Raw genomic sequence first — 56444 nt, forward strand, 5'->3', positions numbered from 1 at the left:
GCGTCTGGTGCGTGCGATCGCAAGGCGCCGGAAGGTCCTCGTAGCGGAGCTACTAGGGCGTTTCGGCAACGCCGCGAGCGTGCGTGCCAGACGCCACGGGCCCGGGCGGGGTTTAGACACAGGCTCTAAACCCCGGAGCCCCCATGCAGCGCGACAAGCAGCCCCCGTACCAGCCGGTCGTCTTCCGTGACAAAGCCGCCGGATTCGCCTTCCTTACCCGGTCGACCGCGACGAGCGGGGAGACGATCGACTGGGACGACGGGAACACCTACCCGGTCATCGACGTGGAGATCTCCGCGGAGAGCCACCCCTTCTACACCGGCAAGGCCAGGACGGTGGACGCGGAGGGGCGGATCGCCCGCTTCGAGCGCCGATACGAGGGCAAGGAATGAGCCTGCCCACCTTGTGGATCAGGGCTTCCTGCCGCGCGGGACGGCCACGTCGGTGAGGATCGCGGCGCCCGGCTCCAGGTCCCGCCAGGTGTGGCCGTGCCAGGCGAGCACCGCGACGGCCGACGTGGGGAACTTCGCTCCGAGCCGGTCGAGGGCGTCGCCCCGCCCCTCCCCCGCCAGGGTCAGCACCAGATCCTCAAGGCCGGGGTTGTGCCCGATCACGAGCAACTCGCCCACGCCGTCGGGGACTTGGCGCACGACGCCGAGCAGCCCGAGTGCATCGGCCGCGTACAGCCGCGGTTCGTACCGTACGGGTGGCGGGCTGCCCCACTCCGCGACGGCCAGCTCGCAGGTCCGGCGGGCACGGACGGCGGTCGAGCACAGGACGAGTTCGGGCAGGCAGTCCATGTCGGACAGCAGCCGCCCGGCGGCCGGGGCGTCCCTGCGGCCGCGGGGCGAGAGCGGCCGCTCGTGGTCGGGTACGCCCTCGGGCCACGCCGACTTGGCGTGCCGCAGCACGATCAGGCGGCGCAGCTGGGCGAATTCGGGGCGGGTGGTCATCGGGTGCCTCCGTCGCGGTCGTCGTGCGGGTCCGGATCTCTGTTCACCACCGTGCACCTGTCGGCCCCGCTCCCGTAGCGGCGCCGCAAAAACCGGGAAAACCGGGAAAAGGGGAGGCGCGTGCCTCGCCGGGGCTGTTAGCTTCACGGCATGAAGAAGCGTGCGGCTGTGCAGTGGACGACGACGCCGGAGAGTGTCCCGGCGCGCTGACAGCTGTGTTACGTCAAGAGCCCCGGGGCGAGTGCCCCGGGGTTTTTCCGTGCGGTCACTCGTCCCACCAAGACCGCGAGGAGACCCCCGTGCACGACCACCGCCGACTCGGCCGCGAACTCGACCTGTTCGACACCGACCCGTTGATGGGCGCCGGACTGCCGTACTGGCTGCCGGACGGCGCCGCCGTGCGGCACGCCCTGGAGGAGTACATCCGCGAGACCGAGCGCCGGGCCGGATACCGGCACGTGTACTCGCCGGTGCTCGGCAAGCGGGAGCTGTACGAGATGTCCGGGCACTGGTCCCACTACAGCGAGGACATGTTCCCGCCGATGGACCTGGGCGCGGAACAGGTCGTCCTGCGCCCGAGCCTCTGTCCCCACCACGCCCTGATCTATCGTTCGCGGGCCCACAGCTATCGCGAACTCCCGTTGCGCATGGCCGAGTTGGGCGGCATGTACCGCTCGGAGCTCTCCGGGGTGCTCGGCGGTCTGACCCGGGTGCGGGCGATCCAGCTCAACGACGCGCACATCTTCTGCACCTTGGAGCAGGTCGCCGAAGAGGCGCGGGCCGCGCTCGACCTGATCGGCCGCGCGTACGCGTCCCTCGGCATCCGCCCGGCCCGCTACCGCCTCTCGCTGCCGGGCGCGGGCGGCAAGTACGTGGCCGACGCCGGCATGTGGGAGCGGGCCGCCGCCCTGTTGACCGAGGTGCTCGACGCCAGTGGTGTGCCGTACGAGTCCGCGGAGGGCGAGGCCGCGTTCTACGGTCCGAAGATCGATGTGCAGATCGCCGACGCGGCGGGCCGCGAGGCCACCCTGTCCACCGTGCAGGTCGACTTCCATCAGCCCGAGCGGTTCGATCTGCACTACATCGGGCCCGACGGCGCCAAGCACCGGCCGGTGATGGTCCACCGCAGCATCATCGGCAGCATGGAACGCGCCGTCGCTCATCTCATCGAGCTCCACGGCGGCGCCTTCCCGGCCTGGCTGGCGCCCGTTCAGCTGGTGGTCGTGCCGGTCTCCGAAGCGGAGGCGGGGCGGGCGGCCGAGCTCGTGGAGCGGGCCGTCGCCGAGGGCCTGCGGGCCGAGCTCGCCGGACCGGAACAGGGCTCCCTGGGCGCCCGGATCCGGGCCGCCCGGCTCGTCCCGTACCAGGCGGTGATCGGCAGCCGGGAGGCCGCGGCCGGCGAGGTCGCCCTGCGGCTGCGCGACGGGCGCCGCCCGGACGCCCTTCCGGCCCCGGAACTCCTGCGGCGCATCGGGGCCCTGGTGGCGGCGCGGAGCCTCGAACTCTGGGAAGGGGAAGGCGAGTTGGGCATCAGCTGAGGGCGTCGGTCCGCAGCTGTATCTCCTTGGCGTACGGGGACGTCTCGTCCGGGGCGTACGCGGCGAGGTGCGCCTGCCAGTCGGCGAGCGCACCCTCGGTGTCGTGCAGGGCGAGGCGGCTGAGCCCGCGCCGGTAGAGGACGTCGGGGTCCTGTCCGGCGAGGGCCGCCGCCGCGATGTCGAGGTCCGCCAGGGCGCGCCCGTGCTCGCCGAGGTCCTGGAGGGCGATGGCGCGGTTGGCCCGCAGTTCGGCCTCGTCCCTGAGCCGGATCGCCTCGTCCAGGTCCGCTACGGCCTGGGCGGGGCGGCCCGCCGTGTGGGCGAGGACTGCGCGGTTGGCCCACGCCGCGACGAAGCCGGGCTCGGCGCGCAGAGCCGCGGAGTAGCTGGCGTACGCGGCGGCCGTGTCACCGGAATCGGCGAGCAACGCGCCCTGGGCGGCGAGGAGTTGGGCGTTGCGGGGGTCGACCGCGAGGCCCTGCTCGATGTCGGCGGCGGCCCGCTCGTTCTCGCCGCGCGCGAGGAGCAGGTCGGCGCGGTGGACGAGCGATTCGAGGTGGCCCGGCTCCACTTCGAGCGCGTAGTCCAGATCCCGCAGCGCCTCCTCGTCCCGGCCGAGTTCGCACAGCAGGTCGGCGCGGTTGAAGTGGGCCTCGTAGAACGGCGGGGTCAGCCGGATCGCGGCGGCGTAGTCCGCGAGCGCCTCGTGGTACAGGCCGACGGCACGGCGCTGTGCGGCCCGCTCGAAGTAGTAGTCGCCGTAGTCCGGGTCGCGGCGGATCACCTCGTCGTAGTCGGCGATCGAGGCGGCGTGGTCGCCGCGCGCGCCCCGCACCTGGGCGCGGTTGTACAACAGCACGGAACGGTGCAGGAGTTGTTCGTCGGGCCCGAAGTCGGCGTCGGTGATGGCGATCGCCTCCTCGACGAGGGCCAGCGAACCGTCGACGTTGCCCCGGTGCAGCTCGACCAGGGCGCGGGCGTTGCGCATGAACGCCCTTACCAGGACCCGCCGTTCGGGGTCGGGATGGACGTCGGCGATCCCGATCGCGGTATTGACCCAGGCGAGCGCCAGATCCTCGTCGTGGGCGCCCTTGGGCAGGAAACGGGTGTAGAGCATCGCCATGAGGTAGCTGGTGCCCATGTGCGCGTCGGCGTCGGTGGTCATCCGCCGTATCTCGTCGAAGTAGCCGATGGCCTCGCCGCCGCGCCCCAGATAGGAGAGACAGGCTCCGGTCTTGTGGGTGAGGGTGCGGTACGCCGTCGAGTCCTGGCCGGCGGGAATGAGCCGGCGCCCGCGCAGGGCGAGCTCGATCACGGCCTCGTAGAAGCCCAGCGCGAAACAGGAGTTGACGGCTTCGGTCAGGGCCGCGAGACCGGCGCCCGCCGGGTCGGTGCCGTGTTCCAGGTGGTAGGGGATGGCGCCGTGCCGCAGGGTCGGCTCGCCGAGGGCGGCCAGTGTCTCGGCGCGGGCCGTGTGCCGTCGGGCCCGCTCCTCGGGGGCGAGTTCCGCGTACGCGGCCAGGAGCGCGGGGTCGCGGCTGGTGCCGTCGGAGTCGATGAACCGCTGCGCGGGGTCGGCCCTCTCGATCGGAAGTTCCGGGCCCTCCGGTCGCTTCGGCACCCTGGTCGCATGGTTCTTCAGGGCCTGGCCGAGCGCGTCGTCGGCCGGGCCCGGGTGCTCGACGACCACGGTCAGCTCGGCGGGGTCGCAGCGGCGCAGGAGGATGGCGACGAAGTCGCGGTCGGTGGGGTCGGCCTCGTCCAGGTCGCGGAAGGCGACGACGACCCCGCCGGGGTGCCTGACGCGGGCCCAGTCCATGAGCAGTTCGGCGGCGCCGTGGGCGAGCCGGAGCGCCCGGCTCGCCGGATAGAACCGGGTGCGCTCCTTGACGCCCGCGAGGTTGGTGAGGGTCTGCGGCGCCTGGGGGACGACCGGGGTGACCTCCGGGGCGAGCGCGATGACCTCGGTCGCCCGCCGGGCCACCAACTCCCGGTGCTCCGGAATGAGTTCGGGCACGATGCGGCGCAGCAGGGTGCCGCCCGCGGTGTACGGTCCGCGCAGTCGGCGGTGGCAGGGGATGTCGAGGTGGGCCGCGGGCGGCCCGTCGGACGCGGCGGCTTCGGCGTCGGCGTCGGCCCAGTAATGGCGGGGCGAGGTCATGTCGGTACTCCTTGGCGTGGGTTCTTCCGGGTCCGGGCACGCCGGTCCCGCAGCGTGACGAAGATCAGCAGGCCGATCTCGAACGAGGTGATGGCGACGAATCCCGCGGCGTCGACGACGTCGGATGCGGGAGTCAGCGGGTCGGTGAACCGGTCGACGGCCGTCGACCAGAAGTGCCAGGCGGTCGGGATCGCGGCCCAGGCGAGGCTGCCGAGCGAGAAGCCGTAGCCGGACACGAGGACGGGCGCGTACCAGCGGGCCATCGCACGGTCGCGGTCCGACCATCGCGTGTCCGGCGGCGGTGGTTCGCGGCGCAGCAGCCGCCGGAATCCGCTCCGCAGGCGGAAGCGGGCGGCGCCCTGCACATCCGTACAGCGCAACGCGTTGTTCAGGACGTAATAGAGGTCGGTCTCCAGATAGAACATGAACTGCCAGATGAGCCGCACCACACAGGTGAAGGCGAGCGCGAGGCAGAACTTGTGGATCCAGGCGGGCATTCCATGGCCGTTCAGCTCCGCCGAAAGCAGGGTGAGCACCGAAAAGAGGACGGCGTCGGCCAGCATTCCCGCGAGGAACGGCAGATAGCGCCGCCGCCTTTCGACGCTGAGCAGGGAGTCGAGACGGGTCTCGGCGACCAGATAGTAGAGCCGTCGTCCGATCCCCAGTGTGGAGGGAAGCCCGAGCCGCCGCCCCGCGAGGGTATGAAATCCCTCGTGGACCAGAATGCACGGAATCACCGTCACGAACAGGACGATGGGGATCAGCGAAATGTGGCCGGTGAAGAACAGATTGCGGTACGAGGGCCGCAGTTCCGGCGCCCCGGCCATCGCGGCGACGGCGGCCGTGATCAGCGTGGCGTAGAGGAGCCACGCGGGCCGGGAGAACGCCGCGGCGCCCAGGCGCTGCCACCTGATCGGCCCCTGTGCCGGCGGTGGTTCCGTCTCGCCGCGCAGAAACCGGAGGTCTTCGAGGGCGCCGAGGAAGTCATCCATGTCGAGGCGCTCCCCACAGGTCCGCTCGTACCAGGCGGCCGCGTCGGAGACCGCGGCCCCCGCGCCGAGCAGCCGCAGGACCTGCGCACCTTCCTCGGGGAAGACCGCGTACGAGCCGATGTCGGGCCGCCCGACCATGACGCCGTCGTCCTCGGCCACCATCGTGAGTGTGTGGAGGCGGACCGTGGGGCCGCCGCCCGGAACCAGCGCGCTCATGCGGTGCGCACCCTTCTGCTCTGCTCGGTGAACGTGGGGCGGAGCCGGAGCCGGGCCCGGTTTGGGGGCCCGGCTCCGGCCTGAGGTCACTGCTGGGCGCAGTGGTAGTAGCAGGCGGTCGTCAGGCGGATCGGACCGGCCTTGCGGATCGACATCTTCTTCATGGATTCCCCTCCTCTCCTAGGTCGTGGAGCGTGGAATCGCGCGAGGTGCCCGCAGTGGGGAGCAGGCGTGGCGCGATCGGGATTTCCTTGTGGGCACGGGTGAATTGCCATGAATGCGCGAAGGGCGGATCGGGGCGATCCCGCAAAGTCGCCGACGATTTCCGGAGACCCGATTCCCCCCGTTTCACCGGCCCAATCCACAGGATCCGGTGGGCACTTGAGGCTGTCAACCAGGGAACGGATGCATCCGCATATCCGCCCGGCCGGGCCATTTGGACGGCGCGCGACGTCGCTGAACACCGGCTGCCGAAATGCCAAGGCACGAAACGTTTTCGGGCAGCGTGGACACGGGCGCCACTTCCGAAATCGCCGGGCCGTTCGATCCGGGTCCGGCGCATGCCCCCGATATCCAGGTCCGGCCCGTGCCCCCGTCATCGGGTCCTGCCGCGGTCGCGGCCGAAGCGGTCTGGCGGGGCGCGCCCTCCCCGTTCACTACGGACCGGCGGGCCGGTCCGTTCAACGAGATGTCCGCTCAGATGCTCGCACTTGGGCCTCCTGGCCGAACGGAAGCCACCCGCACCGGGGAACGCGTCTCCGTTCTTGGTCGCCTCCTGATGGCAACGGCGGTGCGGAGGGTGGCGGGCTGGCACGCTCGCGGAGATCGATCCGAGCCGTCGTGAGGAATGCGCATGCAGCACCGCACCGCTGTGTCCACCGTCGTCAGCGCGCTCTGCGGGGTCCTCACCCTCGCCCTGCCCGCCCAGGCGGCGGCCGGCCAGGCAGGGCACATCGTCGTCTTCGGGCACCGGGGAGCTTCGGCCTACGCCCCGGAGAACACCCTCAGCTCCGTACAGCGAGCCGCCGACCTCGGCGTCCACTGGGTGGAGAACGACGTCCAGCGCACCCGCGACGGCGCGCTCGTCGTCATCCACGACACGACGCTGGCCCGCACCACGGACGTCGAGAAGCGCTTCCCCAACCGGGCGCCCTGGTCCGTGAGTTCGTTCACGCTCGCCGAGATCAAGACGCTCGACGCGGGCAGCTGGTTCGCGCCGCGCTTCCGGGGCGAACGCATCCCCACGCTGCAGGAGTACCTGGACCTGCTCGACGACACCGGCCAGAGCCTCCTGCTCGAACTGAAGCAGCCCGAGCTGTACCCGGGCATCGAGCGCCAGACGCTGGACGCCCTGGACCAGGCCGACTGGCTCGACCGGTCACACCTAGCCCGGCGCCTGGTCGTCCAGAGCTTCAGCGCCCCCGCGCTGCGCACCACGCACCGGCTCCGCCCGGACGTCCGCACCGGCTTCCTCGGCAATCCGCCGGTCTCGGAGCTCAAGCAGTACGCCGCCTTCACCGACGAGATCAACGCCGAGCAGCACACGGTGACTTCGGCGTACGTCGGGGCGGTGCACAGCCTGAAGGGGGCTCACCGCAAAGCGATGCGCATCAACACCTGGACCGTCGACAACGCCCCCGCCGCCACCAGGGTGGTGAGGATGGGGGTCGACGGCATCATCACCGACCGCCCGGACCTCATCGAGCACACGGCACGGCAACTGCGCAGCTCGCAGGAGTTCTGATGGCACGTCCATTGCCGTGATCGATCGGCGTCGCGTGATACTGGGGCCGTCACACTCCGCACGCCTCGCCCTGGAGGTCATGGTGAACATGCTCATCAACGTGCCCGAGACCGTCGTAGCGGATGCGCTGCGCGGGATCGCCGCCGCGCATCCCGCGCTCGCGGTCGACGTGGAGAACCGGGTGGTCCTGCGGCGTGACGCACCCGTGGCCGGGCAGGTGGGCCTCGTCTCGGGCGGCGGGTCCGGGCACGAGCCGTTGCACGCGGGCTTCGTGGGGCCGGGCATGCTGTCCGCCGCGTGCCCGGGTGAGGTGTTCACGTCGCCGGTGCCGGATCAGATGGTGCGGGCCGCGGCGGCCGTGGACGGCGGCGCCGGGGTGCTGTTCGTCGTCAAGAACTACACCGGCGACGTGCTCAACTTCGACATGGCGGCCGAGCTGGCCGAGGACGAGGGCGTGACGATCGCCAAGGTCCTCGTCGACGACGACGTGGCGGTGACGGACAGCCTGTACACGGCGGGGCGGCGCGGTACCGGCGCGACGCTGTTCGTCGAGAAGATCGCAGGGGCGGCCGCGGCGGAGGGCCGGCCTCTGGAGCGGGTCGAGGCGATCGCCCGGCAGGTGAACGGCAGCTCGCGCAGTTTCGGGGTGGCGCTGACCGCCTGCTCCACCCCTGCCAAGGGGAGTCCGACCTTCGAACTCCCGCCGGGCGAGCTAGAGTTGGGCGTCGGCATCCACGGCGAGCCGGGGCGCGAGCGCCGGGCGATGATGACGTCGCGGGAGATCGCGGACTACGCCGTGGACGTCGTCCTGGAGGATCTGCGGCCGACGAGCCCCGTCCTGCTCCTCGTCAACGGAATGGGCGCCACACCCCTGCTCGAACTGTACGGATTCAACGCCGAGGTGCACCGGGTGCTCGCCGAGCGGGGCGTGCCGGTGGCTCGTACGCTCGTGGGGAACTATGTGACCTCGCTCGACATGGCGGGCTGCTCGGTGACGCTGTGTCAGGTCGATGAGGAGTTGCTGCGGTTGTGGGACGCCCCGGTCGACACGGCCGCGCTGCGGTGGGGTTGCTGAACCGATGCCCGAAGGAGAGCTTGTGCTGGACGCCGCGTTCATGTGCCGCTGGATGACCGCCACCGCCGCCGCGGTGGACCGGGAGGAGGCCCGCCTGACCGATCTCGACTCGGCGATCGGCGACGCCGATCACGGGGCGAATCTGCAGCGCGGCTTCAGCGCCGTGACGGCGGTGCTCGACAGGGAGGCACCCGACACCCCGGGAGCCGTACTCACCCTCGCCGGGCGGCAGTTGATCTCCACGGTCGGGGGCGCTTCGGGGCCGCTGTACGGGACCCTGCTTCGGCGTACGGGCAAGACGCTCGGGGATGCGGGCGAGGTCACCAGGGAGCAGCTGGCCGAGGCGCTCGGCGCCGGGGTCGCGGCGGTCTCGCAGCTGGGCGGGGCGGCGGCCGGGGACAAGACGATGCTGGACGCGCTGCTGCCCGCGGTCGAGGCGCTCGGCGAGTCCTTCGGGGCGGCGGCCGAGGCGGCCGATGCCGGGGCGCTCGCGACCGTGCCGCTGCGGGCGCGCAAGGGTCGGGCCAGCTATCTCGGGGAACGGTCGGTGGGCCATCAGGATCCGGGGGCGGCGTCGTCGGCGCTGCTGATCGGCGCGCTGGCGGAGGCCGCCGCGTGAGCGGGCCCGGCCCGCTGGTCGGGGTGGTGCTCGTCTCGCACAGCGCGGCGGTCGCGGCGTCCGTCGCCGAACTGGCCCAGGGCCTCGCGGGCGGCGGCCCCACCGCACCCGTCGCGCCCGCGGGCGGCCTGCCCGACGGGGGCCTCGGCACCAGCGAGGAACTCATCGTGCGGGCGGCCGAGTCCGTGGACCGCGGCGCGGGCGTGGCGGTCCTGGTGGACCTGGGCAGCGCGGTCCTCACCGTCAAGGCCCTGCTGGCCGAAGGCGATGAACTCCCGCCCGGGACAAGGCTGTTGGACGCCCCGTTCGTGGAGGGGGCGGTGGCCGCGGTGGTCAGCGCGTCGGCGGGCGCGGACCTGGCTGCGGTGGAGGCGGCGGCTGCGGAGGCGTACGGGTACCGGAAGGTGTGAGGGGCGGCGCGCGGCGGGGGCGACCTGGGTAGCCCGGCCGGTGGGAGTGGGCCGGGCAGTCACCTCCTCGCCCCCGGCGGGGCAGTCCGGCATCCTCATATGGGACGGCCACCCCGCCGGTCCGCACCAGGCCTGTCATCCGGCTGTCGTACGCCCCCGCCCGGAGCCATCATGAGGGCATGAGTGCCTTCAACGACTTGAGCGGCACCGGCGGGCCGCTGCTCGCCCCGCTGCCGGAGGACTGGACCCGCGCGCTGGCCGTCGCCGCGCACCCGGACGACATCGAGTACGGCACCGCGTCGGCGGTCGCCCGCTGGACCGCGCAGGGCAAACAGGTCGGCTACGTCCTGGCGACGCGCGGGGAGGCGGGGATCGACGGGATGCATCCGGACCGGGCCGCGCCGCTGCGCGAGGCCGAGGAGCGGGCCGGGGCGCGCGAGGTCGGGGTCGGCGATGTGACGTTCCTCGGGCATCGGGACGGGGTGGTGGAGTACGGGCTCGATCTGCGGCGCGACATCACGCGGGTCATCCGCCGGTTCCGGCCGGAGGTGATCGTGTCGGGGGCGTACACGATCAGGATGATCGGCGGCCTCGTCAACCAGGCCGACCACCGGGCGGTCGGGCTCGCGGCGCTGGATGCGGCGCGGGACGCCGGTAACCGGTGGATCTTCCCCGAGCTGGCCGATGAGGGGCTCGAACCGTGGTCCGGGGTGCGTTTCGTCGCGTTCGCGGGGTCGGACCGGCCCACGCACGGGGTGGAGGTGACCGGCGACCCGCTGGAGCGGGGCATCGCCTCCCTCGCGGCGCACGCCGAGTACACCAAGGGGCTCGGCGCGGAGGCCGACGCCTTCGCCCCGCGTCCCTTCCTGACCTGGATCGCCCGCGCGGCGGGCCCGGCCATGGGGGTCGAGGCCGCCGTGCTCTTCGACGTGCACCAGCTGGCCCCCGAGGGGCCGCCGCCCTGGGTGTGAGCGCCACCTCAGTGTTATGCAACTTGTTGCATAACCCGGGTCCGCTGGTCTACAACTGGAGGCGACGACACCCCACCCGGAGGCGCCCCCATGACCGCGTACCCCCATCTGCTGAGCCCCCTCGACCTCGGGTTCACCACCCTGCCCAACCGGGTGCTGATGGGCTCGATGCACATCGGGCTCGAAGAGGCCGAGAACGGCTTCGAGCGGATGGCCGCGTTCTACGCCGAGCGGGCCCGCGGCGGGGTCGGCCTCATGGTCACCGGCGGCATCGCGCCCAACGACGCGGGCCGCCCCTATCCGGGCGGCGCCAAGCTGACCTGCGAGGCGGAGGCCGCCCAGCACCGGACCGTCACCGACGCGGTGCACCGCGAGGGCGGCCGGATCGCGATGCAGATCCTGCACTTCGGGCGTTACGCCTACCACCAGGACCTGGTCGCGCCGAGCCCGCTCCAGGCGCCGATCAGCCCGTTCGTACCGAATGAGCTGAGCGACGAGCAGGTCGAGCAGACCGTCGAGGACTTCGTGCGGGCGGCCGAGCTCGCGAAGTCCGCCGGGTACGACGGCGTCGAGATCATGGGCTCCGAGGGCTACCTCATCAACGAGTTCGTCGCGGGCGCCACCAACCACCGCACCGACCGCTGGGGCGGCTCGTACGAGAACCGGATGCGCTTCCCGGTCGAGATCGTGCGCCGTACGCGCGAGCGCCTGGGCGCCGACTTCATCCTCATCTACCGCCTTTCCATGCTGGACCTGGTCCCCGGCGGCTCCACGCTGGAGGAGGTCATCACCCTCGCGCGCGCCATCGAGGCGGCCGGGGCGACGATCATCAACACCGGCATCGGCTGGCACGAGGCGCGCATCCCGACGATCGCGACCTCGGTGCCCCGGGGCGCGTACACCTGGGTGACGAAGAAGCTCATGGGGTCGGTGTCGATCCCGCTGATCACCAGCAACCGCATCAACACCCCTGAAGTCGCCGAGCAGTTGCTCGCCGAGGGGCGGGCGGACATGGTGTCGATGGCGCGGCCCTTCCTCGCCGACCCGGAGTTCGTCGCCAAGGCGAGCGCGGGCCGCGCCGAGACCATCAACACCTGCATCGGCTGCAACCAGGCCTGCCTCGACCACACCTTCAGCGGGAAGATCACCTCCTGCCTGGTCAACCCGCGCGCCTGCCACGAGACCGAGCTGGTCCTCTCCCCCACCAAGCTCCGCAAGCGCCTCGCGGTGGTCGGCGCGGGCCCGGCCGGGCTCGCGTTCGCCGTCTCGGCGGCCGGGCGCGGGCACGCCGTCACCCTGTTCGACGCCGCCGACCGGATCGGCGGCCAGCTGAACATCGCCAAGCGGGTGCCCGGCAAGGAGGAGTTCGACGAGACGCTGCGCTACTTCCGTACGCAGCTCGAACTGCACGGCGTGGACGTCAAGTTGAACGCCGAGGTGGCCGCGGCCGACCTGAACGACGGCTCGTACGACGAGATCGTGATCGCGACCGGCGTCACCCCGCGCACTCCCGAGATCCCGGGGGTGGACCACCCGAGCGTCGTCACCTACCTCGACGTGCTGCGCGACGGGGCGCCGGTCGGCGAGCGGGTCGCGGTGGTCGGCGCGGGCGGCATCGGCTTCGACGTCGCCGAGTACCTCACCGACGGCGGCGACGCCGCCAGCCTGGACGCCGAGACGTACTTCCGGCAGTGGGGCGTCGACACCACGTACGGCGAGCGCGGCGGACTGCGCAAGGCCGAGCGGCCCAAGCCGCCGCGCCAGGTGCACCTGCTCCAGCGCAAGACGACGAAGGTCGGCGCCGGGCTCGGCAAGACGACGGGCTGGATCCACCGCACCGAGCTCAAGCACCGCGGCGTGACCATGGTCCCGGGCGTGCGCTACGACCGGATCGACGACGCGGGCCTGCACATCACCGTGGACGGCGAGTCCTCGGTACTGCCCGTCGACACGATCGTCCTGTGCGCGGGCCAGGAGTCGCGGCGCGGCCTGTACGAGGAGCTCAGCGCGGCCGGGGCGACGGTGCACCTCATCGGCGGCGCCGACGTGGCCGCCGAGCTGGACGCCAAGCGCGCCATCGACCAGGGCACCCGACTGGCCGCGACACTCTGAGGATCGCGGCCGAACCTAGGATGCGGTCATGTCCCTCCCGCACGCGATCCTGACCGCACTGCTCGAAAAGCCCTCCTCGGGGCTCGAACTGACGCGCCGCTTCGACAAATCGATCGGCTACTTCTGGTCGGCCACGCATCAGCAGATCTACCGCGAGCTGGGAAAGCTGGAGCAGTCCGGGTTCATCCGCGCGCTGGCGCCGGCCGCCCCGGCCCGCGGGCAGAAGAAGGAGTACGAGGTGCTGCCCGCGGGCCGGGCCGAGCTCGCCCAGTGGGCGGCGGGCGGCCAGGACCCGAAGCCGATGCGGGACCCGCTACTGCTGCGGATGCGGGCGGCGGCGGTGATCGGCACGGGCGGCCTGCGAGCCGAGCTGGAGCGTCATCTCGCCCTGCACCGCGCCCAGTTGGCGACGTACCACGGCATCGAGACGAAGGACTTCCCGCCGGAACGGGACAGCGAGCAGGACCGGCTGCGGCACCTGGTGCTGCGCGGCGGCATCGAGCTGGAGACGTTCTGGATCAGCTGGCTGACCGAGGCGCTCGACACCCTGGGCGAGGAGCCGACCGAGCCTCTGGGCGAGCAGCCGCCGGAGTCCCTGGGCGGGGAGCCGGCCGAGAGGTGAGGCGGCCCGCCCGGCGTGGCGTTCCCCGTCTCCACAAAGGCGTTGTATTGTACAACTCCTCCGTGGAGATGAAAGAGACGAAAGGGGATCAGTCGTGCTCAGCCGAGACCAGTCGGTCATCACCATCCAGCGTGAGCTGACCGCGTTCGCCCGGCGCGCCCGGGCCGCCGCCGCCCGGATGCACCCGGAACTCTCGCTCGTCTCGTTCACCCTGCTCTCCCACCTGGAGGACCACCAGGGCTGCCGGGCGACCGATCTGGCCGCCTACTACATGCTCGACAAGTCGACGATCAGCCGCCAGATCGCGGGCCTGGAGAAGCTCGGCTACGTCGAGCGCGTCAGCGACCCCGACGACCACCGCATCCAGGTGCTCCGACTGACCCCGGCGGGCACCGCCAAGCTCGCCGAGGCGGCCGAGCTGCGCCGCCAGGCCTTCCACGACCGGCTCGCCGACTGGACACCGGAGGACCTGGACCGCTTCGCCGAGTACCTGCTGCGCTACAACAGCCTGGCCGAAAGCGGCAGTTGAGACCTGCCCAGACCCCGGTCAGGTCATCGACCCGACCAGCCGCCCGTCGACGCGGCGCCACCTGATGGGGCAAGGTCTGGGGTGTGCCTTCACTTCCTCAGCAGCCGCTCCCGCCCCAGCAGTGGGCGGGGCCGCCCGTCGGACACATGGTCGTCAGCGGGGACGACGCGCTCGCCCACCGGCTCGCCGGTGAACTGCGCGAGGTGTACGGGGAGCGCGTGGTCCTCGTCGTACCGCCGGAGAACGGGAGCCGCTCGGCCCGGCTCCCGGCGGGGGGCCGGGCCAGGGCCTCGGCCCTGTTCGGCCGCATGTCGTCCGCGATGCTCCGCACCCCCGTGCCCGGCTCCGAGCGGGCGGGCGACTCCCGGCTCGTCGAGGCGGTCGAGCCGAACGACGGGGCGCTCGTCGAGGCCGGCATCGCGCAGGCTGCCGCGCTCGCCCTTGTGCACGGCGACGACGAGACGAACATCCGGGCCGCGTTGATCGCCCGGCGCCTGAACCCCCGCGTCCGGCTCGTCATCCGCCTGTACAACCGCAAACTCGGGCAGTATCTCCAGGAGTTGCTCGACCAGGCCGCGGCCCTCGCGGCGCCGGATCCCGGCGCGTCCGCGTCGGAGACCTCCACCACCGTCCTGTCCGACGCCGACACCGCGGCGCCCGCGCTCGCCGCGACCGCGCTCGCGGGCACCAGCAAGGTCGTGCACGCCGACGGGGTGCTGCTGCGGGCCGGGCAGCGCCCGCCGCCGCGCCGGGGCGAGGTCACCGATCCGGGCCTGTGCACGCTGGCCCTGCTCTCGTCGACCACCAACGACCCTGCGGGCGCGGAGGGTTCGGACCGCAGCGGCTCGGAAGGACCGCGTCTGCTGCCCGACGAGCGGTCGATGGACGAGGCCGACCGGCGCGGCCGGGTCGTCCTGGAGACCGTCACCTACACCGGCCCCGCCCAGCCCCCGGGCCGCCTCACCGATCTCGGCGCGCCACTGGGCCGGCTGTTCTCGCGAAGGCTGCGCTGGTCACTCGCCGGGATCGTCGCCTCCGTGTTCGCGCTCGCCATCGCGACCTGGCTCACCACCGGCGACGATCCGCTGCACGCCGCCTATCTGACCCTGCTCGACATCTTCGCCATCGACGACCCGGCCATCGACCAGCCCGTGGGCCGCCAGATCCTCCAACTCCTGTCCGGGCTCACGGGGTTGCTGCTCCTTCCGGTCCTGATCGCCGCCGTCCTGGAAGGGCTCGGCACCTTCCGCAACGCCTCCGCGCTGCCCCGACCGTCGCGCGGACTCTCCGGGCATGTGGTGCTGCTCGGCATGGGCAAGATCGGCGCCCGGGTCCTGGCGCGCCTGCGCGAGCTCGACATCCCCGTCGTGTGCGTGGAGGCCGATCCGGAGGCCCGCGGCATCGCCCTTGCCCGGCGGCTGAGGGTGCCCACCGTCATCGGCGACGTCACCCAGGAGGGCATCCTGGAAACGGCCCGCATCCACCGGGCGCACGCCCTGCTCGCGCTGACCAGCTCGGACACCACCAACCTCGAAGCTGCCCTGTACGCCCGCTCGGTCAAGCCCGACCTGCGGGTCGTGATGCGGCTGTACGACGACGACTTCGCGACCGCCGTCTACCGCACGCTGCGCGCCGCCCACCCGGGGGCCCTCACCCGCAGCCGCAGCGTTTCGCACCTGGCCGCGCCCGCCTTCGCCGGAGCGATGATGGGCCGTCAGATCCTGGGCGCCATACCGGTGGAGCGCAAGGTCCTGCTGTTCGCGGCCCTCGATGTGGCGGGCCATCCGCAGCTGGAGGGCCGTACCGTCGAGGAGGCGTTCCGCGAGGGCGCCTGGCGGGTGCTCGCGCTCGACACGTCCTCGCCCGCCGACCGGGTCCCCGACCTGGGCGCCGCCCGCCGCCGGGGCGGGGGCGCCCCGGGCGACCTGGTGTGGCAGCTGCCTCCGGGGTACGTCCTGCGGCCCGAGGACCGCATCGTGCTCGCCGCGACCCGGCGGGGCCTCGCCGAACTCCTCGGCCGCCGGCCTTCCTCGCGGGTGGGTCAGTGAGAGCCCAGCCTCCGAGTGCGTCTCACAGCCCGACGTCGCGGCTGCGGAAGTCCTCCAGGGACTCGCGGCGCACAAGGAGCCGCGCGTGCCCGTCGGCGACCGCGACCACCGGCGGGCGGCCCACCATGTTGTAGCCGGACGCCATGGACAGCTGATAGGCGCCCGCCACCGGAACGGCGAGCAGATCGCCCGGGTGGATGTCGCCGGGCAGGTCCACCGCGGAGGCGAGCACGTCGCCCGCCTCGCAGTGCCGCCCTACGACGGTCGCCTTGCAGGACTGGGCGGTTGAGGCTCGTCCGATCAGCCTGGGCGCGTAGCGCACTCCGTACAGGGCGGGCCGCGGGTTGTCGCTCATCCCGCCGTCGACGGCGACGAAGAGGTTCTCGCCGGTGCGTTTGACGGCGAGAACGCGGTAGAGGGCGACGCCCGCGGGGCCGACGACCGCGCGCCCCGGCTCGACGAGCAGCCGGGGCACGGCGAGGGAGGCCGCCGCGCAGCTCTCGGCGAGTTCGGCGCGCATCCGGCGGGCCAGCGCCGTGATGTCGAGCCCGTCCTCGCCGGGCCGGTAGGCGACCCCGTGCCCACCGCCCATGTCGAGCTCGGGCAGCACGATCTTGTGGGTGTCGCGGACGCGGGCCATCAGGCCGACCATGCGGCGCACCGCCGACAGATACGGCTTGACGGTGGTGATCTGCGAGCCCAAGTGGCAGTGCAGGCCGGTCAGTTCGAGCTGGCGCTGGCCGAGGATGCGGGCGATGGCGTGCTGGGCGTGGCCGTCGGTGAGGGACAGGCCGAACTTCTGGTCGTCCGTACCGGTACGGATCTTGTCGTGGCCGCCCGCGCTGACCCCGGGCACCACGCGGACCATCACCTTCTGGTGGCCGTGCGGGCCGACGGCGGCGGCGAGCCGGGCGATCTCGGACGGGCTGTCGATGACGATGCGGCCGACGCCGAGGCGCAGCGCGGCCTCGATGTCGTGCGGGGACTTGGCGTTGCCGTGCAGCACGATCCGTTCGGCCGGGAAGCCCGCGGTGACGGCGAGTTCGAGCTCGCCCGCCGAGCACACGTCGAGGCCGAGCCCTTCCTCGTCGACCCAGTGGGCCATGGCCCGGCACAGGAACGCCTTGGCCGCGTAGAGGACTTCGGCCTCGTTGAAGGCGCTGCGATAGGTGCGGCAGCGCTCACGCACCTCGCCCTCGTCGAGGACGTAGGCGGGGGTGCCGAAGCGTTGGGCGATCTCGGTGAGCGGGACGGCGCCCACCGCGAGGCCGCCGTGGCCGAGCCGGGCGGTCGAGGCGGGCCACACGGACAGGTCGTCGGCGGGTGTCAGGCCGGCCGGCAGGTTCAGGATGGTCATGGCTGCGTACTCCTGTCGTCGCCGTCGCCGCAGACGGGCTGTGCCGTGGGATTTCTCGTGGAGGAACCTCACGGATGGTGGGGCGGCCCCGGCACGGGGAGGCGGGCCGGGGCACGTCGGCGACGCTACGCCCGCGGGTCCCGGCCGACCGGCGCCATGACGCGATGCTGACGGGCAGGGGACTCGTGCTGACGGAACGCTGACGCGGCACCGGGCCCGGCGTTATGCGGAACCCCGTGCGGGCACTCGTCCCGCATGAGCGTTTCCAAGACCAGCGTCCTCGTCCTGGACTGTGCCGAGCCCGTCGAACTCGCCGAGTTCTACGCCAAGTTGCTCGGCGCCGAGATCCGGACCGCCTGCGACCCGGACTTCGTCGAAGTCGTCGGCGGTGACGGCGTCCATCTCGCGATCCGCCGCGACCACGGGTACGCGCCGCCGAGCTGGCCGCGCCCCGACGACTCCCAGCAGGCGCACCTGAGGATCGTCGTGGCGCACGGCGACATGGACGCCGCCGAGCGCGAGGCCATCACCCTCGGCGCGATGCCCGTCGACACCAAGGACAACAACGGGCCACGCGACGAACGCGTCTACGCCGACCCGGCCGGCCACTCCTTCACGCTCGCCGTCCGGGCCAAGCGGTCCGAGCAGGAGGATGCCTAGGACGGGTTGTGGTGGCGCCGGCGGGCGAGGCCCGGCAGCACGAACCAGCAGCAGACGTACCAGCAGACGACGCCCCCGACCAGCCAGGGCGCCAGAGCGCTGTGCAGCGCGACGCGCAGGATGAGGAGCAGGGAACTCGCCACCGTGCAGAGCAGCAGCACGAGCCCCGTGACGGTGAGCCGGGAGGCCCAGGTGACCGTCTGCGGCTTCAGTCGCCGTCCGGCCAGCATCCGGTGGAAGGAGACGGGCCCGATCAGCGCCCCGGTCGTCGTCGCACCCAGGACCACCGTCACCACATAGATGGCCCGGTCGGTGGCGCCGAGTGTGGTGAACCGGGGCTGGAACACGACCGCGAGCAGGAATCCGAACAGGATCTGCACGCCGGTCTGGGCGACGCGCAGCTCCTGGAGCAGATCGCCCCACCTGCGGTCGGCGCGTTCCTCGGGCGTCTCGTGACGACCGTAGTCCGTCATGTGCACCACCTCCTCGACGTCCGGATACCCATACATATCAACCAGAAGCTCACCAGCACCGCCGCCCCGTGGCGCCGCGCGCGGCGGACCCGCAGACTTGCCGCATGGCCGGAAAACGCAGCGCCGGGCTTATGCTTTACCGCAGGGCGGGGGGCGGCATCGAGGTGCTCGTGGGGCACATGGGCGGACCGTTCTTCGCCGGGCGGGACGCGGGCGCCTGGTCGGTCCCCAAGGGCGAGTACGACCCCGGGGAGGAGCCGGAGGCCGCGGCCCGGCGCGAGTTCCAGGAGGAGCTGGGGGTGGCGCCGCCCGAGGGCACGCTCGTACCGCTGGGCGAGATCGTCCAGCGCGGCGGCAAGACCGTGACGGTGTGGGCGGTCGAGGCTGACCTGGATCCCGCCGACGCGGTGCCGGGCACGTTCACCATGGAGTGGCCGCGGGGGTCGGGCACGGTGCGCGAGTTCCCCGAGATGGACCGCTTCGCCTGGCTCTCCCCGCAAGCCGCGGCGGCCCTGCTCGTCCAGGGCCAGCAGGCCTTCCTCGAACGTCTCGTCGCGTATGTGGATGGCTGAAAAGAGGGGCCGGCTCACATCGGTGGAGGAGCGCTCCTTCCGCTGATCCTTTCTCCGGTGAATTCGCGCCGCGAGCCCCGGAATTCGACCGGAATCAGCATTCCCATAAGCAGGGCTTTCAGGATCTAATAGCGGGTACGACCAGTTTAAATTGAGTCTCTTATGCGGTGAGCCAGATACGCCCTGACCTGCACCGGGGCAGTTCTTAGCGGTCCCGGCACCGCCATTTCCGGACTGCCACCGGCACATGCCCCTTGTGGTGCCGGTATTCCAGGAACACGATCGGTCCTCGTCCAGCCCCGTCGAGGAGGTACCGGTGAACGTTCCTGTGAATAACCAGCGGATGAGTCTCAGCCCGGACGCGGCGCGCCAACTCGCCACCGCCACCAAGACCGTTCCGCAAATGCGCGGGATCACCCCGCGCTATCTGCTGCGCGCCCTGCCCTGGGTGGATGTCGAATCCGGCGTCTACCGGGTCAACCGCCGCCGCTCGTTCGTCCTGGGCGACGACCGGATCAGCACGTACGACGAGGACGGCACGCCGCGCGTCATGCCCGGCGACCTGCGCGAGCTGCCGTACTTACGCGACTGCGAGGACGCGCTGCTCGGCGAACTCGCGGGCACCTTCACGCCGGTGACGTTCGACGCGGGCCAGGTCCTCATGCAGGAGGGCGACCCCGCCGACCGGCTGTGGATCCTGGTGCAGGGCCGCGCGGAGAAGCGCGTCACCGGGCGGTACGGCGAGGACGCGCTGCTCGAAGTCGTGGGCGACGGCCAGTTCTTCGACCTCGACGCGTGGACCCGCGGCGAGCCGATGCCGTACCGCGTCAAGGCGCTCACCCCCGGCACCGCGCTGTGCGCCGACCGCGCCGCGCTCACCCAACTCGCCGACCGCAGCGAGCAGTTGCGCGGCGCGATGGACGCGTTCGCCTCGGGTGAAGGAGCCAAGCCGGGCTCGGAGGCGCCGATCGACCTCAGCTCCGGGCACGTCGGCGAGGTCGATCTGCCCGGCACGTACGTCGACTACGAGGACGCGCCGCGCGAGTACCACATGACGCTGGCTCAAACAGTGTTGCGCGTCCACACCCGGGTCGCGGACCTGTACAACGGCCCGATCGACCAGACCCGCGCCCAGTCCAACCTGACGGTGCAGGCGCTGCGCGAGCGGCAGGAGGCGGCCCTGCTCAACCACCCCGAGTTCGGCCTCCTCAACAACGTATCCGCAGGTCAGCGGGTGCAGTCCCGTACCGGCTCGCCCACCCCCGACGACCTCGACGAGCTGCTCGCCAAGGTGTGGAAGCAGCCGGGCTTCTTCGTCGCGCACCCGAAGGCGATAGCCGCGTTCGGCCGCGAGTGCACCCGGCGGGGCGTGCCGCCGGTGACCGACACCCGGTTCGGCAGCCCGCTGATCACCTGGCGCGGGGTGCCGCTGCTGCCCTCCGACAAGGTCAGGTTCTCGGGCGGCGGCAGCGTCGGCACCACGGAGATCCTGCTCATGCGCACGGGCGAGGCCGAGCAGGGCGTGGTCGGGCTGCGCCCGGCCGCGGTGCCCGACGAGATCGAGCCCGGCCTGTCCATGCGGAACATGGGGGTCGACCAGAAGGGCATCACCTCGTACCTGATGACCGCGTACTTCAACACGGCCGTCCTGGTGGAGGACGCGATCGCGGTGCTGCAGAACGTCGAGGTGTCCAACTACCATGACTATTCCTGACGTTACTGAGCGGCTCGCCCTTCCTGGCCGCCAACCGGGCGCGTTCACACCTGAGTCGGCGCGCAAGGACTTCCCGATCCTGCACCGCACGGTCAACGGGCATCCGCTGGTCTGGCTCGACAACGCGGCCACCACCCAGAAACCCCGCCAGGTCATCGAGGCGCTGGCCGGCTACTACAGCGCGTCGAACTCCAACATCCACCGGGGCGCGCACACCATGGCCCGCGAGGCCACCGAGATGTACGAGGCGGGCCGCGCGGCCGTCGCGGACTTCCTGGGGGCGCCGTCCCCCGATTCCATCGTGTTCGTGCGGGGCACGACGGAGGCGATCAACCTGGTCGCGCAGAGCTGGGGGCGGGCGAACCTCGGCCCCGGCGACGACATCCTGGTTCCGGTCCTGGAGCACCATTCCGACATCGTCCCCTGGCAGTTGATCGCCAAGGAGACCCGGGCACGCGTCGTCCCCGTCCCGCTCCTTCCGGACGGCCAGATCGACCAGGACGCGTACGCCGACCTGCTCTCCTCGCGCACCCAGCTCGTCGCGATCAGCCAGGCCTCCAACGTGCTCGGCACGGTTCCGCCGGTGCGCGAGATGACCGCGCTCGCGCACCGTTACGGGGCGAAGGTGCTGGTCGACGGCGCGCAGGCGGTCGCGCACATGCCCGTCGACGTGACGGACCTGGACGCCGACTTCTACGCCTTCTCCGGGCACAAGCTGTACGGCCCGACGGGGATCGGCGCTCTCTACGTCAAGCCGGAGGTCCTCGCGGGCCTCCAGCCCTGGCAGGGCGGCGGCAACATGATCGACTCGGTGTCCTTCGAGCGCACCACCTTCGCCCCGGTCCCGCACCTCATGGAGGCCGGCACCGGCAACATCGCGGGAGTCGTCGGGCTGCTCGCCGCGCTGAACTGGTTCACCTCCTTCGACCGGACCGCGGTCGCGGCGTACGAGGACGGGCTCACGGCGTACGCCCAGCAGGCCATGGGGATGGTGCCGGGCCTGGAGATCCTGGGGTCGGCGCCCGGCCGGATCGCGGTGCTCACGTTCACCATGGCGGGCCAGGACCCGGCGGCGATCGCCTCCTGGCTGGACCGCGACGGCATCGCGATCCGGGCCGGCCACCACTGCGCGCAGCCGGCACTCGCCCACTACGGCCTGGAGTCGGCGGCCCGCGCCTCCTTCGCGCTGTACAACACCCCGGAGGAGGTGGACGAGCTCGTGACGTCGCTGCTGAGCCTCCAGGAGTCGACGTGACGTCGTAACGGCGCGCGCCCCTCGACCCCGTACCGCACACCCGTGACGACCGGGCGGTACGGGGCCGAGGACTTTAAGAGCCTGTGTCTGAACCCCGCCCGGATCAGGCCGGGGCGTCTGGTGCGTGCGATCGCAAGGCGCCGGAGCGTCCTCGATGGGGGTCCCCCCTGGTCTTCAAGACCTTGGGGGAGGAGCTACTAGGGCGTTTCGGCAACGCCGCATGGGGGTCCCCCCTGGCCCTTAAGGCCTTGGGGGAGTGCGTGCCAGACGCCCCGGGCCCGGGCGGGGTTCAGACACAGGCTCTAAGGGGTGGCCGCTCGGGTCGCATCCCGCGTGGACCGGGTGTGTGATGGAAGGGATGCGTCGATCCCGGGGGCAGAAGTGACGAAGGGAGTCGCTCATGCACATCGGCCTGCTGAGCGGATCACCCAGCGGGATCAGCCGACTCTGGCGGGGTGCTCAGCAGGCATCCCCAGCCCGTCATGGAGGTCCCCCTGACCCTTGAGGCACGAACGGGGTCCGGGGCGGAGCCCCAGGAGTCCACCCTCAGCCGAACCACACCCCCGGCGGGTCTGGGGAAGGGGCGGGGTGGGGGAACAAGCCACCCGCCGGTCGCGACGGAGCCCCACCGCCCACACGCGGCGGTGGGGCTGCCGCGACCTGACACCCCGTCACTCCCGCAGCCCCCAAGAACCGCGAGGCCCCCGGCGTTCAGGGGCTGAAGGAGTCCGGGTCGCTGGTCTTCCAGGACCTGGCCCACTCCTCGGGCAGCCAGGCCGGCGAGACGCCGGGCAGCACCCCGCCCCTGCCGGGTTTCGCCCCCTGGGACAGTTTGAGCGAGACACAGCGGACGCTCTCCCCGGCGGCCTTCCGTGCGAACTCCTCGGCGTCGAAGCCGCCTTCGCGGGTGCGGCATCCGAAGTAGCCGGTGCCGACCTCCCAGATCAGGTCGCCGCCGTGGCGCAGATGGTATTCGGAGATGCCGCCCTCCCCCGTGTCGTGGGCGAATCCACCCGCCTTCGCTCCCCGGTTGAGCGCGAGGATCGCCTGCGCGGACAACGAGCCGAAACTCATCGCCGACACGTTCAGGAGAGCCATGTCGTACGGCGCGGTGCAGCCGGGGCCGCCGACGCGGACGGTGAACGGCTCGTCCGGGACCGGCTGCGGCGCGACCGAGTGGGCGAAAAACTCGTACCCCGGCTCGTACACGTCGCGCTCGGTGCCGAACGGGTCCTGGTCGGCGGTGCCCTTGGCCCGCTCGTACACCGCGGAGCGGGTCTCGCGGTCGTAGGGGCGACCGTCGTAGTCGCGCTCGATGAAGTACTGCTGCACCTCCGGCCGGATCGCCTCCATCAGGAACCTCAGGTGCCCGATGACCGGATACAGGCGCAGCACGGAGTGGCGGCGCTGGATCAGGTCGTACGTTCCGGTCGCGGCCACCGCCAGCAGTGGGCCGGCGGCGAGCCACCACCACGCGCCGACGGCGAGTGCGAGGGCGACGGTGGCCGCCGCGAGGACCACCAGGGCGGCCACCAGACCTGTGCGCTTCACGCTCTCTCCTCACCCGCGGCCCGGCTCCGCTGCCGCTTGCGACGTCTTCGCCCCGTGTTCCTACCAGCCCCCGGCGCGCCCGCGCGGGACCCGCCGGGCACGGGGGCACTTTCGCGACTCCCTGTCCCCTTCTCTTGACATGCACTTGCCCGACCGCTGAGATGTGGTTGTTTTCGTTCGACACCGTTCGTTTGTGCGCCAATTACCCTCGCTGGAGCCGCACTTGACTACCGAACAGCACAACTTCAGACAGCGTCTGACCGCCACCTTGGGCACCCTCGCTCTCGTCGCGGGCGGTGTGACGGTCGCCGTCGAGGTCGCGGCCGCGCCACCGGCCGCGGCGGTGGACAACGGTCTGGCGCGTACCCCGCAGATGGGGTTCAACAACTGGAACTCCACGCACTGCCGTGCCGAGTTCAACGAGTCGATGGTCAAGGGCATCGCGGACGCCTTCGTCGCGCAGGGCCTCAAGGACGTCGGCTACACCTATGTCAACATCGACGACTGCTGGGCGCTGCCCAACCGGGACGCCTCCGGCAACCTCGTCCCCGACCCGGTGCGCTTCCCGCACGGCATCAAGGCGGTCGCGGACTATGTGCACGCCAAGGGCCTCAAGTTCGGGCTCTACTCCAGTGCGGGCACCAAGACGTGCGACACCCAGGGCTTCCCCGGGGGCCTGGGCCACGAGCGGCAGGATGCCAACCTGTGGGCGTCGTGGGGCGTCGACTACCTCAAGTACGACAACTGCAACAACAGCGGCGTCGACGCCAAGCAGCGCTACAAGGCCATGGGCGACGCGCTGAAGGCCACCGGCCGGCCCATCGTCTACAGCATCTGCGAGTGGGGCTCCAACCAGCCCTGGAACTGGGCAGCCGGCATCGGCAACTCGTGGCGCACCACGGGCGACATCAGCGACTCCTGGTCGAGCATGATCGGCATCGCGCACCAGAACCAGTCGCTCGCCCCTTACGCCGGCCCCGGCGGCTGGAACGACCCGGACATGCTGGAAGTCGGCAACGGCGGCATGACGGACACCGAGTACCGCACCCACTTCAGCCTGTGGTCGCAGATGGCCGCCCCGCTGCTCATCGGCAGCGATCTGCGCAACCCGAGCGCGGCCACCCTCGCCATCCTCAAGAACACCGACGTCATCGCCGTCGACCAGGACGCGCTCGGCAAGCAGGGCACGGTGGTGTCGAGCTCCGGCGGCCTTGTCGTGATGTCCAAACCCCTTGCGGACGGCGGCCGTTCGGTCACCCTGACCAACGAGAACACGTCGGCCAGGACCGTCTCGACGACGGTCGACGCGATCGGTATCGGCGGCGCGTCCTCGTACGCGCTGAAGGACCTGTGGTCCAAGCAGACGAGCAGCACCACGGGCGCGATCAGCGCGTCGGTGCCCGCGCACGGCACGGTCATGTACCGGGTGACGCCGGGCACGCCGGTGCCGCCGCCGACCGGGCTCAACCAGCTCGGTGACCTGCCGTGGACGTCGGCCGTCAACGGCTGGGGCCCGGTCGAGCGCGACCACAGCAACGGCGAACAGGCCGCGGGCGACGGCAAGACCCTCACCATCAACGGCACCACCTACACCAAGGGCCTCGGCACGCACGCCGCGTCGGACATCACGTACTACCTGGGTGGCGGCTGCCGCTCGCTGGGTGTCGACGTGGGCGTGGACGACGAGTCCACGGCGGGAGGTTCGGTCGTCTTCCGGATCTACCGCGACAACACGCTCGTCGCCGACAGCGGCCTTCGCACGGCGAGCGATCCGCCCAAGCATCTGACGGCCGATCTCGGCGGCGGCACCAAGCTGCGGCTCGTGGTCACCGACGGCGGCGACGGCACCACCTATGACCACGCCGACTGGGCGAGCCCCCAACTTGCCTGCGGCCAGGGCCCGTCGGCGGGCACTCACGCGCTCAGCGACCTGACCTGGACTGCGGCCGCCAACGGCTGGGGTCCCGTCGAGCGCGACCACAGCAACGGCGAACAGGCCGCGGGCGACGGAAAGACCCTCACCATCAACGGCACCACCTACACCAAGGGCCTCGGCACGCACGCCGCGTCCACGGTGACGTACTACCTCGGCGGCGCCTGCACCGCCTTCAAGGCGAGCGTCGGCGTGGACGACGAGGTGGGCGCGAAGGGCTCGGCCGACTTCCAGGTGTACCGGGACGGGGTGCTCGCCGCCGACAGCGGCAAGGTCACCGGCGCGGACGCGGCGAAGGCGATCAGCGCGGACGTGACCGGAGGATACGAGCTGAAGCTGGTCGTGACGGACTCGGGCGACGGGGTCGATTATGACCACGCGGACTGGGCTGCACCTCAACTCACCTGTTCTTGAGAGCAGTTGAGCCTTCAGAGGAAGCCCGGCGGAAGGTCAGGGGAAGCTCAGTGCGGGGCCTCGTCCGTTCGGGCGGGGCCCCTTCCGCTGGGCTTGGTCGCGACCACGAGCCGAGCTCGCGGGCTGCCGTCCCGGCGGCGGCCGAGCTCTTCCAGGGCGTACAGCCCGACGCCGAAGCCCGCGGCCGCCAGTTCCTGTCGTACGTCCGAGAGGCGGAACCCGCGGTAGTACATGACGAACGGGGGACGCCACAGCGCGTTGCGCACCCGCATCGCCGTGTCGAAGCCGAGCAGGGCGAGATGGCCGGGGCTGCCGGGCCTGAACGGGGCCACCACCGGGAACGCGAACCGGCCGCCCGGCCGCAGCGCCGCGTAGGTCTGGGCGAACAGGTTCGGCCGCTCCTTCGGCAGGAAGTGCCCGAACGCCCCGAAGCTGACGGCCAGGTCGAACCCGGTACGCAGCGGCAGTACCCGCGCATCGGCCCGCACCAAAGTGGCCTCCGGGTGCGCGCGGGCGGCGACCGCCAGCATCCCGGCGCTGATGTCGACCCCGGTGACCCCCTCCCGGCACACCTTGCCGAGGACGTCCAGGCCGGCGCCGGTGCCGCAGCACAGGTCGAGCCCCCGCCCGAAGGGGCCGAGCCCGTCGAGTACGCCGGCCACGGAGGCGAGGATCACCTCGGGCGTGCGGAACGGGGTGTGGTCGAACTTCGGGGCCAGCAGGTCGTAGCCGTGCTCGACGGACGACAGCGCCTGGACGGCGAGCTCACGGAGGGTGGGGCCCTGGGGTGCGAACATGGCTGCCCAGCTTAGAGGTCCGCTTGGTCTCTCAGGCGGGTACGTACGGTTCGGCGTGGGCGGGTGGACGGGTGCCGCAGACCGCCGCGCGGGCCTCGGCGGCGAGCGTTCGGCGGTCGGTGCCGCGCAGCTCCGGGTGCGCGGTGACCCGCACGCTCAGGCCGCGGGCGGCGGCCACCCGACGCAGGGAGGTCGTGAAGTCGTCGCCGCCGAGGAAGGCCGCGACGGTGCTGGGCAGGCCGTGCTGGAGGTAGTCGACGGTCATCGGCCGCACCGGGGCGCCCGCGTCGACGGCTGCCTGGAACGCGGCTCGCCGGAACCGGCCGCCCGACACCGTGCACCAGGTCGTCGCCTGCGGGAAGACCAGTACGGACCGGCCCGAGCGCAGGTCGGTCGCCAACTCCCCGACCGTGTGCGGGAGTTGACGTACGGCGCCCCGGTCGATGAAGCGGGTGCCGATCCGGCGGGCCAGCGTGCCCACCACCGGCCACTGGCCCACTTCCCGTTTGGCGAGGACGGTGACCGGCTCGACGGCGAGGAGCGCCACGACATCCAGCCAGGAGATGTGATTGGCGACGAGCAGCGCACCCCGGGTGTCCTGGTGCGGGGCCGGCCCGGATTCGAGTCGTACGCCCAGGGAACCCAGGACGGCGCGTGCCTGGGTGCGCAGGGTGTGGGGGTCGGCGAGCCGCTCCCCCATCGCCACGGTGCGGATCAGGGTGTGGGTGAGCGCCGCGTACCGGCGTGCGGTCTCGGCCAGCGGCACCCTCGGCGCCGTCTCGCGCACACAGTCCGGGGTGCAGGGTGCCTCCACCGACCAGGGGTTCATCGGCTGTCCCCCAGGAAGTAGCGGCGGTGGCGGTCGCCGAGCCGGTCCATGTCGAGCAGCACGAAGAAGTCGGCCACATTGAACTCGGGGTCATATGTAGGCGCCCCACACATCCAGGCGCCGAGCCGGAAGTAGCCCCTCAGGAGTGGTGGCAGGTCGGCGTAGCCGCGCCCACCTTCGACCGGCTCTGCGGGCAGCCAGGGGGTGCGGGGGTGCACCCGCAGCTCGGGCGGGGACGAGTGCTTGGCGTTGCCGAGCAGCCAGGCGCTGGAGGCGGCCGCGCCGCCGTCGGCGAGCGGGACGGACGCGCAGCCCGCCAGATAGCGGTGCCCCGACAACAGCACATAGCGGGCGAGCGCGGACCACATCAGGTTGATGACGGCGCCGGAACGGTGGTCCGGGTGCACACAGGAACGCCCCGCCTCGATCATCGAGGGACGCAATGCGTCGAGCGCTCCGAGGTCGAACTCGCCCTCGCTGTACGAGCGTTGGGTCCGGCCGGGCGGCAGTAGCCGGTACGTGCCGACCACTTCGCCGGTCGAGGTGTCGGTGACGATCAGATGGTCGGCGTACGCGTCGAAGGTGTCGATGTCGTGGCCGGGCAGCGGGGTGGTGAGGGTGGCGCCCATCTCCTCGCCGAAGACGCGGTACCGCAGCCGCTGGGCGGCCCGGACCTGTTCCTCGGAGTCCGCGATGGAGGTGACGTAGGAGCTGGTGGCCGTGGGTGCGGTGGATATCGAGAGCATGGGTGTGGAGTTCTCCGCGACGTGGTGCACAGTCGAATCCCTCATGTGGTTTCCGCATGGGCTTCCGCGCAGTGAGTATGGGATCGCCATATGTGCTCCGGGTGAATTGCACACGACGCGGCGTCGGGCATTGCCCGGCCCGAAGGCGCCCGGAGGCCGTCCGGCCCCGGTGGGCGCGATGACCGCTTTATGACCCTTCCGTAACAGCCGCACGGCCGAGAATTCCCCGCAGCACGCTTGTGACCTGCACTGATAGGCGGATCACTATGGCGTCGACACGCTGAACGCTCTTGGACATCGGGGTGCCGCACCTGTTCTGCTGATCACTACATGTCCGGTTCAACCCCATTCGGTACGTCTCTGGGAGCGTGATGAACAAGCCGCTGCGGCACATAGCCGTCTTCTGCGGGGTGATGGTGCTCGCCCTGCTGGTCCGGGCGACGTGGGTCCAGTTCGTGAAGAGCGACACCCTGGCCAATGACTCGCACAACCGGCGGGTGCAGATCGACGCGTTCTCGCAGCCGCGTGGCGACATCGTCGTCGGCGGGCAGCCGATCACGGGGTCAGTGGAAACCCCGGGGTCCGACTTCAAGTACAAGCGGACCTACAAGGACGGCCCGATGTACGCGCCGGTCACCGGCTATCTCTCCCAGGCGCAGGGCGCGACCTTCCTGGAGGGCGTGCACGCCAAGGTCATGAACGGCAAGGACGACCGGCTGTTCTTCGACCGGGCCAAATCCATGTTCACCGGGGAGGCCCCGCGCGGCGGCGACGTGATCACCACCATCGACCCGGCCGCGCAGAAGGCCGCGTACAAGGGGCTGACGGATCTCAAGGCGAAGGGCGCCGTCGTCGCCCTGGACCCGCGCTCCGGCAAGATCCTCGCGATGGTGAGCACGCCGTCGTACGACCCGTCGGTCTTCACCGGGATCTCGAAGAAGGAGGGCGAGGAGTTCCTCAAGCTCGATGCCGACAAGAACAAGCCGCTGAACAACCGGGCGATCCGCGAGGTGTATCCGCCGGGGTCCACCTTCAAGATCCTCACCGCGGCGGCCGCCCTCGACCACGGCGTCGTGAGCGACATCAACGCCCCCATGCCGGACGCGCCGGCGCCGTACACCCTGCCGCTCAGTACCACCCAGGTCGGCAACGACGTGGACAACTCGCTGTGCGACAAGGTCTCCCTGAAGACCGGCATGCAGTGGTCCTGCAACAACGTGTTCCTCCAGACCGCGCTGAAGACCGGCAAGGACAAGATGCGCGAGACGGCGGAGAAGTTCGGCTTCAACCAGGAGCAGTTCACGCCGGTCCGTACGGCGAAGAGCGGCTACCCCGACAAGCTGGACAAGCCGCAGACGGCGCTGACCGGCATGGGCCAGGGCAGCCTGACCAGCACCCCGCTCCAGATGGCCATGGTCACCGCGGGCATCGCCAACGACGGCAAGGTCATGAAGCCGTACATGGTCGACGAACTGCGCGGCCCCGACCTCACCACCCTGGAGAAGGCCAAGCCCGAGGTGCTCAACCAGGCCGTCTCCGAGAACACCGCGAAGAAGGTGCAGGAGATGATGGAGTTCACCGCGAGCGACGGCACCGCGAACAAGGTGAAGATGGAGGGCGTCGTCGTCGGCGGCAAGACCGGCACCGCCCAGCACGGCGCGGATGTCCGCGAGCAGCGCCCGTACGCCTGGTTCGTGTCGTACGCCAAGCAGAGCGACGGCACCTCACCGGTGGCGGTGGCGGTCTTCGTCGACCCGTCGGACATGGACATCCAGCGCTCCGAGATCGCGGGTGGCAAACTGGGCGCGCCGATCGCGAAGTCGGTGATGGAGGCGGTCCTGAAGAAGTGACCGCCGGGCTTCCGCCAGTGTGGTGCGGAACCACACCCTGAACGCGGGGCTGTGTGACCCTGTGACTCCGCCGGGACGGGGCCCCCTGTTCGAGCGAAGCCGAGAACTTGGGGCAGGACCGGTCGGCGACGGCCCGCGGCCGATCCACCCGCACCCCAGGCGGAGCTATGTGGCACTGCGTTCGCTCTCCACCCTCAACTCCCTTTCCACCACAGCCTCGTACGCGGGGTCGGGCTCTGCCACAGCCGTGCCGAACCGGCCCGCGCGCAGCAAGGCGTACCAGCGCTCCGCGCTCCAGTCGGCCGGCGGCGTGGTTTCGATGAAGTCCTCGACGAGGGCGAGGAAGCGGGCCGGGTTCGTGTGGAAGGGGAAGTGCCCGGCACCTTCGAAGATTTCGAGCCGACTGCCCGGCATGGCCGCGTGCGCGCGGTGGGCGTGTGCTTCCGGTACGACGCCGTCGCGGGAGCCCCAGATCAGCATCGTGGGCATGCCCTCGGTCAGATAGCAGCGGTCGAGCATGGTGACGACCTGGCCGCGCCAGTCGACGACCGCGCGCAGGGTGCGGACGAAGACGCTGCGGGACCGGGCGTCGGGCAGCGCGTCCACGAGGCCGAGGAGGTCCGGGGCGTCCTGGCCGAGGTCGCTGTCGAGCAGCCGCATCAGCTCGAAGAAGAGCCGGGCCGGCCGGCGCATCGCGGGCCGGGAGAGCAGCGCGAGCATCAGCTCCGCGCCGGGCAGCGCCGTGGCGCGAAGGAACGGGCTGACCTCGCGGCCCACTCCCCCGGTGCCGACCAGGACGAGGCGTTCGGTCAACTCCGGGTACTGGTAGGCGAATTGCAGAGCCACGCCGCCGCCGAGCGAGTGCCCGACCAGGGTGGCCCGTTCCATCCCGAGGACGCCGAGCAGATCGCGGACGCCGTTGGCGTAGGCGGCCACCGAGTAGTCGGCGCGCGGCTTGTCGGAGGCGCCGTGGCCGAGCAGGTCGGGCGCGAGGACGGTGTAGCGGCGGGCGAGGCCGGGGATCAACTCGGCCCAGGTGGCCGAGGAGTCGCCGATGCCGTGGATCAGCACCACGGGCGGCCCTTCGCCCGCGGTGCGGTACGCGCGGCGGTACCCGTGCACCACGCGGTGGCGCAGTCGCACGTCCTGGTCGCCCACCGGGCGCAGCCTTGTACCAGTAGCCATCGACAACCTCCCCGATCACGCCCGCACCACGTCCCCGTGCGCGCTCCCCGTCAGCGTTCCCGGTAACGAGCGTAGAACCTGGGGCGCATGCTCGATTACCAGCAGATTTCGCCACGGACAAGCCCTGCCCTGGCGCATTTCTGCCATATACGGTTCAGCAACGCCCCGCACGCGCGCCCGTACAACGACGTTCTGCGCGCGCCGACTTGGTGTCCCCCACCGCCTTGCCCCCACCCCTGCCCCTGACAGGCGCCTCGAAGCGATGGCTCGGCTCGCCGGTCAGTCGATGCCTTCGATGATGCGGAAGTCGCGCTCGAAGCCGTCGGGGAGGGCCACCAGCGCCTTCTGGTACGCCTCGCTCTCGTATGCCGCGACGGCCTGTTCAAAGCTGTCGAACTCGATCAAAACGACGCGTTGCGTGATTCCGGCCTCGTGGGCGACGACTCGACCGCCACGGGACAGGGTCCGCCCGCCCGCGGCCCGGACAGCCAACCCCGCCAGCTCGTTGTAGGCAGTCAGTCTCTCAGGGTCGGAAATGGCGGGGTAGACACTGGCCCAGTAGCCCTTGGCCACGGAAACCTCCTGTGTTCGGCCGGACACGTCCGACTTCGAATGGACACTCAGATCGATCGATCCCGGCGACGGGTACTGCGGTCAGTTGAATCGCCATATGCGCAGGCTAGGGCTTGATCTGCGGCCGAGGGAAAGACCGGTGCGGGATAGGCTCAGAACGGATCGTTATCAATCGGCGGGGAGGGCGCGTGGCGCCGGATACGGTGAGCCTGCGGTACTTCCTGGTGCTGGCGCAGGAGTTGAACTTCACCCGCGCGGCCGCACGGATCGGTATCGCACAGCCCGCACTCAGCGCCCGGATGCGCCGATTGGAGGCGGAACTCGGTACGGCCCTGCTGGTCCGCAACACGCGTAGCGTCGTATTGACCACGGCCGGTGCGGCTTTGGCGGAGTCCGCGCCGCCCGCGCTGGCGGCGCTGGACCGGGCGTGGGACACCGCCCGGAGCGCGGCGGCCGGTGAACTGGGCACGCTGCGCATCGGATACAGCCTCAGCACCGGGGCCGAGACGGCACCAGCCCTGGTGGACAGGCTGATTCGCGGCAACAGCGGACTCGATGTCGGCGCGGTCCCGATGGCGACACCGGAGATCTCCCCCGCGGTCGCCGACGGCCGCATCGATGCCGGGATCACCCGCGGTGAACAGCCGGGCCGTGGCGTGCGCCGGTTCCTGCTGCGGCGTGCGCGCATCGGGGTCCAGCTGGCGCAGCACCATCCGCTGGCCGAACACCCGGAGATCGAGATCGCCGACGCGGCCGCGTATCCGCTGCGACTCCCGGACCGTGCGGCCAACCCCGTGATCCACGATCAGCTGTCCGCACTGTTCCGGGACACCCGACCACACCCCCGATTCCACACGCCCGCAGTCTCTTTCGACATGTCTCAGCGCGACCTGCGCGACGGGATCACCCTCGCCCCGGCCGGAGAAGCCGCGGCCACGACATCACCGGCCGGTCTCACCTGGCGACCGCTGCGGGGCGCGCCCAGCCTGACCATCCACCTGGTCCTCCCACGCGAGCAGTCGCCACTGCACCGCCGCATCCGCGCCGTCGCCAAAACCCTGGCGCACGAGCTGCACTGGCTGCCGGACTGACGCCCAAGAGGTCGAGCGAGACGGACGCCTGCGATGGCGGGGGCCGCGCCGCCCGGGCTCCGGCCCGGGCGCGTTTCAGCCTCGTAGCCGTACCGGCAGCGACTCGACCCCGTACACGATCGACAGCTTGCGGAAGGCGAGTTCCTCCGCCGGTACGGCCAGCCGCATCTCGGGGAAGCGGCGGACCAGGACGGGGAACGCGGCGCGCAGTTCCATGCGGGCCAGTTCCGCGCCGATGCAGCGGTGGATGCCGTAGCCGAAGGCCAGATGGCCGCTCGCCTTGCGGTGTGCGTCGAAGCGGCCGCCGTCCGGGGTGAACGCGGCGTCGCGGTTGGCGCCGCTGAGCGAGCACAGCACCATGTCGCCCTTGGGGATGAGCACCCCCGCGATCTCGACGTCCTCGCGGGCGAAGCGCGGGAAGGCCAGCTGTACGACGGTCAGATAGCGCAGCGCCTCCTCGACGAACGTCGCGGCCGCCGCCTCGTCGTGCGCTATTCGCGCGAAGGCGTCCGGGTCCTGGAGCAGGACGAGGGAGCCGAGCGCCAGCATGCTCGCGGTCGTCTCGAACCCGCCGGTGAGCACGCCGTCGGCGAGGCCCGCGAGTTCGTCGTCACCGACGCTGTCGCCGTGCTCCTTGACGATCATGCCGATGAGGCCGTCGCCCGGGTTTTCGCGCTGCTTCTTGACGACGTCCCGGAAGTAGGACAAAGAGGCGGACATCGCGCCGAGCGGGGCGGTGGCCCCGCCGAACAGGTCGAAGCGCTCCATGGCGAGCTGCTGGAAGTCGTTCCGGTCCTCGTAGGGCACTCCGAGCAGCTCGCAGATGGTCAGCGAGGGGATGGGCAGCGCGAACGCCTCCACCAGGTCGACGGGCCCTTCCGCGGCCTCCATCGCGTCGAGCCGCTCCTCGACGAGCGCGTCGATGCGCGGGGTCAGCCGGCGAAGGCGCCGCATGGTGAACTCGGGCGTCAGGATGCGGCGCAGCCGGGTGTGCACCGGCGGATCACTGAACCCGAGTCCACCGGGGTGCTGCTCCTCGACGACGCCCGCGTTGCCAGCGAGGTGGGTGAAGTCGTTGCTGAACGCGTCGGTGGAGCCGAGCACGGCCTTGACGGCGTCGTGGCCGGTGACGACCCAGGCGTCCATCCCGAAGGGCAGCGGCACCTTGCTGACCGGTTCCTCGGCCTGCCGTGCGGTCAGCTCGGCAACCGGGTCGAGGCCGTCCCTGCGCAGCGGCATGAGCAGCTCGTCGGGCAGCAGGGAGATCGTGCCGGGGCCGATACCGCGCTTCTGGATCCTGGCAAGGTAGGTGCGCCCGAGCCACATGGTGACTCGGGAACGGAGATTTACCCTCAAGGCGGACTCCAAGGACAAGTTGTGCGGCCAGGACACGGGTATGGACTGAGTGGCTCAGGATAAGTGGCTCAGCACCCCTCCCTATCCGCCAGGGGCCCAGCTCACGAGCAGTTCGCGGCCGTGACCGGCCCGCCCGTGGTGCTCCGGTGAGGGCGGAATGCCCGTTCCGCTCCCGGAGTCGACCGGCGGTCCAGCGTTTCCCCACACGATGGCGGAACTCAACTCGCCCGTCACACAAGCCGATCTACGGTGTCGGTACCGCCGCATCCGACCTGGGAGGAACCCGTGCGTCTGCGCACCGTTGTCACCGCCGCGACCGCTTCTCTGGCCGTCGCCGCCTCAGTGACCGTCACCGATGCGACCGCCGCGGAACCGGCGCCCGCGCACGCCGCGCACGCCTGCTCGTCGTCCACGGCCATCGACGGCTTCTATGACGGCTTGGACAAGACGCTGTATCAGGGCACGGTCGTCGGCAATCTGTCCGGTCTGGCGGTGGACACCGACGGCACGATCGCGGCCCTTTCGGACCGTTCGCAGCTCTTCGATCTGAAGGTGGGCAAGGGCCCGGTGGCCGCTCCCGTCCGGGTCGTGCCGCTCGGCGACGAACAGGGCAGGCAGCTCGACTCGGAGGCCGTGGTCGTCGAGCGCGACGGCACCCGCCTCATCACCTCCGAGGTCGAGCCGTCCGTACGCCGCTACGACCGCGACGGCAGGCTCCTCGGCCGCCTGCCCGTCCCCGACGCGCTGCGGGTCGCTCCGGCCGGACGCGCCGTCTCCAACGCGACGTTCGAGGGCCTGGCCCTGCAGCCGGGCGGCCACACCCTGATCGCCTCCATGGAGGCCCCCCTGTCAGGTGACGGCAAGGACGCGGCCGGTCATTCGCTCGTACGGTTCCAGACCTGGCACCGGGGCGGCGCCAAGGGCGACTTCGAGCTCGCCGGGCAGTACGCCTACCCCGCCGAGCCGAACGCGGGCGTGTCCGAGATCACCGCGACGGGCGACGGCCGGCTGCTCGTCCTGGAGCGCGGCTTCACCGCGGGTGTCGGCAATTCGGTACGCCTCTTCCTTGCCGACCCGCGCGGGGCGAGCGATGTGAGCGGGACCGAGAACCTGCCGGGCACGGCCAAGGCCATGCGCAAGACCCTGCTCGCCGACCTCGCCGCCTGCCCCTCGCTCGGCGCGACGGCCAAGCAGCCGCAGCCCAACCCGCTGCTCGACAACATCGAGGGCGTGGCCGTCACGGGCCGCACCTGGGACGGCCGGCTACGGTTGCTCCTGGTCAGCGACGACAACGAGAACCCGAAGCAGATCACCCGGCTCTACTCGCTGACGGTCCGGCTGCCCCACCACGTCTGACCGCTCGACGGGGCCGGGGTGGAGACACAGGCTCGGAACGCGCCCGGCCCCGCGTCCGGCGGAGCAGCACGCCCTGGGGTGTATTTCTTCACGTATGGCACGTTTTCGCCCAGGTAAATACGTCGTACGTCACCTCATGTCGCTCCTCGTGATCCTGCTGGCCGCCGTCGTGGGGGTGCTGCTGTATTTCAACGAGCGCGATGTGCGCCAGCGGGAGCACACGCTGGGCGACCTGCGGGCGGCGAACGGCGTGTACATCGACACCAGCATCCAGAAGGTCGACCCGGTCGCCCGGGAGCTGACGCTGCGGGTCCTGGTGCTCCCCCGGGGTACGTTGCGGGAGCAGACGGATCCGTACACCCCGGCGGTCGATCTGCGGGTGGAGACCTCTTCGCTGATCCAGGGCAGCCTGGACTTCAAGGCGGGCCGGCAGGTCTCGTACCAGGACGTGAAGGTGAGCCTGGACGGCGGTTCCGTCTCGGACTACCCCTTCGACCGGTACTCGACCAGCATCGGTTTCGCCGCCGAGGCGGGCGGCAAGGAGGTGCCGGTCGCCGTCTCGCTGCGGGACGTCGACGCGTTCTTCAAGCCGTCGGTGGTCAGCCGCAGCGAGGGCCACGGGCTCGCCTCGTTCGAGATCCGGGTCAGCCGCTCGCGGGCCACGTTCATCCTGGCCTGGTTCATGATGTTCATCATGTGGGGGCTCGCCCTATCGGTGCTCGGCGCCAGCTGGGTGATCACCGACCAGCGCCGGGGGCTGGTGTGGCCGGCGATGGCCTGGATGGCGGCGACCCTGTTCGCGCTCGCCGGGTTCCGCAACGCTGCCCCGGGCGGCCCGCCGGTGGGCTGCCTGCTCGACTACGCCGCGTTCCTGTGGGCCGAGGCCATCATCTCCGCCTGCCTCGTGGCGGTCGCCGTGACCGGCATCATCTCCGAATCGCGCCGCGGCACGGACGAGCCACCGGAGGCACACCCGAACCACCACACGGACAGCCGTGCGGCGGGCGACGGGGGCAGCCACTGAGCACTCCTTCAACCCGCTTACGTTCCAGCACAGTTGGGCGCCTCGGCCCCGACCCCCGGGGCACCGCGTCATTCCCTGCCTCGTCCCGCCCGGCGCCAGATCACCACCATGCCGAGCACCAGGACGATCGCCGCGACGACCACGATGACGCCCTTGATCGCGAGGTCCATGAGCAGGTGGTGGGCCAGGCCGTCGGAGCCGGCCGCGAGCGCGCTCATCGCCGGCCGCCCGGGCGCCGGGCGGAGCCGGATCCGCCTTCCAGTCGCCGGGCGGCCGCGCGCAGGGCCGCCCGCGCCGCGGGCTCGGCGAACCGCCGGGCGTCGTCGAGGCGGCCGCGGCGCTTGAGCACGAGCGCCACGGCGAAGGCGAGCAGGGCCAGCATCACGACCGCGCCCGCGATCAGCGCGAACCTGATGAGCATGAGGTTGAGATACGTCTCCATGGGGGACCTCCGGTCGGACACGTCGTATCACGCTTGTGATAGAAACCAATTTATCACGGACGTGATAAAAAGAGGCCATGCCCAAGTACGTGGATCCCGAGGCCCGCCGCCGCGAGGTGGTCGACGCCCTTTTCCGAGTGGTCGTACGCGAAGGCCTGCAGCGGGCCTCGCTGCGCGTCGTCGCGGACGAGGCCGGGCTCAACATCGGCTCCCTGCGGCACTACTTCGCCAGTCAGCAGGAGCTGATGGAGTTCGCGATGCGCTCGATGCTGGAGCGGGTCGGCAGCCGGCTGCAGCGCCGCGTGGAGGAGATCGGCACGCTCGCCGAGCACCCGGCGGCCGAGCAGCGTCGGCTCGTCGCCGACCTCCTGTGCGAGTTGCTCCCGCTGGACGAGCGCCGCCGCGCGGAGGTGACCGTGTTCATCGACTTCGTCACCGCCGCCCGCACCAATCCGGCCCTCGACGACCTCGCCCGGGAAGCGGCGGTCGGCGCCCGGGGCCTGATCCGCCGCGTTCTCGTACGCCTCGACGACTCGGGGGCCGTGCGGCCCGGGCTCGACCTCGACCAGGAGACCGAGCGGCTCACCGCACTCGTCGACGGGCTCGGCCTGGACGCGGTCCTGCGCCCGGACGTGCTCGCGCCCCGGGCTTCGGCGGAGGTGCTGCGAGCCCACCTGGAGAGCCTGCGCCCACCCAGGCTCTGAGGGCCGTCCAACACGACCGCCCCGGCCGGAAGGGATCCGGACGGGGCGGCGGTGTGCTCAACTGCGGTCCCCCGTAGGGGAGTTGGGTCAGGCGATGGTGGCGATGGCCTGGTTGAAGGTCACCGACGGGCGCATGACCGCGGAGGCCTTGGCGGCGTCCGGGTGGTAGTAGCCGCCGATGTCGGCCGGCGAGCCCTGCACCGCGATGAGCTCGTCGACGATGGTCGACTCCTGCTCGCTCAGCGTCTTGGCCAGGGCCGCGAACGCACCGGCGAGCTGCGCGTCCTCGGTCTGCTTGGCCAGCTCCTGCGCCCAGTACAGGGCGAGGTAGAAGTGGCTGCCGCGGTTGTCGATGCCGCCCAGCTTGCGGCTCGGCGACTTGTCCTCGTTGAGGAAGGTGCCGGTGGCGCGGTCGAGGGTGTCGGCGAGGATCTGGGCGCGCGCGTTGCCCGTGGTCGTCGCGAGGTGCTCGAAGCTGACCGCGAGCGCGAGGAACTCGCCCAGGCTGTCCCAGCGCAGGTAGTTCTCCTTGACCAGCTGCTGGACGTGCTTGGGGGCGGAGCCGCCGGCGCCCGTCTCGAAGAGGCCGCCGCCGTTCATCAGCGGGACCACCGAGAGCATCTTGGCGCTGGTGCCCAGCTCCAGGATCGGGAACAGGTCGGTGAGGTAGTCGCGCAGCACGTTGCCGGTGACCGAGATGGTGTCCTCGCCACGGCGGATGCGCTCCAGGGAGAACGCGGTCGCCTCGACCGGCGACATGATCTCGATCCGCAGGCCCTCGGTGTCGTGCTCGGCCAGGTAGGTGCGGACCTTCTCGATGAGGACGGCGTCGTGCGCGCGGCCCTCGTCGAGCCAGAACACGGCCGGGTCGCCGGTGGCGCGGGCGCGGGTGACGGCGAGCTTGACCCAGTCCTGGATGGGCAGGTCCTTGGTCTGGCAGGCGCGGAAGATGTCGCCCTGGGCGACCTCCTGCTCCAGGACCACGTTGCCCGCGGCGTCCACGAGGCGGACGGTGCCCGCTGCCGGGATCTCGAAGGTCTTGTCGTGGCTGCCGTACTCCTCGGCCTTCTGCGCCATCAGGCCGACGTTGGGCACGGAGCCCATCGTGGCCGGGTCGAAGGCGCCGTGCGCGCGGCAGTCGTCGATGACGACCTGGTACACGCCGGAGTAGCTGCTGTCCGGAAGCACCGCGAGGGTGTCGGCCTCGGCGCCGTCCGGGCCCCACATGTGGCCGGAGGTGCGGATCATGGCCGGCATCGAGGCGTCGACGATGACGTCCGACGGCACGTGCAGGTTGGTGATGCCCTTGTCGGAGTCCACCATCGCGAGGGCCGGGCCCTCGGTGAGCTCGGCCTCGAAGGCCGCCTTGATCTCGGCGCCGATGTGCGGCACGCCGTCGAGGCCGTTGAGGATGGCGCCGAGGCCGTCGTTCGGGGACAGGCCGGCCGCGACGAGCACGTCACCGTACTTGTCGAACGTCTTCGGGAAGAAGGCGCGCACCACGTGACCGAAGACGATCGGGTCGGAGACCTTCATCATCGTGGCCTTGAGGTGGACCGAGAACAGCACGCCCTCGGCCTTGGCCCGGGCGATCTGCGCGGTGAGGAACTCGCGCAGCTCGGCCACGCGCATCACGGAGGCGTCGACGACCTCACCCGCGAGGACCGGTACGGACTCGCGCAGCACGGTGGTCGTGCCGTCCGCGGCGGCCAGCTCGATACGCAGCGAACCGGCCTCCGCCATGACCGCGGACTTCTCGGTGGACCGGAAGTCGTTGGCGCCCATGGTGGCGACGTTCGTCTTCGAGTCGGAGGTCCACTTGCCCATGCGGTGCGGGTGGGCCTTGGCGTAGTTCTTGACCGACGCGGGGGCGCGGCGGTCGGAGTTGCCCTCGCGCAGGACCGGGTTGACGGCGCTGCCCTTGATCTTGTCGTAGCGCGCGCGGACGTCCTTGTCCTGGTCGCTCTTCGGGTCGTCCGGGTAGTCCGGCAGCGCGTAGCCCTGGCCCTGCAGCTCGGCGACGGCGGCCTTGAGCTGAGGGATGGAGGCCGATACGTTCGGCAGCTTGATGATGTTCGCGCCGGGCGTCTTGGCCAGCTCGCCGAGCTCGGCGAGGGCGTCGTCGATCCGCTGGCTCTCCTGAAGGAACTCGGGGAAGCTAGCGATGATGCGCCCCGCGAGGGAGATGTCACGGGTCTCCACAGTGACACCGGCGGTCGAGGCGTACGCCTGGATCACGGGCAGGAACGAATGCGTCGCCAGGGCCGGCGCCTCGTCAGTGTGGGTGTAGATGATGGTCGAGTCAGTCACCGGGTGCTCCGCTCCACGTCTGCAACATTGCTCGACATCAAGATATCTCGTGATCGCCCCGGGTCACGACGGGGCCCCGGCCCGAGCCCCCGGCGACGGGGGCCCGTCGGCGGCCAGGGGCTCCCGGTTCAGGGGCGTACGGCACGCGCCTCGAAGCGGCCCCGGCCCAGCTCTATGAGGAACGAGACCTGCTGCCCCTCGGACAGCGTCCGGGTCTCCCCCTCGATGTCCTCCCGCCGCACGTAGATGGCGTCGTGCTGCCCGATCGGCACGACGAATCCATAGCCCTTCTCACGGTCGAAGTACTGGACGATCCCCTCGCACCTCTCGCTCATTGCCTCACTCCTCGGGTGATCGCTTTCACGGCCCCCGAGGGGTCGGGAAAGGGGGGAACCGGCTGGGTTCACAAAGGATAAGGATCCGGGTTCACAAGGGATGGGGACGGGACACGGCCTCCCGCGCCGGAACAGGCCTGCCCGCGAGGGGGCTCCTGCCGTCCTGGAAAGAGAACCGTCCACGGCACCGACCGCGGCCGGGCTCTCCCGCCGAAGCGGACATGTTCCTTACTGGTAGGTATACCGCCGTACTGCGCATTTGATACCTGCCGGACGCTGCCGCCGGGATGCGGGGAAGCCAGGAGACCGGGAGACCGGGAGACCCGAAGGCGAGGAGGGCAGGAGGGCAGGAGGGCAGTAAGCGAGCCCGGCGTAGGGGCCGCGTCAATTCCGGCGGGCGGCACATCAGCGGTCCATTAAGGCATGCCGCCATATGTGGTGCGGCCCCATAGCGTCCTCACCCATGGGACGACTGACCACCCGCAACGTGGCGGGACACGGCGCCGCACCCCGGCGCAGGAACGAAGCAGTGGTGTACGACACCACATGGGGCGGCGAGGCCCGTTCGGCGGCGGGCTGCGCGGGGGTGCTGCTCGGACTGCTGCTCGCCATCGATGCCGGGGCGGGCACCCTTACCGTCCGGCGCGCCCTGCTGTGGGGCGCTCTCGCCGCCCTGCTGTTCGTCGTGCTCTGGCCCGCCCGGGTGTCGGCGGGAGCGGGCAGCCTGGTCTCGCGGGGGCTGCTGCGGCGGGCCGAGGTCCGTACCGACCGCCTGACGTCGGTGCGCTGGTCCGACGGCGTCGCCCAGCGTCTGGTACTGCGGGACACCGAAGGCCACCGGGTCGAGATCGACCCGAAGGTGCTCGTCGCGAATCCCCCGCTGTGGCACGCCCTCGACCGGGACGCCCGCACCAGCCTCGACCAGGGCGTGCTCCGTTGCGGCGAGACGGCGCTGCGTCAGATGGCGGCCCGGGTGGACCGTGAAACGGCCCGCACGGTCTTCAACCTCTCCGGCCTCCGTTAGCGCCGAGCGCCCACCGATGTGGTGACGGCCCGCCAGTTTCGATCGGCCCCGCCTACGCGGAAGTTACGTCGCGCGGCCGGAGGTATCGCGCGGGTGGGACGGCGTGGCACCGGCCCACCTGGGCCCACCTGGGCCCACCTGCGAGGACGCTCTGCCCATGGGGCAGGATGGCAGCCCGTTCCGTGTGCGTACCGCCCGAACGAGGCTCCAGGCAGCACGGCCTGACAGGCGACAAGGTGACAAAGTGACGACACATCACGTACGGCGATCAATGGCGCCCCACGCTCAACCTCCGACCCTTCGCCGCCCGGAGCGTGTCCGTTGAGCCGGGGCCTCGTGCTGCACGACTGGGTGGTGGCGTCCATAGCGATGGCCGCGGGCGTCGCGGCCGGGCTGCTCCTGCGCGTGCTGCTGAGCTGGCTGGGCAAACACGCCCGAAGAACGCGGTGGACCGGGGACGACATCATCGTCGACGCACTGCGTACGATCGCGCCCTGGGCGGCCACCGCCGCCGGCACGGCAGTAGCGGCTTCGGCGCTGCCCCTCACCACGCGGGTCGCGGGCATCGTCAACCATTCGCTGACCGCACTGCTCATCCTCGTCATCACCTTCACTGCGGCCCGGGTCGTCGCGGGGCTCGTCCAGTCCCTGGCGCAGTCCCGGACCGGGGTGGCCGGCTCGGCCACGATCTTCGTCAACATCACGCGGGTCGTGGTGGTCGCGATGGGCGTCCTGGTCGCGCTCGAAACCGTTGGTGTCTCCATAGCGCCGCTGCTCACCGCCCTCGGAGTGGGTGGCCTCGCGGTAGCCCTGGCTCTTCAGGACACCCTCGCCAACCTCTTCGCTGGAGTGCACATCCTCGCGTCGAAGACGGTGCAGCCCGGTGACTACATCCGGCTCAGCAGCGGGGAGGAGGGCTATGTCGTCGACATCAACTGGCGCAACACGGTAGTGCGCAACCTGTCGAACAACCTCGTGATCATCCCCAACGGCCGGCTCGCCCGTACGAACATGACCAACTACACGCGCCCGGAACAGGAGTTGACGGTCCTGGTGCAGGTGGGGGTCGGCTACGACAGCGACCTGGAGCACGTCGAGCGGGTGACCCTGGAGGTCGTCGACAGCGTGATGGCGAACATCACCGGTGCGCTGCCGGGACACGAGGCCGCCGTCCGCTTCCACACGTTCGCGGACTCCAGGATCAACTTCACGGTGATCCTGGGTGTCGGCGAGTTCAGCGACCAGTACCGGATCAAGCACGAGTTCATCAAGCGGCTGCACCGGCGGTACCGGGCGGAGGGCATCTCGATCCCCGCCCCGACCCGGACCGTCTCCCTCCAGCAGGATCTGCCCGAGCCATCGCCGGCCCCGGCTCCGGCCCCGGCCTCACCCCGGTCCACATCCGCATTCCCGCACCAGCGCGAGGCCCCGCCCTCGACCCCGGGCCTACACCTGTAGACCCACATACGCCCACATATACCTAGACCCACATATACCTCGACCCACATATGCCGCAGACCCATATATGTCCGCCCGCATATGTCTGCCCACACGCATCGCCGCACGTATGTCAGCGCCCATGTGCCGACGCCCAACCCTGGTCCTCGACCACATAGGCGCGTGACACATGGGCACATGACACATGGCGAGCACGGGGAACATGGCGGCACATGGGCGGGTGGCACATAGGCACGCGGCGCATCAGCACAGCGCACCGGGGCGGCCAACCGTCCCCGTCCTCCCGTAGCCATCCATTCCCGCAGGTCAGCGCCCCTGTCAGTGCCCGGTGGTAGCGTCGGAGCATGACGCCGGAAGAGCTCGCCAATCTCGTGCACCTGCGCCGAGCGCGGGATCTCATCGACCGCGAGTACGCCAAGCCGCTCGACGTGCCGACCATGGCCCAGCACGCGCTCATGTCGCCGGCGCACTTCTCGCGACAGTTCCGTGCCGCCTACGGCGAGACCCCGTACAGCTATCTCATGACCCGGCGGATCGAGCGGGCGATGGCGTTGTTGCGCGGGGGCATGGGCGTGACCGACGCGTGCATGGCGGTGGGCTGTACGTCGCTGGGGTCGTTCAGTTCGCGGTTCACCGAGATCGTGGGCGAGACGCCGAGCGCGTACCGCGGCCGGGGGCACGACGCGGTCGTGGCGATGCCCGCGTGCGTGGCGAAGGTCCGCACGCGCCCGACGAGAAATCCTCCGAGCGCACCGAGCAGGATTCGAGAAGCGGGCGACAACGCCGCCGCCTAACGTTGACGGCATGACCATCGCACTCCAGTACTGCCACATCACCGTCAACGACGTGGACGAGGCGCTCGGTTTCTACCGCGACGCGCTCGGCCTCGAAGTGCGCAACGACGTGGCCTCCGGCGGATTCCGCTGGGTCACGCTCGGCAGCACGACACAGCCGGGGCTTGAGATCGTCCTCTCGGAGCCGCATGCCGGCCGTTCCCAGGCCGACGGCGACGCCATGCAGGAACTGCTCACCAAGGGTGTCCTGCCCATGTGGGTCTTCAGGACGGACGATCTCGACACGACCTTCGAGAAGGTACGGGCCTCGGGCGCCGAGGTGCTCCAGGAGCCCATCGACCAGCCGTGGGGGCCGCGCGACTGCGCCTTCCGGGACCCCTCCGGCAACCTGATCCGGATCCAGCAGCAGGCCAAGGAGTAGGGAAGAGCTAGGCGTTGATCCGCCCCGCACCGACGGCCGCAGGGGGCGACGGGGCGGACCGGCGGGTCCGCCCGCAGCGCCTACGGCAGACCCGAGAGCGCGCGAACCTTCTGGTATTCGGCCACCGCGTGAGAGACTTCGCATGGCTGCATGTCATGGACAGGACATAAAAGCCACAGGCATCTTCGCGATGCGCGACGCATCCTCGCGGGGCGCAACGCATCCTCGCGGGGCGCAACGCATCCCCGCGGTGGGCAAGGAGAAGGGCGACGGCGCCATGAACAGATCCGCCTCCAGGGGCTTGGTCCGAGTGAGCCTCGCGCTGGGCTCGGCCCTGGTGTCGATCGTGCTCTGCACCACGGTGAGTACGGCGGCGCCCGGGGCCGCGGGCGGCGTCACGGGTACGGCTTCCGGCGCGCGCACGGGCAGTGAACGCGCTTGCCCCGTCGTGTACTTCGACCTGGGCGAGACACTCGTGCACACCGCCGACGACGGCGCCATCACCTACCGGCCCGGCGCGGCCTCCTATCTGCGCGCTCTGCGCGAGCGTCACATCGACGTCGGGCTGATCACCAACGTTCCGCCCTCCTGGGGCAGGACCGACGCCGAGCGTGCCGCCAGGCTGAAGAAAGACGTCGACGCCTCGTGGCGGGGCCCCGCGCCCTTCGCCTGGCAGGACTTCGGAGACCGGATCCTCACCCCCCGTACCGAGACGGAGCGCAAACCGGCACCTGCCCTGTGGCAGCGCGCGAGTGCCGAGTCCGGGGGCTGCCGACTCGTCTACCAGGCGGAGACCACCGAGGAGGTCTACGTCGCCGCCTCGCAGGGCTATGTGCCGTACCAGGTCGGACAGCCCCACCGGCCCGCGTTCCTCCCGGTCGGGCTCGTCGAACTCCTCGGCCACCGGCCCCGCTGACCGACGTCGGCGCCGCCGTGCCCCGCTGAGGCGCGCGCCTTTCCGGACGCGTACCTCAGCGGGGATACGTCCGCGCTGCGGCTACGTGTCCGGCTGCGGCCCGCGGCGTCCGCCTCCGGTCAGGCGCCGGGCCGGGTCACCCGTTTCATGGCTCTCCTCGTCCGCCGTGGGGTCGTCGCGAGCGGCCGGGTCCCGCGCCCCCGTGTCCCGCGCCGGGCTCCCGGCTTCGACGCCGGCCGGCCTCACCACCCCGCTGCGCAGGAGCAGTTGGAAGACCCCGAGCAGCACCACCGTCGCGAGCGCGCTGTGCCACAGCAGGGCGTCCAGGCGCCCGGCGGAGAGATACGCGCCCACGGCGATCGCGGCCAGTGCGCACACCGCGCGGTCCACGATGCTCTCGACCGAAAGCAGCGTGGCTCGCGGGGCGTTCGCGGGTATCGCGTCGTTCACCAGCTTGCGCTGGACGGGGTACGCGAAGCCGGTCGCGGCGGCGAACAGGCAGAGCAGCGCGACGACAGCCCACGGTCCGCCGAGCGTCATGGCCGCCAGGGTGCCCGCGAGCGCCAGGCTGAGGATCGACACCCAGGCGACCGGTGTCAGGCGACGGCTCAGCCACTGTGGGCGGGCCGAGGCCACCGCCTCCGCCACCGTCATCGCGGCCAGCACTCCGCCGTGCGAGGCCTCCGCGATGCCGTGGTCGAGCAGGATCGGCTGGAAGAGGTTGACCTGGCAGATCCGGGACAGGGTGAAGACCGCCACGCCCTGCACCATCACCAGGGCCAGCCACGGCGAAGAGGCGACACAGCGCAACGCGGTGCCCGCGTCCCGCAGAAACGCGCCGCCCCTGCGCCCTCCGTTCGCCCGGCCGGCCGGCTCCCCCGTACCACCGTCCGTCCCGGCGAGCCGGGGCAGTGCGACGGCGCACACGAGAGAGCCCGCGGCGCTGGCGGCGCTGAGCATGTACGGGGCCGCGTGGGCGACGGCCATCAACGGGCCGACCAGCGGCCAGCACACGACCTTCGCCGCGAGCCCCAGGGCCCGTGCGGTGCCTTCCGCCTTCAGATAGTGCTCGTCGCACTTCTCGGCCCGTAGCCCTTCGTACAGATAGGCGCTGGCCGCGCCCGAGGTGAGCGAGCGGCCCACGGCGATGGCGAGGAAGTGGACGAGGAAGCCCGCGTACGAGGCGCTGACCACCGGAGCCAGGTTCGCCGCCGTCATCACCACCGCCCCGGCCCGCAGGCAGTTCCGGGCGCCGATCCGGTCGGCGATCAGCCCGGTCGGGATCTCGAACAGGCAGAAGGCCACGTAGTAGATGCTCTGGATGCCGAAGATCTGCCCGTCCGAGAGCCCGGCGGCCTTCTGGTAGGCGTAGAACACCGGCATCCACCACAGCAGGTTGAACAGCAGCTGGAAGCCGTAGTTGAGCCGGATGATCCGGCGGGCGGTGGCCGTCGGAACGGCGCCCGCCTCCTTGCCGGGGCGCGGAGGCACAGGACTCGGCCTCACAGCGCGTACGGGCGGATCTGGACCAGCCGGAAGTCGCCCCGATCGGTCATCAGCCACTCGATGTCCAGCGGCTTGTCCACGTCGGACCCGCCGAAGTCCGAACCGCTGAAGTGGGACTGAAGCAGCCGCCCGGTCAGGGACAGGTCGGCGAGCCGGGCGCGGGTGGCGGCCGGCAGCCCGTCGCCCCAGGAGCCCAGGGCGACGGTGCGGCCGCCGCCCTCCACCGTGTTGTACAGGTACTGCTGCGGCAGGACCGAGCCGTCGACGACCTGCTCCGGTGAGCCGGGGGAACAGTTGAGGTAGACGTTGCGGAAGTCCCCGCGGCGGGTCGGGTCGCAGGTCACCAGAACGCCACCGAGTGAGGCCGGCACATACTCCTGGATGATCACGCCCATGTAGGTGTCGTCGAGCGATATTCCGACCTGGTGGCGCAGTCGCACGCTGCGGGGCGACACCAGAGAGGCCCACACCTGGCGTACCGCGTCCAGGAGTTCGCCGGTGCCGTGGACGGCGGTGACGGAGTCGTAGACGCCGGCCGCGGAAAAGCCCGGCAGGTCCTCGGCGTTGGACGAGGAGCGCACCACCAGGCGCCCGCGGGCGGCCGAGGGAGCGGGGAACGCCTGGCTGATCTGCCGGGTGACGGACTCGGGAACGGGCGTGTTCCGGATCAGTTGCTGGAGTTGCAGGCAGAGCGGGTCCAAGGCGTCGACCGCGTCGAGTTCGAGTGCCATCTTGAGCTTGCCGATGCCCTGCTGGACGGCGGGCGACGAGGCGAGGAAGTGCTGCTGGAGCGCGAAGGGGAGCGCGACGCCTTGGGGGGCGCCGACCGTGGTGGCCACGAATTCGGCGGCCTTGGCGCGGAGTTCGGCCATGGAGGGCGAGCCGAGGCCGAGCCGGGCGGCGAGGTGCCCGTAGAGGTCGTCGCGCGGCGGGCGGGGCCGACCGTAGAAGGCGGTCAGGTCGGCCGTACGGCTGTCGAGTACGTGGTGCAGCTCACCGAGGTTGGCCGCCTTGGTGCCGTACCGGTCGCGGTCGACGCTGCGCAGCCGGTGCAGGGCCAGGACGGGGGCGTTTTCGAGCAGGGGCGGTTCGATGCGTATGCGCTGCTGGTGCCAGGCGGGAGCCCGCAGGGCCGGTTCCTGGTCCAGCCGCTCCAGGGAGATCTCGTCCTCGTGCACCCGGTAGCGCACCCACGCGCCGTCCAGGCCGTCCTTCTCGACGAGCTGCTCCAGGTCGAGCACGATCGCGTTGGGTATCCCCCAGCCGGAGGCCAGGACGTTGGTGTGTGAAAGCGGTGTGATCGGCGCGGTGTTGAGGAATCCGGCCACCCGGGGCACGTCGTCCGGCAGGCACGGCATGGCCACGATGTCCGCCCAGCCGAGCCCGTCCTCCCCGGCCGTGTACTCCTCGTACGCCTCGTTCGTTCGGAAGAACCGCAGCCGTCCGGTGGCCTCGCCGGGGTTCAGCGGCGTCCGGGTCCGGGAGCCGAACAGCTCGTGGCTCAGGATGCGCGGCACGCGGAGTTCGCTGATCGCCGCGAGTTCCTCCTCCTGCCCGTGGTTGGCGGGCTTGAGCAGTACCGGGAGCCTGCCGTCGACGCGTACCCGCACGAACTCGTAGAAGAATTCCAGGAGTTCGCCGTTCATGGTGTCGGCCTCGGTCGTCTCCAGGACGAGGAAGGGGCGTTCGCGGCCCTCCGCGTCCTCGCCGCTGTGCAGGGACAGCACGCCGAGCAGGAATCGGCGGCCGGGGTCCATGTAGACGGAGGCGTTGAACGCGTCCAAGTCCGCGTCGAGCGCGGCGAGTTCCATGCCCAGGACGCGGGTGGCGATGTAGTTGACGTGGAAGGGGTGCGCGGCCGTGTCGAGCAGGTGCCAGGTGTTCTCGGCGCGGTCGACGACGACCTTGAGGTAGGGGTGGCCGGCGAGGACCCCGGAGAGCGTGCGAAAGAGCGGCAGGGAGAGGTTCTCGCCGATGACCGTGCGGTCCGTGGCCGGTTCGGGGGCGTCGGTGAACGGCTGGGCGGTCATATGGAGACCTCTTCGGGCTGCGCGGCGGGAAGCACCCGCGGCAGGGCGTCCACCAGTGTCTCGAAGTCGCGGAGCACCGTACGCGGGTCGGTGGCGGAGAGCAGGCACAGGGCCGCCATGGTGTTGGCGCCAGCGGCCGGGTCGTAGACCGGCACGACGCTGCCATCGGCGAGCGAGCTCTCCGCGACCACCGACAGTTCGCTGCCCCGGCTGAGAGGAACCCGCGCCGAGACCACGGGGAAGTCCCAGACCCTGCGGTCCTGCCACGCCTCGCCCCGGCCGTCGACCGCGAGGACCACGAGGGAGCCGGCCGCGCCGCGCGCCTGCGCCGGGGTGAGGGCCTGGCCGGGCCATGGGACCGGGCGCCCGAGGAGGTGGTCGACGAGCATGCCGACGAGGTCGAGCCCGAAGACCTCCTCGATCTGCGGCACGGTCATCGCGCCGCCGAACCGGGCGGCGGTCTCGATCAGCCACATGGCGCCGTCCGCGCCGAGCTTGATCTCGGTGTGCGTCCCGCAGTCGCGCAGGCCGAGGGCGTCGACGGCCTGGCGCGCGAGGGCCACGATCCGGTCCTGGGCGTCCTGGGGCAGCAGGGCGGGGGTGATGCCCGCGCGCTCGGTGAACGGCTCGACCGTGGGCATGCGGCCGCTGAGGCAGACCGGGTGGAAGGTGCCGTCCGCCACGACGCCCTCGACGCTGACGTAGTCGCCCCAGCCGGGCTCGTCGAACCAGTCCGACACCGCGCCGGTCACGATCCGCTCGACCACGAAGTCCGCGTTCGCCTCGGCCACGTGAAGCTCCGCGTACCCCAACTGGGCGGATTCGGCCATCACTTCACGTGAGCTGCGCCAGGCGGCGGGCGCCTCGTGCGGGGCACGGATGATCTGGTGGGCGGTGGAGCCCGCGCTCCAGGCCGCCTTGAGGAGCAGCGGGCAGGGCAGGGAGGCGGCCGCCTCCCGCAGGTCGGCCTCCGTGGCGACGGCGCGGAACTCGGGCTGCGGCAGGCCGTGTTCCTGCCAGGTGCGCCGCATCAGGCGCTTGTCCCGGGCGAGCGCGGCGGCGCCGCCGGCCCCCGCGAGACCGAGCACCTCGCATGCCTCGGCGACGGCCACGACCGCGTACTCGGAGAAGGTGAGCACCGCGTCCGCGCCCACGGCCTCGGCTCGCGAGGCGATGAGGGACACCAGGTCGGAGCGCTGCGCGTCGGCGGGCGTCACGACAGAGGCGCACAGTCTCCGGGCGGAGCCTGCCACGGTGGGAGGAAGAGCGCTGAGCGCCAGCAGGTGCACTTCCGCCCGCGCGGCCGTCCGGGACAGGACGTGGCCGAGCGGCGGACCACCCTTGGCATGCACTAACAGCACCTTGCTCACTGAAGTTCGTCTCCATTCGTCCGTGTGGGTACGTGCCGTACGCGTCGTACGTGCGTGTGCGGCCGTGCGGTGTGTGCCGTACGCGTCGTCGTACGGATCGGTGATGCGCGCCGGGCGCGGGAAATGTCCCGGTGTATGTGTCGGGGCGTGTTCACCCGCACACTCAAGGGGACCACGCGACAGGCGCCCGCAATACCACCGGGGACGTCTGCTGTTCAGGCAAATGCCTGAGTCGCGGGCCGAGTTGGGGCACCGGAGGGGTTCGCGAGGCTCGCGGGCCGGCTTCCACTTCGGCCGAGAACCGAGCATGCGCGGGATCGGGACGGGATACCCATCGCGATGTGACTGTGCGTCAGTCGGGTGTATACGGACGGAGAGACCGCTGTGGACGATTCCAGCCTCAAAGCACTACTCGAACGCCTTCCGGTGTTCTGGTGGGAGGTCGACGAGCCGTGGCAGGTGCGGGAGAGGGGAGGCGGCGCCTTCGCCGACACGGGCACGGCGCAGCGCTTCCTCGACCGGATGCGTCAGGAGCTCATCGCCCCGGGGCACCCGCCCGAAGAGGACCGCTGGCAGGCACGGTTCGACGGCCGTACCTTCGACGTGAGCTGGCCCCTGGACGAGAGTCACGTCCCCAGCCGTACGCGCGGTCTCGCCGTGGAGGTCGACGCGCGCCCGGAGACGCCGCGCCGGTACGCCGCCTTCGCGGGCCTCGCGGACCTGGCCCCGGCCGCGGCCTTCATCCGGGACAGCGAGGGCCGCTACCTGTGGGCCAACCACGCCTACGCGCACCTCTACGGCGCCGTTCCGGACGAGCTCGTCGGCAAGTTCATAGAGGATTTCGACGCCCCCGCCGAGGCCGTCCACTTCCGCGCCCTCGACCAGGAGATCCTCACCCGGGGGACGCCGGTGCGCCACACCCTCGACTACCGGCGCCCGGACGGCAGCGCGGGCCAGGCGGTGGGCCACCGCTTCCCCGTCCGGGAGAACGCGCGGACCTGCGTCGCGGGGATCTACGTGGACATCACGGATCAACTCCGCGCCATGGTCCAGTGGCAGGAGGCCGAGGACAACCTGCAGGCGCTGCGCGACCACAGCGGCCTGGCCTGCGCCCTGCTGTCGGCGAACGGACGCGTGGTCGAGGCGAGCGCGGCGGCCGCCGAGCTGTTCCATCTCAGCCTGCCCGAGCTGGTCGGCCGCCGCGCGCACACCCTGCTCGCCGCCGAACCCGGCCTCGAACGGCTGCACCGCAGGTGGAACGGGCTCATAGCGCGCCGCACCAGACGAGTGGAGACGTCCGCGGTACTCGTCGACGCCCAGGGGCGGCAGCGCCGTGCGCGGCTCCATCTGACGACGGTCGGCCATTCCGCCGCGCGCGCCCGGCACGTCTGGGCCGTCGTCACCCACCAGAGCCTGGCCCACGAGGCCCATCCGTCACTGACCGCCGCCCAGATCCGCATCCTGTCCCTCCTGGCGGCGGGCAGCAGCAACAGCGACATCGCCACCTCGCTGAAGCTGTCCCGGCAGACGGTCGACTACCACCTGAGCCGCCTGCGGGAGTTACTGGGCGCCGCGACCCGCCCCGCCCTCGTCGCCCGCGCCTATGTGCTGGGCATCCTCACCCCTCAGGCCTGGCCCCCGCGCTCCGCCACGGCGGCCCATCCGCTCAGCAGCGCCTGAGGGGTGGCTTGTGGGGGGATCACCCATGCCGGTGCGGTGCCGCTGGTGCGGTGGCGGGTGCGCATGGCCGCGCTGTCCTGTCCTGGCCCGGCGGGTGGCGTCCACCCCAGCCGCCCGGGCCTTCTCCGCAGCCGGATCCCGGGCATCTGCTGGCCCGCACCAGCGTGCGCTGGACCATCATCGGCGTCCTGATCAGCGCGATACTGACGGGGGCCGGCTGGGTAGTGCAGGCGCGGCTGACCCACGACGACGGCTCAGGAGGCGGCGCGTCTCCGGAGACGTCCGCCCCGACTCACACGCCCGGCCCCGGCGGGACCACAACAGCACCCGCGGCCCTGTACCCGTCCAGGAGCAAGCTCCAGGAGGCTTACCAGACCTACGCCTCGCGTCTCCCGCTGGGCAACTGCGACGTGAGCCGGAACGTCCGCGGCTCCTGGCACGAGAAGGGCTCCACCCTGCCCACGGGCGACATGGTCTGCTTCACCCTCACCGACGGGCAGTACGTCATCACGTGCACGTACTACGAGCGGCCGGCGCTCTTCCAGGTCAGGTACACCGACGCCGCAGCGATCACCCGCTGGTGGAAGACCCTCGACCCGGCCTTCGCCACCGGCTGACACCCCGATGTCGAGCGAACTCGCCCGCCAGGCAGGCGAGTTGATCAGATCACTCAGTCGGGTGAAGACGCCCCGCCGTGCAGAACCTCCAGCCGGAGCCGGTGCGTGATGGCGTACAGGGTGGCCGACCCCACGGTTCACCGGCACGCTGAACCAGCGAGGAGCCGAATGTCGCCACAGATGCCCGGGCAGCCCCCACCGTCCCTGTTCCTGGGCAGGGAGAGGGAACTGAGCAGCCTCAAGGACCGGTTGGACATGGCGGCCCGTGGCGCTCCCCAAGTCGTGCTGGTCGACGGGCCCGCCGGGATCGGCAAGACCTCACTTGCCCGGTGCTTCCTGGCCGGCGCCGCCTCGGACTGCCGCGTGGTGAAGGCAAGCGGCGAAGAACTGGAGATGGAGCTGAGCTACGGACTCATCGCGCAACTGGTACCACAACTGCTCGACGCACCGGCGGCTCTGCGGGAGCCGGCCCTCAGCAGGCCGGGCGGCGTCGCGCCCCAGGACCCGATCGCGGTAGGCGCCCTGCTCCTCGACGCCCTGGGGCAGCTTCAGAACCAGGCCTCGGTGGTGTTGCTGATCGACGACGTCCACTGGGCGGACACGCCCTCACTGCACGCACTCACCTTCGTGCTGCGGCGGCTGCGCAGGGACCGGGTGCTGGCCGTGCTGATGACACGGGACACCAATGATCCCCGGCTGCCACAGGGGCTGCATCGGGTCCTCCACGACGACACCACGCTCGCGTTGACGCTGGAGGGCCTCGCCCTCGCGGACGTCGTCGCGCTCAACAACGCTCTGGGACCATCGGTCCTGCCCCGCTGGGCGATTGCCCGGCTGCGGGAACACACGCGCGGAAACCCGCTGCACACCAAGGCGCTTCTGGGACACGGAATTCCGCGCGGGACTGTGGGACGAGGCCGTCGCCCACGGCACTCAGGCTGTGTCCCTGGCCGAGGACACCGACCAGATCTCCATCCTGGCGGTCGTGCACTCCGTCACCGCGTTCCCCCTCGCCGGCCGGGGCGACTTCGAGGCCGCCGAAGAACACGCCAGGACAGCCGCGCGCCACGCCCGGGTACTCGGCGACGTCAACGACGGTGCCTTCGCAGCGACGGCACTCGCACGCGTACACACTGCCCGCGGGGACGACGAGCGCGCGGTGGCCGAGCTGATGCCGTATGTGAGCGAGGAGATCGTCCACCGAAACGGTCTCGAAGAAGCCGGGATCGTCGCCTGGCGGCCCCTGCTCTGCGAAGCCCTGACACGCCTCGGCCGCAAGGACGAGGCCCTCGACGTGCTGATGCCGTACGAGAGGCGTGCGGCCGAGCGACAACGATGGCTCGAACAGGCGTCAGCGGCGCGTTGCCGGGGCCTGGTGGAGGAGGCCCACGGCAACCGCGAAGCGGCAGACCACGCGTTCCGGACGGGGTTGCGGTACTGCGAGCAGGGAGAACCCTGCTGGGAGGAAGCGCTGCTCCACCTCTCTTACGGCACCTTTCTGCGCCGTGCCCGCCAACGCCCGAAAGCGGTGGCCGAACTTCAGGCCGCCCACACGACATTCCTTCGCCTCCAGGCCACGCCGTATCTCGAACGGTGCACAGCCGAGCTGGCGGCCTGTGGCGGCACGGCGGCAGCCCGGGGCCCTGTCCGTCCTGCGGGGCTCACCCCACAGGAGCTGACCGTGGCCCGACGTGCCATGCAGGGCATGTCGAACCGTGAGATCGCGCAGGAGCTGGTCCTCAGTGTCAAAACGATCGAGTACCACCTGGCCAATGCCTACATGAAACTCGGCATCACGTCCCGCATGGGACTGGTCGGCAAGCTGGGCAGGGAGACCTGACGCCGGGCCCCCGGTAGCCGGCACCCGGCCCCCTTCTGTCACCGGGGGGACCGGCGCACCGCAAACCCCAGGGCCGGATCCAGGGGATATCCCCGGGGTGCTCGCGGCCGTTCCTTCGTAGCGTACGGAACGGACGGGAGCCCGCTGCCGACCACCCCTTGTTCAGCAGCGGAGCCGCAGCCAGGTGCGGCGGAGAGCCTCGTCACCAAGCGTTTCCGATTCCGATCTGTATGGGGGGACCCCATGGTGCCTTGCGCATCGGCCCCAGCCTCTCGGTTCTTCTGCGCCTCGATGCTGGGCCTCATCCTTGTCACGACGAGTGGCTGCTCACCGCACGACGCGGATTCCTCGGGCGGGAATCCGACCCCGCCGATCTCCGCCACGCACCCTGACACCACCCAGCACGACACCACGCCCCCGGGCACCTCGCGCCCCGACACCACGCCACCTGTGGCCGAACCGCAGTGGTCCGTCCCCGACAGCGTGGTGGGCGTCTGGTGCGGTGGCGCGAACGACCAGGCGAACGGTCACTGGACGTATGCCTTCACCGACAAGGGCGAGGTCGTGGCAGCGAACGAAAGGGCCGGCTTCCAGGGCCACGTCGTCACCAAAGGCAGCATCATGACCTTCTATGTGAAGGGGAGCACTCCCGTCCGATCGACATGGTCAGTGCGTTACGAGGAAACTCTCGGCATGAACCTCCTCTACCTCGACGGCTACAGCTACGTCCCAGGAAGGTGCCGCTCCTAGGACGGCAAGGGCCGACCCCTCCCGGCCCTCCATGGTGGGCGCGCGCACTCCGACCTCCAGAACTATGGTGTCCCACCACATACGCCTCTGACCTGCACGTTCCTACGGTGTGGCGACAACGCAACGTCCCCGTCGAACGCCAGGAAGTGGTGCCGATGTCCTCCCCCGCGACCGCTCCACCAGCCCCGTCCAGCCTCCCCAGGATCGTCGCCGCGAGCCTCATAGGAACCACCATCGAGTGGTACGACTTCTTCCTGTACGGGTCGGCCGCCGCGCTCGTGTTCAACAAGCTGTTCTTCCCGGAGTCCGCGCCGCTCGTCGGCACGCTGCTCTCCTTCCTCACGTACGCCGTGGGGTTCGCGGCGCGGCCGCTCGGGGCGCTCGTGTTCGGGCACTTCGGGGACCGGCTCGGCCGTAAGAAGCTGCTCGTGGTGAGCCTGCTCATGATGGGCGGGGCCACGTTCGGCATCGGGCTGTTGCCCACCCATGCCACCGTGGGGGCCGCGGCTCCGGTGCTGCTCACGGGGTTTCGGCTGATTCAGGGGTTCGCGCTGGGCGGCGAGTGGGGCGGCGCCGTGCTGCTCGTGTCGGAGCACGGGGACGCCCGGCGGCGCGGGTTCTGGTCCTCGTGGCCCCAAACCGGCGCCCCCGCAGGGCAGTTGCTCGCCGCCGGGGTGCTCTCCGCGCTCACCGCGCTGCTGAGCGACGACACGTTCACGGCATGGGGCTGGCGCATACCGTTCCTGCTGTCCGGTGTGCTGGTGCTTGCCGGCCTGTGGATCCGGCTCTCGGTCGATGAATCACCCTTGTTCAAGGCCGCGTTGGCGCAGGCCGAGGCCCGCGAGGCGGGCAGCGTGACCGAGAAGCCGCCGCTCGTCGCCGTGCTGCGGGATCACTGGCGCGATGTGCTGGTCGCCATGGGGGCCCGGATGGCGGAGAACATCAGCTACTACGTGATCACCGCCTTCATCCTGGTGTACGCGACGACCTCGGCCGGGATGGCCAAGCAGACCGCGCTCAACTCCGTACTCATCGCCTCCGCCGTGCACTTCGTGGTGATCCCCGTGTGGGGCGCGCTCTCGGACCGGATCGGACGCAGGCCCGTGTATCTGATCGGCGCGCTCGGCGTCGGCGCCTGGATGTTCCCGTTCTTCGCGCTGATCGACACCGGCGGCTTCGGAAGGCTGATCCTCGCCGTCACCGTGGGCCTGGTGTTCCACGGGGCGATGTACGCGCCGCAGGCGGCGTTCTTCTCGGAGATGTTCGCGACCCGGGTGCGCTATTCGGGGGCTTCGATCGGCGCGCAGTTCTCCTCCGTGGCGGCGGGTGCGCCCGCGCCGCTGATCGCGACGGCGCTGCTCTCCGACTACGGCACGTCGACGCCGATCGCGCTGTATGTCATCGCTGCCGCGCTGCTCACCGTGGTCGCCGTCGGGTGCGCGAAGGAGACGCGGGAGCGGGATCTGGAGTGCGTTGACAGCCCTGCACAAGGTGTTCCCGCCACATCCGCACAGGGGGCTG

Annotated in this window: 50 protein-coding genes and 2 pseudogenes (1 of these 52 running past the window's edge); 32 read left to right on the forward strand and 20 right to left on the reverse strand. The window is 71.0% G+C overall.

Annotated elements, in window-relative coordinates:
• The first annotated feature begins 143 nt into the window (after positions 1–143).
• Positions 144–392 (forward strand): type B 50S ribosomal protein L31, encoded by a 249-nt coding sequence (locus tag ACWC2B_RS23210; RefSeq protein WP_450719522.1) that lies wholly within the window; start codon positions 144–146, stop codon positions 390–392.
• A gap of 18 nt (positions 393–410) precedes the next feature.
• Here the strand turns inward: ACWC2B_RS23210 and ACWC2B_RS23215 are convergent, their stop codons facing one another.
• Complete coding sequence (locus tag ACWC2B_RS23215) at positions 411–953, reverse strand: SixA phosphatase family protein (RefSeq protein ID WP_450719524.1); 543 nt, start codon at positions 951–953, stop codon at positions 411–413.
• 299 nt (positions 954–1252) lie between these two features.
• Here ACWC2B_RS23215 and thrS point away from each other — a divergent pair, with 299 nt between their 5' ends.
• A complete protein-coding gene (gene thrS / locus ACWC2B_RS23220; protein WP_450719526.1) occupies positions 1253–2491 on the forward strand; it encodes a threonine--tRNA ligase in 1239 nt (412 codons plus the stop codon).
• On the opposite strand, the gene ACWC2B_RS23225 is transcribed toward thrS, so the two are convergent.
• Together ACWC2B_RS23225 and ACWC2B_RS23230 are read right to left on the reverse strand one after the other, a co-directional pair.
• Positions 2484–4652 carry a tetratricopeptide repeat protein gene (locus ACWC2B_RS23225; protein ID WP_450719528.1) on the reverse strand — a complete coding sequence of 723 codons (2169 nt, stop codon included), beginning with the start codon at positions 4650–4652 and terminating at the stop codon, positions 2484–2486. The genes thrS and ACWC2B_RS23225 overlap by 8 nt on opposite strands.
• On the reverse strand, positions 4649–5860 hold the full coding sequence (locus ACWC2B_RS23230; RefSeq protein WP_450719530.1) for a hypothetical protein: 1212 nt from the start codon (positions 5858–5860) through the stop codon (positions 4649–4651). The genes ACWC2B_RS23225 and ACWC2B_RS23230 overlap by 4 nt, the downstream gene beginning before the upstream one ends.
• Before the next feature lie 853 nt (positions 5861–6713).
• Here ACWC2B_RS23230 and ACWC2B_RS23235 point away from each other — a divergent pair.
• From ACWC2B_RS23235 to ACWC2B_RS23275, 9 genes are all read left to right on the forward strand, one after another.
• A complete protein-coding gene (locus ACWC2B_RS23235) occupies positions 6714–7604 on the forward strand; it encodes a glycerophosphodiester phosphodiesterase (RefSeq protein ID WP_450719532.1) in 891 nt (296 codons plus the stop codon).
• A gap of 82 nt (positions 7605–7686) precedes the next feature.
• A complete protein-coding gene (gene dhaK / locus ACWC2B_RS23240; protein WP_450719768.1) occupies positions 7687–8679 on the forward strand; it encodes a dihydroxyacetone kinase subunit DhaK in 993 nt (330 codons plus the stop codon).
• Between the two features lie 22 nt (positions 8680–8701).
• Positions 8702–9298, forward strand: a complete 597-nt coding sequence (dhaL, locus tag ACWC2B_RS23245) for a dihydroxyacetone kinase subunit DhaL (RefSeq protein ID WP_450719534.1) — start codon at positions 8702–8704, stop codon at positions 9296–9298.
• Positions 9295–9708 (forward strand): PTS-dependent dihydroxyacetone kinase phosphotransferase subunit DhaM, encoded by a 414-nt coding sequence (locus tag ACWC2B_RS23250; protein ID WP_450719536.1) that lies wholly within the window; start codon positions 9295–9297, stop codon positions 9706–9708. The genes dhaL and ACWC2B_RS23250 overlap by 4 nt, the downstream gene beginning before the upstream one ends.
• A 179-nt stretch (positions 9709–9887) precedes the next feature.
• Positions 9888–10679, forward strand: coding sequence for a PIG-L deacetylase family protein (locus tag ACWC2B_RS23255; protein WP_450719538.1), 792 nt, complete (start codon positions 9888–9890; stop codon positions 10677–10679).
• A 90-nt stretch (positions 10680–10769) separates the two neighbouring features.
• A complete protein-coding gene (locus tag ACWC2B_RS23260) occupies positions 10770–12791 on the forward strand; it encodes an oxidoreductase (RefSeq protein ID WP_450719540.1) in 2022 nt (673 codons plus the stop codon).
• A 28-nt stretch (positions 12792–12819) separates the two neighbouring features.
• The gene (locus tag ACWC2B_RS23265) at positions 12820–13413 is read left to right on the forward strand and encodes a PadR family transcriptional regulator (RefSeq protein ID WP_450719542.1); all 594 of its coding nucleotides are present in this window, start codon (positions 12820–12822) and stop codon (positions 13411–13413) included.
• 94 nt (positions 13414–13507) lie between these two features.
• Positions 13508–13942, forward strand: coding sequence for a MarR family winged helix-turn-helix transcriptional regulator (locus tag ACWC2B_RS23270; RefSeq protein WP_450719544.1), 435 nt, complete (start codon positions 13508–13510; stop codon positions 13940–13942).
• Positions 13943–14088: 146 nt separating this feature from the next.
• Positions 14089–15990 (forward strand): NAD-binding protein, encoded by a 1902-nt coding sequence (locus tag ACWC2B_RS23275; protein WP_450719770.1) that lies wholly within the window; start codon positions 14089–14091, stop codon positions 15988–15990.
• Positions 15991–16012: 22 nt separating this feature from the next.
• Here the strand turns inward: ACWC2B_RS23275 and lysA are convergent, their stop codons facing one another.
• A complete protein-coding gene (gene lysA / locus ACWC2B_RS23280; RefSeq protein WP_450719546.1) occupies positions 16013–17347 on the reverse strand; it encodes a diaminopimelate decarboxylase in 1335 nt (444 codons plus the stop codon).
• 255 nt (positions 17348–17602) lie between these two features.
• Between lysA and ACWC2B_RS23285 the strand changes: the two genes are divergently transcribed.
• Positions 17603–18007 (forward strand): VOC family protein, encoded by a 405-nt coding sequence (locus ACWC2B_RS23285; protein WP_450719548.1) that lies wholly within the window; start codon positions 17603–17605, stop codon positions 18005–18007.
• Here ACWC2B_RS23285 and ACWC2B_RS23290 read toward each other — a convergent pair.
• Positions 18004–18480, reverse strand: coding sequence for a DUF6328 family protein (locus ACWC2B_RS23290; protein WP_450719550.1), 477 nt, complete (start codon positions 18478–18480; stop codon positions 18004–18006). The two genes, ACWC2B_RS23285 and ACWC2B_RS23290, sit on opposite strands and share 4 nt — an antisense overlap.
• Positions 18481–18584: 104 nt before the next feature.
• Between ACWC2B_RS23290 and ACWC2B_RS23295 the strand changes: the two genes are divergently transcribed.
• From ACWC2B_RS23295 to ACWC2B_RS23305, 3 genes are all read left to right on the forward strand, one after another.
• Positions 18585–19052 (forward strand): NUDIX domain-containing protein, encoded by a 468-nt coding sequence (locus tag ACWC2B_RS23295; RefSeq protein ID WP_450719552.1) that lies wholly within the window; start codon positions 18585–18587, stop codon positions 19050–19052.
• Between the two features lie 343 nt (positions 19053–19395).
• Positions 19396–20766 (forward strand): family 2B encapsulin nanocompartment shell protein, encoded by a 1371-nt coding sequence (locus ACWC2B_RS23300; RefSeq protein ID WP_450719554.1) that lies wholly within the window; start codon positions 19396–19398, stop codon positions 20764–20766.
• Positions 20753–22021: a SufS family cysteine desulfurase gene (locus ACWC2B_RS23305; RefSeq protein ID WP_450719555.1), complete on the forward strand. Its 1269-nt coding sequence runs from the start codon at positions 20753–20755 to the stop codon at positions 22019–22021. The genes ACWC2B_RS23300 and ACWC2B_RS23305 overlap by 14 nt, the downstream gene beginning before the upstream one ends.
• A 786-nt stretch (positions 22022–22807) precedes the next feature.
• On the opposite strand, the pseudogene ACWC2B_RS23310 reads toward ACWC2B_RS23305, so the two are convergent.
• Positions 22808–23545 (reverse strand): annotated as a pseudogene (locus ACWC2B_RS23310) (glutamate synthase-related protein); the annotation flags it as partial.
• A 250-nt stretch (positions 23546–23795) separates the two neighbouring features.
• On the opposite strand from ACWC2B_RS23310, the gene ACWC2B_RS23315 reads away from it, so the two are divergent.
• The gene (locus ACWC2B_RS23315; protein WP_450719556.1) at positions 23796–25919 is read left to right on the forward strand and encodes an NPCBM/NEW2 domain-containing protein; all 2124 of its coding nucleotides are present in this window, start codon (positions 23796–23798) and stop codon (positions 25917–25919) included.
• Positions 25920–25966: 47 nt separating this feature from the next.
• Here the strand turns inward: ACWC2B_RS23315 and ACWC2B_RS23320 are convergent, their stop codons facing one another.
• From ACWC2B_RS23320 to ACWC2B_RS23330, 3 genes are read right to left on the reverse strand one after another with little or no spacing between them, the layout of a single operon-like run.
• Positions 25967–26716 (reverse strand): class I SAM-dependent DNA methyltransferase, encoded by a 750-nt coding sequence (locus ACWC2B_RS23320; protein ID WP_450719558.1) that lies wholly within the window; start codon positions 26714–26716, stop codon positions 25967–25969.
• Between the two features lie 31 nt (positions 26717–26747).
• Entirely contained in the window at positions 26748–27545 is a 798-nt protein-coding gene (locus ACWC2B_RS23325) for a lysophospholipid acyltransferase family protein (protein ID WP_450719560.1), read from the reverse strand.
• Positions 27542–28291, reverse strand: a complete 750-nt coding sequence (locus ACWC2B_RS23330; protein ID WP_450719772.1) for a GNAT family N-acetyltransferase — start codon at positions 28289–28291, stop codon at positions 27542–27544. Before ACWC2B_RS23330 ends, ACWC2B_RS23325 begins: the two co-directional genes overlap by 4 nt.
• A 371-nt stretch (positions 28292–28662) precedes the next feature.
• Between ACWC2B_RS23330 and ACWC2B_RS23335 the strand changes: the two genes are divergently transcribed.
• Positions 28663–30141, forward strand: coding sequence for a peptidoglycan D,D-transpeptidase FtsI family protein (locus ACWC2B_RS23335; protein ID WP_450719562.1), 1479 nt, complete (start codon positions 28663–28665; stop codon positions 30139–30141).
• Between the two features lie 165 nt (positions 30142–30306).
• Here ACWC2B_RS23335 and ACWC2B_RS23340 read toward each other — a convergent pair whose 3' ends face one another.
• Positions 30307–31326, reverse strand: coding sequence for an alpha/beta fold hydrolase (locus ACWC2B_RS23340; protein ID WP_450719564.1), 1020 nt, complete (start codon positions 31324–31326; stop codon positions 30307–30309).
• A gap of 279 nt (positions 31327–31605) precedes the next feature.
• Complete coding sequence (locus ACWC2B_RS23345; RefSeq protein WP_450719566.1) at positions 31606–31899, reverse strand: DUF1330 domain-containing protein; 294 nt, start codon at positions 31897–31899, stop codon at positions 31606–31608.
• Positions 31900–32087: 188 nt separating this feature from the next.
• Here ACWC2B_RS23345 and ACWC2B_RS23350 point away from each other — a divergent pair, with 188 nt between their 5' ends.
• A complete protein-coding gene (locus ACWC2B_RS23350; RefSeq protein ID WP_450719568.1) occupies positions 32088–32990 on the forward strand; it encodes a LysR family transcriptional regulator in 903 nt (300 codons plus the stop codon).
• 75 nt (positions 32991–33065) lie between these two features.
• Here ACWC2B_RS23350 and ACWC2B_RS23355 read toward each other — a convergent pair whose 3' ends face one another.
• On the reverse strand, positions 33066–34316 hold the full coding sequence (locus ACWC2B_RS23355; protein WP_450719774.1) for a cytochrome P450: 1251 nt from the start codon (positions 34314–34316) through the stop codon (positions 33066–33068).
• A gap of 315 nt (positions 34317–34631) precedes the next feature.
• Here ACWC2B_RS23355 and ACWC2B_RS23360 point away from each other — a divergent pair, with 315 nt between their 5' ends.
• On the forward strand, positions 34632–35702 hold the full coding sequence (locus ACWC2B_RS23360; protein ID WP_450719570.1) for an esterase-like activity of phytase family protein: 1071 nt from the start codon (positions 34632–34634) through the stop codon (positions 35700–35702).
• 94 nt (positions 35703–35796) lie between these two features.
• The gene (locus tag ACWC2B_RS23365; protein WP_450719572.1) at positions 35797–36726 is read left to right on the forward strand and encodes a DUF4436 family protein; all 930 of its coding nucleotides are present in this window, start codon (positions 35797–35799) and stop codon (positions 36724–36726) included.
• Between the two features lie 68 nt (positions 36727–36794).
• Here the strand turns inward: ACWC2B_RS23365 and ACWC2B_RS23370 are convergent, their stop codons facing one another.
• Positions 36795–36944: a hypothetical protein gene (locus ACWC2B_RS23370; RefSeq protein WP_450719574.1), complete on the reverse strand. Its 150-nt coding sequence runs from the start codon at positions 36942–36944 to the stop codon at positions 36795–36797.
• Complete coding sequence (locus ACWC2B_RS23375) at positions 36941–37168, reverse strand: hypothetical protein (protein WP_450719576.1); 228 nt, start codon at positions 37166–37168, stop codon at positions 36941–36943. The genes ACWC2B_RS23370 and ACWC2B_RS23375 overlap by 4 nt, the downstream gene beginning before the upstream one ends.
• A gap of 77 nt (positions 37169–37245) precedes the next feature.
• On the opposite strand from ACWC2B_RS23375, the gene ACWC2B_RS23380 reads away from it, so the two are divergent.
• Positions 37246–37872 carry a TetR/AcrR family transcriptional regulator gene (locus ACWC2B_RS23380; protein WP_450719578.1) on the forward strand — a complete coding sequence of 209 codons (627 nt, stop codon included), beginning with the start codon at positions 37246–37248 and terminating at the stop codon, positions 37870–37872.
• Positions 37873–37959: 87 nt separating this feature from the next.
• On the opposite strand, the gene ACWC2B_RS23385 is transcribed toward ACWC2B_RS23380, so the two are convergent.
• Both ACWC2B_RS23385 and ACWC2B_RS23390 read right to left on the reverse strand, forming a co-directional pair.
• On the reverse strand, positions 37960–40182 hold the full coding sequence (locus ACWC2B_RS23385; RefSeq protein WP_450719580.1) for an NADP-dependent isocitrate dehydrogenase: 2223 nt from the start codon (positions 40180–40182) through the stop codon (positions 37960–37962).
• A gap of 128 nt (positions 40183–40310) precedes the next feature.
• Positions 40311–40517 (reverse strand): cold shock domain-containing protein, encoded by a 207-nt coding sequence (locus ACWC2B_RS23390; RefSeq protein ID WP_450719582.1) that lies wholly within the window; start codon positions 40515–40517, stop codon positions 40311–40313.
• A gap of 463 nt (positions 40518–40980) precedes the next feature.
• Here ACWC2B_RS23390 and ACWC2B_RS23395 point away from each other — a divergent pair, with 463 nt between their 5' ends.
• The 5 genes from ACWC2B_RS23395 (at position 40981) to ACWC2B_RS23415 (ending at position 45130) form a co-directional block, all read left to right on the forward strand.
• Positions 40981–41541: a hypothetical protein gene (locus ACWC2B_RS23395; protein WP_450719584.1), complete on the forward strand. Its 561-nt coding sequence runs from the start codon at positions 40981–40983 to the stop codon at positions 41539–41541.
• A 321-nt stretch (positions 41542–41862) separates the two neighbouring features.
• The gene (locus ACWC2B_RS23400; protein ID WP_450719586.1) at positions 41863–42999 is read left to right on the forward strand and encodes a mechanosensitive ion channel family protein; all 1137 of its coding nucleotides are present in this window, start codon (positions 41863–41865) and stop codon (positions 42997–42999) included.
• Positions 43000–43343: 344 nt separating this feature from the next.
• Positions 43344–43793: a helix-turn-helix transcriptional regulator gene (locus ACWC2B_RS23405; RefSeq protein ID WP_450719588.1), complete on the forward strand. Its 450-nt coding sequence runs from the start codon at positions 43344–43346 to the stop codon at positions 43791–43793.
• 10 nt (positions 43794–43803) lie between these two features.
• Positions 43804–44214: a VOC family protein gene (locus tag ACWC2B_RS23410; RefSeq protein WP_450719590.1), complete on the forward strand. Its 411-nt coding sequence runs from the start codon at positions 43804–43806 to the stop codon at positions 44212–44214.
• Between the two features lie 310 nt (positions 44215–44524).
• Positions 44525–45130, forward strand: coding sequence for a hypothetical protein (locus ACWC2B_RS23415; RefSeq protein WP_450719592.1), 606 nt, complete (start codon positions 44525–44527; stop codon positions 45128–45130).
• Between the two features lie 81 nt (positions 45131–45211).
• Here ACWC2B_RS23415 and ACWC2B_RS23420 read toward each other — a convergent pair whose 3' ends face one another.
• From ACWC2B_RS23420 to ACWC2B_RS23430, 3 genes are read right to left on the reverse strand one after another with little or no spacing between them, the layout of a single operon-like run.
• On the reverse strand, positions 45212–46621 hold the full coding sequence (locus ACWC2B_RS23420) for an MFS transporter (RefSeq protein ID WP_450719594.1): 1410 nt from the start codon (positions 46619–46621) through the stop codon (positions 45212–45214).
• Between the two features lie 11 nt (positions 46622–46632).
• A complete protein-coding gene (locus ACWC2B_RS23425; protein ID WP_450719596.1) occupies positions 46633–48666 on the reverse strand; it encodes a PEP/pyruvate-binding domain-containing protein in 2034 nt (677 codons plus the stop codon).
• Positions 48663–50027, reverse strand: a complete 1365-nt coding sequence (locus tag ACWC2B_RS23430; protein ID WP_450719598.1) for an ATP-grasp domain-containing protein — start codon at positions 50025–50027, stop codon at positions 48663–48665. Before ACWC2B_RS23430 ends, ACWC2B_RS23425 begins: the two co-directional genes overlap by 4 nt.
• A gap of 393 nt (positions 50028–50420) precedes the next feature.
• Here ACWC2B_RS23430 and ACWC2B_RS23435 point away from each other — a divergent pair, with 393 nt between their 5' ends.
• The 3 genes and pseudogenes from ACWC2B_RS23435 to ACWC2B_RS23445 all read left to right on the forward strand — a co-directional run.
• Positions 50421–51716, forward strand: a complete 1296-nt coding sequence (locus ACWC2B_RS23435) for a PAS domain S-box protein (protein WP_450719600.1) — start codon at positions 50421–50423, stop codon at positions 51714–51716.
• Between the two features lie 164 nt (positions 51717–51880).
• Complete coding sequence (locus ACWC2B_RS23440) at positions 51881–52333, forward strand: hypothetical protein (RefSeq protein ID WP_450719602.1); 453 nt, start codon at positions 51881–51883, stop codon at positions 52331–52333.
• 255 nt (positions 52334–52588) lie between these two features.
• Positions 52589–52933 (forward strand): annotated as a pseudogene (locus tag ACWC2B_RS23445) (ATP-binding protein); the annotation flags it as partial.
• Here the strand turns inward: ACWC2B_RS23445 and ACWC2B_RS23450 are convergent.
• Positions 52882–53016, reverse strand: a complete 135-nt coding sequence (locus ACWC2B_RS23450; protein ID WP_450719604.1) for a hypothetical protein — start codon at positions 53014–53016, stop codon at positions 52882–52884. The pseudogene ACWC2B_RS23445 and the gene ACWC2B_RS23450 sit on opposite strands and share 52 nt — an antisense overlap.
• A 257-nt stretch (positions 53017–53273) precedes the next feature.
• Here ACWC2B_RS23450 and ACWC2B_RS23455 point away from each other — a divergent pair, with 257 nt between their 5' ends.
• The 3 genes from ACWC2B_RS23455 to ACWC2B_RS23465 all read left to right on the forward strand — a co-directional run.
• A complete protein-coding gene (locus tag ACWC2B_RS23455; protein WP_450719606.1) occupies positions 53274–54173 on the forward strand; it encodes a helix-turn-helix transcriptional regulator in 900 nt (299 codons plus the stop codon).
• A 291-nt stretch (positions 54174–54464) separates the two neighbouring features.
• Complete coding sequence (locus ACWC2B_RS23460) at positions 54465–54923, forward strand: hypothetical protein (protein ID WP_450719608.1); 459 nt, start codon at positions 54465–54467, stop codon at positions 54921–54923.
• 155 nt (positions 54924–55078) lie between these two features.
• Positions 55079–56444: the 5' portion of an MFS transporter gene (locus tag ACWC2B_RS23465; protein ID WP_450719610.1), read on the forward strand. 17 nt of this gene lie beyond the right edge of the window; only the first 1366 of its 1383 coding nucleotides appear in the window; it begins with the start codon at positions 55079–55081; the stop codon falls past the right edge of the window.

This window comes from Streptomyces sp. NPDC001415, from assembly GCF_053597395.1.

Coding starts and splice junctions, on each gene's coding strand:
- ACWC2B_RS23210 (WP_450719522.1), top strand. CDS start 144: ATGCAGCGCGACAAGCAGCCCCCGTACCAGCCGGTCGTCTTCCGTGAC.
- ACWC2B_RS23215 (WP_450719524.1), bottom strand. CDS start 953: ATGACCACCCGCCCCGAATTCGCCCAGCTGCGCCGCCTGATCGTGCTG.
- ACWC2B_RS23225 (WP_450719528.1), bottom strand. CDS start 4,652: ATGACCTCGCCCCGCCATTACTGGGCCGACGCCGACGCCGAAGCCGCC.
- ACWC2B_RS23230 (WP_450719530.1), bottom strand. CDS start 5,860: ATGAGCGCGCTGGTTCCGGGCGGCGGCCCCACGGTCCGCCTCCACACA.
- ACWC2B_RS23235 (WP_450719532.1), top strand. CDS start 6,714: ATGCAGCACCGCACCGCTGTGTCCACCGTCGTCAGCGCGCTCTGCGGG.
- ACWC2B_RS23255 (WP_450719538.1), top strand. CDS start 9,888: ATGAGTGCCTTCAACGACTTGAGCGGCACCGGCGGGCCGCTGCTCGCC.
- ACWC2B_RS23260 (WP_450719540.1), top strand. CDS start 10,770: ATGACCGCGTACCCCCATCTGCTGAGCCCCCTCGACCTCGGGTTCACC.
- ACWC2B_RS23265 (WP_450719542.1), top strand. CDS start 12,820: ATGTCCCTCCCGCACGCGATCCTGACCGCACTGCTCGAAAAGCCCTCC.
- ACWC2B_RS23275 (WP_450719770.1), top strand. CDS start 14,089: ATGGTCGTCAGCGGGGACGACGCGCTCGCCCACCGGCTCGCCGGTGAA.
- lysA (WP_450719546.1), bottom strand. CDS start 17,347: ATGACCATCCTGAACCTGCCGGCCGGCCTGACACCCGCCGACGACCTG.
- ACWC2B_RS23285 (WP_450719548.1), top strand. CDS start 17,603: ATGAGCGTTTCCAAGACCAGCGTCCTCGTCCTGGACTGTGCCGAGCCC.
- ACWC2B_RS23290 (WP_450719550.1), bottom strand. CDS start 18,480: ATGACGGACTACGGTCGTCACGAGACGCCCGAGGAACGCGCCGACCGC.
- ACWC2B_RS23295 (WP_450719552.1), top strand. CDS start 18,585: ATGGCCGGAAAACGCAGCGCCGGGCTTATGCTTTACCGCAGGGCGGGG.
- ACWC2B_RS23300 (WP_450719554.1), top strand. CDS start 19,396: ATGAGTCTCAGCCCGGACGCGGCGCGCCAACTCGCCACCGCCACCAAG.
- ACWC2B_RS23305 (WP_450719555.1), top strand. CDS start 20,753: ATGACTATTCCTGACGTTACTGAGCGGCTCGCCCTTCCTGGCCGCCAA.
- ACWC2B_RS23320 (WP_450719558.1), bottom strand. CDS start 26,716: ATGTTCGCACCCCAGGGCCCCACCCTCCGTGAGCTCGCCGTCCAGGCG.
- ACWC2B_RS23325 (WP_450719560.1), bottom strand. CDS start 27,545: ATGAACCCCTGGTCGGTGGAGGCACCCTGCACCCCGGACTGTGTGCGC.
- ACWC2B_RS23330 (WP_450719772.1), bottom strand. CDS start 28,291: ATGCTCTCGATATCCACCGCACCCACGGCCACCAGCTCCTACGTCACC.
- ACWC2B_RS23335 (WP_450719562.1), top strand. CDS start 28,663: ATGAACAAGCCGCTGCGGCACATAGCCGTCTTCTGCGGGGTGATGGTG.
- ACWC2B_RS23340 (WP_450719564.1), bottom strand. CDS start 31,326: ATGGCTACTGGTACAAGGCTGCGCCCGGTGGGCGACCAGGACGTGCGA.
- ACWC2B_RS23355 (WP_450719774.1), bottom strand. CDS start 34,316: ATGTGGCTCGGGCGCACCTACCTTGCCAGGATCCAGAAGCGCGGTATC.
- ACWC2B_RS23365 (WP_450719572.1), top strand. CDS start 35,797: ATGGCACGTTTTCGCCCAGGTAAATACGTCGTACGTCACCTCATGTCG.
- ACWC2B_RS23370 (WP_450719574.1), bottom strand. CDS start 36,944: ATGAGCGCGCTCGCGGCCGGCTCCGACGGCCTGGCCCACCACCTGCTC.
- ACWC2B_RS23375 (WP_450719576.1), bottom strand. CDS start 37,168: ATGGAGACGTATCTCAACCTCATGCTCATCAGGTTCGCGCTGATCGCG.
- ACWC2B_RS23380 (WP_450719578.1), top strand. CDS start 37,246: ATGCCCAAGTACGTGGATCCCGAGGCCCGCCGCCGCGAGGTGGTCGAC.
- ACWC2B_RS23390 (WP_450719582.1), bottom strand. CDS start 40,517: ATGAGCGAGAGGTGCGAGGGGATCGTCCAGTACTTCGACCGTGAGAAG.
- ACWC2B_RS23395 (WP_450719584.1), top strand. CDS start 40,981: ATGGGACGACTGACCACCCGCAACGTGGCGGGACACGGCGCCGCACCC.
- ACWC2B_RS23405 (WP_450719588.1), top strand. CDS start 43,344: ATGACGCCGGAAGAGCTCGCCAATCTCGTGCACCTGCGCCGAGCGCGG.
- ACWC2B_RS23410 (WP_450719590.1), top strand. CDS start 43,804: ATGACCATCGCACTCCAGTACTGCCACATCACCGTCAACGACGTGGAC.
- ACWC2B_RS23425 (WP_450719596.1), bottom strand. CDS start 48,666: ATGACCGCCCAGCCGTTCACCGACGCCCCCGAACCGGCCACGGACCGC.
- ACWC2B_RS23460 (WP_450719608.1), top strand. CDS start 54,465: ATGCTGGGCCTCATCCTTGTCACGACGAGTGGCTGCTCACCGCACGAC.